General features: G+C 41.1%; 46 protein-coding genes and 1 tRNA gene. 22 read left to right on the forward strand and 25 right to left on the reverse strand.

Features of this window, described 5'->3' with window-relative positions; genetic code table 11:
- From VK664_RS10780 to VK664_RS10790, 3 genes are all read right to left on the reverse strand, one after another.
- The coding region (locus tag VK664_RS10780) for a hypothetical protein (RefSeq protein ID WP_461398662.1) at positions 1-324 on the reverse strand (324 nt) is incomplete at its 3' end.
- 96 nt (positions 325-420) lie between these two features.
- On the reverse strand, positions 421-1,311 hold the full coding sequence (locus VK664_RS10785; RefSeq protein ID WP_461398663.1) for an MBL fold metallo-hydrolase: 891 nt from the start codon (positions 1,309-1,311) through the stop codon (positions 421-423).
- Between the two features lie 50 nt (positions 1,312-1,361).
- Complete coding sequence (locus tag VK664_RS10790; RefSeq protein ID WP_461398664.1) at positions 1,362-1,667, reverse strand: hypothetical protein; 306 nt, start codon at positions 1,665-1,667, stop codon at positions 1,362-1,364.
- A gap of 16 nt (positions 1,668-1,683) precedes the next feature.
- On the opposite strand from VK664_RS10790, the gene VK664_RS10795 reads away from it, so the two are divergent.
- The 3 genes from VK664_RS10795 to VK664_RS10805 are packed head-to-tail and all read left to right on the forward strand — an operon-like array spanning position 1,684 to position 4,740.
- The gene (locus VK664_RS10795; protein ID WP_461398665.1) at positions 1,684-1,857 is read left to right on the forward strand and encodes a hypothetical protein; all 174 of its coding nucleotides are present in this window, start codon (positions 1,684-1,686) and stop codon (positions 1,855-1,857) included.
- A complete protein-coding gene (locus VK664_RS10800; protein WP_461398666.1) occupies positions 1,847-3,445 on the forward strand; it encodes a PAS domain-containing sensor histidine kinase in 1,599 nt (532 codons plus the stop codon). The genes VK664_RS10795 and VK664_RS10800 overlap by 11 nt, the downstream gene beginning before the upstream one ends.
- A gap of 20 nt (positions 3,446-3,465) precedes the next feature.
- A complete protein-coding gene (locus VK664_RS10805) occupies positions 3,466-4,740 on the forward strand; it encodes an MFS transporter (RefSeq protein ID WP_461398667.1) in 1,275 nt (424 codons plus the stop codon).
- A gap of 8 nt (positions 4,741-4,748) precedes the next feature.
- On the opposite strand, the gene VK664_RS10810 is transcribed toward VK664_RS10805, so the two are convergent.
- From VK664_RS10810 to VK664_RS10835, 6 genes are all read right to left on the reverse strand, one after another.
- On the reverse strand, positions 4,749-5,186 hold the full coding sequence (locus VK664_RS10810) for a hypothetical protein (RefSeq protein ID WP_461398668.1): 438 nt from the start codon (positions 5,184-5,186) through the stop codon (positions 4,749-4,751).
- Between the two features lie 195 nt (positions 5,187-5,381).
- Positions 5,382-5,687: a DUF6496 domain-containing protein gene (locus tag VK664_RS10815; RefSeq protein WP_461398669.1), complete on the reverse strand. Its 306-nt coding sequence runs from the start codon at positions 5,685-5,687 to the stop codon at positions 5,382-5,384.
- 129 nt (positions 5,688-5,816) lie between these two features.
- Positions 5,817-6,059 (reverse strand): hypothetical protein, encoded by a 243-nt coding sequence (locus tag VK664_RS10820; RefSeq protein ID WP_461398670.1) that lies wholly within the window; start codon positions 6,057-6,059, stop codon positions 5,817-5,819.
- Positions 6,060-6,192: 133 nt separating this feature from the next.
- On the reverse strand, positions 6,193-6,375 hold the full coding sequence (locus VK664_RS10825; RefSeq protein ID WP_461398671.1) for a hypothetical protein: 183 nt from the start codon (positions 6,373-6,375) through the stop codon (positions 6,193-6,195).
- Positions 6,376-6,498: 123 nt separating this feature from the next.
- Complete coding sequence (locus VK664_RS10830; RefSeq protein ID WP_461398672.1) at positions 6,499-6,735, reverse strand: hypothetical protein; 237 nt, start codon at positions 6,733-6,735, stop codon at positions 6,499-6,501.
- Positions 6,735-7,157 (reverse strand): tetratricopeptide repeat protein, encoded by a 423-nt coding sequence (locus tag VK664_RS10835; RefSeq protein ID WP_461398673.1) that lies wholly within the window; start codon positions 7,155-7,157, stop codon positions 6,735-6,737. Before VK664_RS10835 ends, VK664_RS10830 begins: the two co-directional genes overlap by 1 nt.
- Positions 7,158-7,545: 388 nt before the next feature.
- On the opposite strand from VK664_RS10835, the gene VK664_RS10840 reads away from it, so the two are divergent.
- A complete protein-coding gene (locus tag VK664_RS10840) occupies positions 7,546-7,956 on the forward strand; it encodes a response regulator (protein WP_461398674.1) in 411 nt (136 codons plus the stop codon).
- Here VK664_RS10840 and VK664_RS10845 read toward each other — a convergent pair.
- Entirely contained in the window at positions 7,949-8,332 is a 384-nt protein-coding gene (locus tag VK664_RS10845; RefSeq protein ID WP_461398675.1) for a response regulator, read from the reverse strand. The genes VK664_RS10840 and VK664_RS10845 overlap by 8 nt on opposite strands.
- A 506-nt stretch (positions 8,333-8,838) precedes the next feature.
- Here VK664_RS10845 and VK664_RS10850 point away from each other — a divergent pair.
- Positions 8,839-9,582, forward strand: a complete 744-nt coding sequence (locus VK664_RS10850; RefSeq protein ID WP_461398676.1) for an NIPSNAP family protein — start codon at positions 8,839-8,841, stop codon at positions 9,580-9,582.
- A 112-nt stretch (positions 9,583-9,694) separates the two neighbouring features.
- On the opposite strand, the gene VK664_RS10855 is transcribed toward VK664_RS10850, so the two are convergent.
- The 5 genes from VK664_RS10855 to VK664_RS10875 form a co-directional block, all read right to left on the reverse strand.
- Positions 9,695-10,651 (reverse strand): D-2-hydroxyacid dehydrogenase, encoded by a 957-nt coding sequence (locus VK664_RS10855; protein ID WP_461398677.1) that lies wholly within the window; start codon positions 10,649-10,651, stop codon positions 9,695-9,697.
- An 80-nt stretch (positions 10,652-10,731) separates the two neighbouring features.
- Entirely contained in the window at positions 10,732-11,184 is a 453-nt protein-coding gene (locus VK664_RS10860; protein ID WP_461398678.1) for a GNAT family N-acetyltransferase, read from the reverse strand.
- Between the two features lie 59 nt (positions 11,185-11,243).
- Entirely contained in the window at positions 11,244-11,714 is a 471-nt protein-coding gene (locus tag VK664_RS10865) for a RidA family protein (protein ID WP_461398679.1), read from the reverse strand.
- 38 nt (positions 11,715-11,752) lie between these two features.
- The gene (locus tag VK664_RS10870) at positions 11,753-13,288 is read right to left on the reverse strand and encodes an alpha/beta hydrolase (protein ID WP_461398680.1); all 1,536 of its coding nucleotides are present in this window, start codon (positions 13,286-13,288) and stop codon (positions 11,753-11,755) included.
- A 100-nt stretch (positions 13,289-13,388) separates the two neighbouring features.
- On the reverse strand, positions 13,389-15,488 hold the full coding sequence (locus VK664_RS10875; protein WP_461398681.1) for a glycoside hydrolase family 3 protein: 2,100 nt from the start codon (positions 15,486-15,488) through the stop codon (positions 13,389-13,391).
- Between the two features lie 73 nt (positions 15,489-15,561).
- Here VK664_RS10875 and VK664_RS10880 point away from each other — a divergent pair, with 73 nt between their 5' ends.
- Positions 15,562-17,136 (forward strand): carboxylesterase/lipase family protein, encoded by a 1,575-nt coding sequence (locus VK664_RS10880; RefSeq protein ID WP_461398682.1) that lies wholly within the window; start codon positions 15,562-15,564, stop codon positions 17,134-17,136.
- A gap of 61 nt (positions 17,137-17,197) precedes the next feature.
- Here the strand turns inward: VK664_RS10880 and VK664_RS10885 are convergent.
- Positions 17,198-17,268, reverse strand: a tRNA-Cys gene (locus VK664_RS10885).
- Between the two features lie 113 nt (positions 17,269-17,381).
- Between VK664_RS10885 and VK664_RS10890 the strand changes: the two genes are divergently transcribed.
- The 6 genes from VK664_RS10890 to VK664_RS10915 all read left to right on the forward strand — a co-directional run bounded on the left by VK664_RS10890 (position 17,382) and on the right by VK664_RS10915 (position 22,778).
- The gene (locus tag VK664_RS10890) at positions 17,382-18,257 is read left to right on the forward strand and encodes a nucleoside phosphorylase (protein ID WP_461398683.1); all 876 of its coding nucleotides are present in this window, start codon (positions 17,382-17,384) and stop codon (positions 18,255-18,257) included.
- Between the two features lie 55 nt (positions 18,258-18,312).
- Entirely contained in the window at positions 18,313-19,101 is a 789-nt protein-coding gene (dapF, locus tag VK664_RS10895; RefSeq protein WP_461398684.1) for a diaminopimelate epimerase, read from the forward strand.
- Positions 19,102-19,164: 63 nt separating this feature from the next.
- The gene (locus VK664_RS10900) at positions 19,165-20,103 is read left to right on the forward strand and encodes a magnesium transporter CorA family protein (protein ID WP_461398685.1); all 939 of its coding nucleotides are present in this window, start codon (positions 19,165-19,167) and stop codon (positions 20,101-20,103) included.
- Positions 20,104-20,114: 11 nt separating this feature from the next.
- The gene (locus VK664_RS10905) at positions 20,115-20,630 is read left to right on the forward strand and encodes an NUDIX domain-containing protein (RefSeq protein ID WP_461398686.1); all 516 of its coding nucleotides are present in this window, start codon (positions 20,115-20,117) and stop codon (positions 20,628-20,630) included.
- 142 nt (positions 20,631-20,772) lie between these two features.
- Positions 20,773-22,101: an adenosylhomocysteinase gene (gene ahcY, locus VK664_RS10910; RefSeq protein WP_461398687.1), complete on the forward strand. Its 1,329-nt coding sequence runs from the start codon at positions 20,773-20,775 to the stop codon at positions 22,099-22,101.
- A gap of 251 nt (positions 22,102-22,352) precedes the next feature.
- On the forward strand, positions 22,353-22,778 hold the full coding sequence (locus VK664_RS10915; RefSeq protein WP_461398688.1) for a tellurite resistance TerB family protein: 426 nt from the start codon (positions 22,353-22,355) through the stop codon (positions 22,776-22,778).
- Between the two features lie 89 nt (positions 22,779-22,867).
- Here VK664_RS10915 and VK664_RS10920 read toward each other — a convergent pair whose 3' ends face one another.
- Entirely contained in the window at positions 22,868-23,794 is a 927-nt protein-coding gene (locus tag VK664_RS10920; protein WP_461398689.1) for a YihY/virulence factor BrkB family protein, read from the reverse strand.
- Between the two features lie 98 nt (positions 23,795-23,892).
- Here VK664_RS10920 and VK664_RS10925 point away from each other — a divergent pair, with 98 nt between their 5' ends.
- From VK664_RS10925 to VK664_RS10935, 3 genes are all read left to right on the forward strand, one after another.
- Positions 23,893-24,408 (forward strand): hypothetical protein, encoded by a 516-nt coding sequence (locus VK664_RS10925; RefSeq protein WP_461398690.1) that lies wholly within the window; start codon positions 23,893-23,895, stop codon positions 24,406-24,408.
- Positions 24,409-24,796: 388 nt separating this feature from the next.
- Positions 24,797-26,260, forward strand: coding sequence for a T9SS type A sorting domain-containing protein (locus VK664_RS10930; RefSeq protein ID WP_461398691.1), 1,464 nt, complete (start codon positions 24,797-24,799; stop codon positions 26,258-26,260).
- A 180-nt stretch (positions 26,261-26,440) separates the two neighbouring features.
- Complete coding sequence (locus VK664_RS10935) at positions 26,441-26,746, forward strand: YtxH domain-containing protein (protein WP_461398692.1); 306 nt, start codon at positions 26,441-26,443, stop codon at positions 26,744-26,746.
- A 365-nt stretch (positions 26,747-27,111) separates the two neighbouring features.
- Here the strand turns inward: VK664_RS10935 and VK664_RS10940 are convergent, their stop codons facing one another.
- Positions 27,112-27,801: an aspartate/glutamate racemase family protein gene (locus VK664_RS10940; RefSeq protein WP_461398693.1), complete on the reverse strand. Its 690-nt coding sequence runs from the start codon at positions 27,799-27,801 to the stop codon at positions 27,112-27,114.
- 83 nt (positions 27,802-27,884) lie between these two features.
- Between VK664_RS10940 and VK664_RS10945 the strand changes: the two genes are divergently transcribed.
- The 3 genes from VK664_RS10945 to VK664_RS10955 all read left to right on the forward strand — a co-directional run bounded on the left by VK664_RS10945 (position 27,885) and on the right by VK664_RS10955 (position 31,172).
- Positions 27,885-28,931 (forward strand): threonine aldolase family protein, encoded by a 1,047-nt coding sequence (locus VK664_RS10945; protein WP_461398694.1) that lies wholly within the window; start codon positions 27,885-27,887, stop codon positions 28,929-28,931.
- A gap of 115 nt (positions 28,932-29,046) precedes the next feature.
- Positions 29,047-30,699 (forward strand): glucose-6-phosphate isomerase, encoded by a 1,653-nt coding sequence (gene pgi, locus VK664_RS10950; protein ID WP_461398695.1) that lies wholly within the window; start codon positions 29,047-29,049, stop codon positions 30,697-30,699.
- Between the two features lie 116 nt (positions 30,700-30,815).
- On the forward strand, positions 30,816-31,172 hold the full coding sequence (locus VK664_RS10955) for a hypothetical protein (RefSeq protein ID WP_461398696.1): 357 nt from the start codon (positions 30,816-30,818) through the stop codon (positions 31,170-31,172).
- A gap of 105 nt (positions 31,173-31,277) precedes the next feature.
- On the opposite strand, the gene VK664_RS10960 is transcribed toward VK664_RS10955, so the two are convergent.
- From VK664_RS10960 to VK664_RS10970, 3 genes are all read right to left on the reverse strand, one after another.
- Positions 31,278-33,380 (reverse strand): zinc-dependent metalloprotease, encoded by a 2,103-nt coding sequence (locus tag VK664_RS10960; protein WP_461398697.1) that lies wholly within the window; start codon positions 33,378-33,380, stop codon positions 31,278-31,280.
- Positions 33,381-33,505: 125 nt separating this feature from the next.
- Entirely contained in the window at positions 33,506-33,958 is a 453-nt protein-coding gene (locus VK664_RS10965) for a DUF3276 family protein (protein WP_461398698.1), read from the reverse strand.
- A 149-nt stretch (positions 33,959-34,107) separates the two neighbouring features.
- On the reverse strand, positions 34,108-35,964 hold the full coding sequence (locus tag VK664_RS10970) for an ABC transporter ATP-binding protein (protein WP_461398699.1): 1,857 nt from the start codon (positions 35,962-35,964) through the stop codon (positions 34,108-34,110).
- 438 nt (positions 35,965-36,402) lie between these two features.
- Here VK664_RS10970 and VK664_RS10975 point away from each other — a divergent pair, with 438 nt between their 5' ends.
- Both VK664_RS10975 and VK664_RS10980 read left to right on the forward strand, forming a co-directional pair.
- Positions 36,403-37,335 carry an alpha/beta hydrolase gene (locus VK664_RS10975; RefSeq protein ID WP_461398700.1) on the forward strand — a complete coding sequence of 311 codons (933 nt, stop codon included), beginning with the start codon at positions 36,403-36,405 and terminating at the stop codon, positions 37,333-37,335.
- Positions 37,336-37,550: 215 nt separating this feature from the next.
- Complete coding sequence (locus VK664_RS10980; protein WP_461398701.1) at positions 37,551-37,952, forward strand: response regulator; 402 nt, start codon at positions 37,551-37,553, stop codon at positions 37,950-37,952.
- Positions 37,953-39,197: 1,245 nt separating this feature from the next.
- On the opposite strand, the gene VK664_RS10985 is transcribed toward VK664_RS10980, so the two are convergent.
- Entirely contained in the window at positions 39,198-39,404 is a 207-nt protein-coding gene (locus VK664_RS10985; protein ID WP_461398702.1) for a hypothetical protein, read from the reverse strand.
- Positions 39,405-39,432: 28 nt separating this feature from the next.
- On the opposite strand from VK664_RS10985, the gene VK664_RS10990 reads away from it, so the two are divergent.
- Positions 39,433-40,845: an alpha-L-fucosidase gene (locus VK664_RS10990; RefSeq protein WP_461398703.1), complete on the forward strand. Its 1,413-nt coding sequence runs from the start codon at positions 39,433-39,435 to the stop codon at positions 40,843-40,845.
- A 96-nt stretch (positions 40,846-40,941) separates the two neighbouring features.
- Here the strand turns inward: VK664_RS10990 and VK664_RS10995 are convergent, their stop codons facing one another.
- The 3 genes from VK664_RS10995 to VK664_RS11005 form a co-directional block, all read right to left on the reverse strand.
- Positions 40,942-41,433: a CinA family protein gene (locus tag VK664_RS10995; protein ID WP_461398704.1), complete on the reverse strand. Its 492-nt coding sequence runs from the start codon at positions 41,431-41,433 to the stop codon at positions 40,942-40,944.
- Between the two features lie 203 nt (positions 41,434-41,636).
- A complete protein-coding gene (locus VK664_RS11000) occupies positions 41,637-42,242 on the reverse strand; it encodes a DUF4142 domain-containing protein (protein ID WP_461398705.1) in 606 nt (201 codons plus the stop codon).
- A 429-nt stretch (positions 42,243-42,671) separates the two neighbouring features.
- A complete protein-coding gene (locus VK664_RS11005; protein ID WP_461398706.1) occupies positions 42,672-43,838 on the reverse strand; it encodes a glycoside hydrolase family 18 protein in 1,167 nt (388 codons plus the stop codon).
- A gap of 85 nt (positions 43,839-43,923) precedes the next feature.
- On the opposite strand from VK664_RS11005, the gene VK664_RS11010 reads away from it, so the two are divergent.
- Positions 43,924-44,415 (forward strand): DinB family protein, encoded by a 492-nt coding sequence (locus tag VK664_RS11010; protein ID WP_461398707.1) that lies wholly within the window; start codon positions 43,924-43,926, stop codon positions 44,413-44,415.
- The last annotated feature ends 238 nt before the right edge of the window (positions 44,416-44,653 follow it).

The raw sequence follows: 44,653 nt of genomic DNA on the forward strand, positions 1-44,653 counted from the left end.
CATCACCCAAATGCCGGCTAGGTTAATTGGGCATATGCCGTTGTAACAACCCGTGTATAGTATATATGTTTTGATAGCGTATGCCAGGATCAGGCCGGCGAAAATGAAATTCCATCTCTTGGCCCAGACCCGGCGAATTAAAAAGAAAGCAATGGTAAACACCGAGAAAAAAATGAACACGTTACCTGGCTTTCCATAAACCTGGTCTTCAGAAAAAAATCCCGTGAAAGATTTATTAAGATCCGGGTACCAGGTCCAGTTGAAAAAACAACTTGCGACAAGACAAAGGGTGGCAATGACCCCAATAATCTGAGAATATTTCATGCAATCTCAAAGCTAATGATTTATCAATGGCTGGCAAACCTATGAATTTTCAACAGCCATTTTTCCTCAGTCATTTTTCACTCAGCCATTTCTTCCTCAGAACAAACTCAACTGTGAACAAGAAGGAATTTGAGGAGTTGGAGTTTTTACAGTTGAAGGTTTTACAGTTGGAGGTTTTACGGTTGGAGGTTTTACGATGGAATTAACAAGAAGGTTTTCAGTAGCCATTATTTCATAAACAGGGGTTTCGGCATACCTGGTGGCCACCACTACATTTGTGTTACCTGCATGTTTAGTAAAAAGTTCGCCGACCAGTTTCGGACAATTATTTTCCTTTGATAAATGCGCAAGTAGCAAATGCGTCATATATGCCGGCTTGTACTGAAGAAAAATTTCCAGTGCCTGGGTGTTTGATAAGTGACCTTTGCCACCTGTAATCCGATTTTTCAGAAACCAGGGATAACGACCTTCACTTAACATCAATTCATCATAGTTCGATTCAAGAAACGCCGCATGACAAATGCTGAAATGATTTGTCACATGTTCGCAAGGTTTTCCGATATCTGTGAAAACACCTATATTGATTTTACCATTGGAAACGATAAAACTATGCGGATCACATGCATCATGAAATTTTGGAAACGCCGTTATATTCAGACTCCCTATTGTTACCGGTTGATACGGCAGAAAATAGTTTATCAGGGAAGCATCGAACCTGATCTTTCCGTTTCTCAGCGTGGATGGAGTTATATAAACCGGCAGCTTATAACGTTTCAACAAAGTTGGAATGCCCGAAATATGGTCGGTATGCTCATGCGAGATAAAGACCGCCCTGACCATTCCCATACTGAGGCCTAGCCTCATCATCCGGACCTCAAGTTCTTTGCAGGACAATCCCGCATCAACCAGGATTGCGTCCTGGTCATTTCCAATATAATAACAGTTTCCGTTGCTGCCGGAATTGAGTGAAGTGATAAATAAGGACATGCCGTAGCTGCAAATCTAATACATTTATCGGTCGGTAAGTCCCTGCCTGCTTATGGTTTTTCCTCGGTAGTAGTAACGCTTTTCACATTTCCATATGTGTCTTTTACAACTGTTGTTGTTTTACGCGTTCTCCTTGATCTTGTGCTGAATAAAACGATCAGCAAAAGCAATAAAACGGCCCCGGTTATCCACATCCAGTTCCTTTCAAACCATGAACCGACGTCCTGACCGTTAATTTCTACGCTTTCCTGTGCGTAGAGGCCGGTACTAAGCAGGGCAAAAATTAGCATAAGAGAAAAACCAGCAATAAATTTCCGGATCGGATTTTGATTGTTTAATGCTTTATGTATTACCATAAAAAAAATTTGTACTGTGAACTTCAATAAGGTTTCCAAACTGGAAATATCAAAAGATATGCCCGGCCTTATCCGATGGTCAAGGCTTGCTGCGGGAGAGGGATATCTCCGTGTATGTGGCCATCTCCCTGTATGTGGACATCTCCTTGTATATGATTACCTTCATCCAGGATTGATACATGATGACTGAAAACATTAATAAGATACCGGAAAACATTAACCAGGCAGATACTGCGGAACAGTTGGGAGAATACCGCCAGGCTTTCCGGTTATTGATGCATGCTCCTGTAGCCATCTGTATGTTAAGACTACCAGATTTTGTAATAGAGCTTGCCAATCCACCTATGCTTGAATTGTGGGACCGTGATGCAAGTGCTGTTGGTAAAAAAATAACAGAAGTGTTCACCGAGGTTGTCCACCAGGGTTTTGATAAACTTCTCCAATACGTAGTTGCTACCGGTAATACTTTTCATGAGCACGAGAGACCGGTTGTGATCTTAAGGAATGGAAAAAGAGATGAGGTATTCGCAAATTTTGTTTTTCAACCTCACTATAGTGATACCGGTGAGATGGTCGGGGTGCTTGCCGTCGCGAATGAAGTAACCGCTCAGGTCAGGGCCAGGAAAGCCATAGCCCAGGCTCAGGAAACGACCAGGCTGGCAGTGGATGCAGCAAAGCTCGGTTCGTATGAAGTGAACCTTGAAACACAGGAAATGATCGTAACACCGCGGTTTGTGCAGATTTTCGGTTTAGGGACAGCTGGTGAAAGGACCGATTATGCAAATGCTATACATCCCGAAGACGCAAAACTCAGAGTGGCGGCGCATGAGATTTCGCTAAAGACCGGCAGTCTGGAATACGAGGTAAGAGTAATCTGGAAGGACAAATCAATTCATTGGATAAGAGTAACAGGCCGTGTGTTCTATGATCATTCCGGAAAACCGGTAAGATTGTTGGGTATCGTTCAGGAAATTACCGAAGAAAAACGATTTTCCGCAGAATTGAAAACAAGGATTACAGAAAGAACCAGGGAACTCGAACTTGCAAACCAACAACTTGCCAGGTCAAACGCCGAGCTCGAACAATTTGCCTATGTCACCTCGCATGATTTGCAGGAACCCCTTAGGAAAATACAGATGTTCAGCAGTATTCTTTTAAGTAAGACAGAAGCAAAAATAGATGCATCAGAATACACGAAGAAGATTTCAGGTTCCGCAAAAAGAATGACTGCTTTGATAACCGATTTACTTGATTATTCCCGGTTATCACAGGTGGAACCCACTTTTTCTGAAATTGATCTCAATAAAATCCTTAACAATGTCCTGGGCGATTTCGAGCTGATGATTGAACAAAAACAGGCTGAGGTAAAAAGTAATGTGTTGACGCTGGTGCCTGGCATTCCCGCGCAGATAAATCAATTGTTCTATAACCTTATTGGCAATGCCTTAAAATTTTCTCATCCTGGCAGAAGCCCAAAAGTTACTATAACCGGCAAACCCTTGCCAGCTGAAACCAAAGACAAATTCGAAAATTTACTTGCAGCAAACGCTTATTATGAAATCAGTTTTGCCGATAATGGAATCGGTTTTGATCAGCAATATGCTGACAGGATATTTGTAGTGTTTCAGCGATTGAATATGTCACCCGACTATTCAGGCCATGGAATCGGACTTGCAATCTGCAATAAAATAGTGTCCAATCATAACGGCATTATATATGCGAATGGAAATGCAGATGAGGGAGCAGTGTTTACCGTGATTTTGCCCCTGAACAAATAACTTCATGCATAAAAAACAATATGGCTGCTGATCAAAGATTGAAGGCTATCATCGGTGGCTCTATAGGCAATCTTGTTGAATGGTACGATTGGTATGCTTATTCTGCGTTTTCCCTGTATTTCGCTTCCAGCTTTTTTCCGAATAATGATCCGACGGCGCAGCTCATCAATACTGCCGGAATTTTTGCTGTTGGTTTTATTATGCGTCCGATCGGGGGTTATATTTTTGGCAAGCTGGCCGACACCCACGGACGCAAAACTGCTATGACCCTTTCAGTTTTACTCATGTCTTTCGGCTCATTACTTATTGCTGTTACCCCCGGCTATAACTCCATTGGGATCATTGCCCCTATCCTGTTGTTGATTGCAAGGTTATTGCAGGGCTTGAGTGTAGGTGGTGAATATGGAACTTCGGCTACCTATCTCAGTGAGGTCGCTCTTGCATCCCGTCGCGGATTTTATTCCAGCTTTCAGTATGTAACGCTGATAGGTGGTCAATTGCTGGCTGTTGGTCTGCAACTGTTGTTACAACGTATTTTTCTTACCAGCGAACAGCTGCACGAATGGGGATGGAGAATACCTTTTGTTATTGGAGCAATACTTTCATTGATTGCCTTATATCTACGCCAAAATTTACATGAGACGGCCGCTTTTATTAGTCAGCAAAAAAAAGGACCTGTAAAAAAGAATCATTTGATGCGCCTTTTACAACATCCCCGGGCCATTCTTACTGTTGTAGGACTCACGCTTGGTGGTACGGTTGCATTTTACACCTATTCCACATATATGCAGAAATTCCTGGTGAACACTACTGGTTTATCAAAAGATCAATCCACTCTTCTCACCTTTTGTTCCTTATTATTATTCGCGCTATTACAACCGGTTTTCGGGGCATTGAGCGACAAAACCGGCAGAAAGCCGTTATTGATCGCCTTTGGAGTATTGGGTACGATTTTCACCATCCCACTGTTTATGGCTCTTGAGTCGACCACCCAACTCTTCAATATATTCTTACTGATCATGTCCGCGCTGATCATCGTGAGTGGTTATACTTCCATCAATGCAATAGTGAAAGCGGAATTGTTTCCAGTAGAAGTGAGAGCTATGGGTGTCGGACTTCCCTATTCGCTCACGGTAGCAATATTTGGTGGAACTGCTGAGTACATTGCACTCTGGCTGAAAAAGGCCGGGCATGAAGACTGGTATTACTATTATGTAACTGCCTGCATTTTCATATCGCTGGTCGTTTACCTGTTGATGGCCGATACAAAAAAGACTTCTCTGATAACTGAATGACGGATAACCTAGGAAAATCTTTCTACCTGTCGTTTCGCAGCTTCAAGCCGGCGGATCTGTTTTTTCAGCAATTCACGCATGTATTGAGGGATAAATACCGATTGAACGGCTTTTGTGTATTCAGCCCTGATATTATTTTCCAGCAACATACATTGTTTTAGAATTACAGCGCGGCCAGGTAATGGCGTGGCTGGTTTCAAATTGGCACGAATATCCTCAACCGGTGTTTCAGTTTCTATATTACCTTCTATTGTTTGAATTTCGATACTGATCCAGATGTTGTTTTGGTAGCTCTCGCCAGCCACGAGTGCGAAAAATTCACGGTAGTCGGCATCTAACTCATTGCCATATTCGAGATAGTCCTTGTAGAAATTGATGCGATCGCTATTTACCCTGAGAAGGCCGTTTAATATTTCTACAGCATCCCTGGTCCGAGGATTCAGCATGTAAGAAAAGGTTTTCGCATTTACAGTTTAGATTAAAGGTATAGTTTCTGAAGATAAGGAAAATGAATCAAATGTATTTTGAATTTCAATAACAGGATTTCCTGTTTTGCCAGGATCTGAATACCGTGTTCGGGAAGGACTTTGTTAAGTTCGTTTCTTTGCTGATTTCCGGGTAGTTGAATTTCTTTTCCTGGCTTATTTTTTTGTTGTTTTTTTTGCTGCTTTTTTTGCAGTTTTCTTCGCGGCCTTTTTCTTCGATGCTTTTTTCTTCGATGCTTTTTTTGCTGTTTTTCTTACTGATTTCTTTGCAGCAGATTTCTTTGCAGCCGATTTTTTGGCTGGAACCTTAGCCCCTTCTTTCCTTGCCTCTGATAATGCTATAGCAATGGCCTGTTTTCTATTTGTCACTTTGCGCCCACTCCCCGACTTTAGCTGGCCTTTCTTTTTTTCATGCATTACCTTCTCAACTTTATCCTGGGCCTTTTTTGAATATTTTGCCATAATAATATTGTTTTTGTTTTACATGATTATATTCAATTTACAGATGGCCTTACAATTACAACGCCATCGGAATATCATCATCTCATCATTTCGCCTAACGGTTCACCAATCATTTTAATCGGAATATCATCATCTCATCAATTCACCTAATGTTTCACCAATCACTTTAAGGAGTTCTGTGTCCTGTGATGCATGTTTAAGATAATCTTCCGAGACAGCACGATATACTCCTTCTTCATCTGGTTCAAAAAAGCATTCTAAACCATTCACAATAATTTTGAAACGATGGGTATATCCCCAGTTTATCATTTCCATGCCAAAGACCAGTTCTTCATTCTGATAATGTACCGGTAGTTCCAATATATCACTCATATTATCCAATTAACCCTAAAAAAAACCATCCTCACCAGATGCGGGATGGCTGAAGGCTTAAATCTTAATGCCTTTATTGATAACCTGAAATAACTTCTTCAAGATCCTTTCAATTTACTATTTTTCTTTCTTACTATAATTTACTCCTATGCTTATTTCCATCAGTCCTTGTTGGTTTCCTGTTGTGTGTTACATCATTTCCTTTGAAATTTTGTTCTTCATTTTTACGACTGTCAAGATTGTCTTTATTTTCTGGTGGCTTTTGATTGGATTGAGTAGCCTGGGGCTTAGTTTGATTTGGGTTGTTACTTTTCATATTTCAAGTTTTAAGGTTCTAAGAAAATTTATCTTTGCGGAGTTTGATACTGTTCCTTTAAGTTACGAAATTCAAACGCAATTATATTAACCAATATTGATAAGTATCATCTATTGATAAGTATTATCCGTCTTCTCCATCAGTAACTTCTGTGCCGGCACCTTCGGCGCTTTTAGCTTTCTCATTGTCTTCGAGGTTAGCATTTGCAAAAGGATCAGGATTTTTCTTTGGTCCGGCAAGTATGTCTTTCGGATCCTGGCTTTCTGCCTTATCAATTCCCGCGGGATCTTCAGCTCCCTTGTCGATACCGTTTTTTAAAACTTGCCCATCCGGAGTTTCAACATGAATATTCGATTTCATTACTTTTTAGTTTTTAAGCGTTTTTGGGCCAATTGCTTTCGTTTTTTCCATGACGCTATCGGCTCAGGGTCATAGAGGGACTTTCCTTTTTTATCTATGAGCCCGGTTAGTTTACCAAGGGATAAACTTAATTTTCCGATTTTCCCTTCAGCCTGTTTATTGCCTGCCCTGGCTCCAGATTGAAATAAATCTAAGGCCTGGTCTATTATTGTTATCTCTTTTTGATAATCCTTCAACTTTCTAAATAAAATCATCAAACGGTTGTAAGCCGTTACGTTCATTGGCTTCTTTTTAATGATTGCTGTATAGATTTTTATAGCCCTGTCGTGTTCCCCTTCAGCTTCGTAACTCCTTGCCCTTTCAAGAAGTTCTTTTATAGTTGCGTTCCCGGTGAGCTCACTATCAAGATGAACGACTTTCATTAGTATCTGTATATTTTGCTATGATGGCTTGTAATTTTTGCTTTAAGTCAGGCGGACAATTTGTATTGTACAGAAGATGTGCCGGATCAGATTCCCAATGGTAACACTGACTCGGCTTAATTGAGTTACCGTTGATAGTAATCTCCTGACTGTCAAGCATTTTTAACTCGTCTAGCAACAATTGTTCATATTCCTTACTTATTTTTGTTTCCATATTACCTTTCAGATATAAGTATAAAAAATATGCCAGCTTAAAATGTTGGCCGCTATTGGTAATAACGGGAAACACTTATTGAAACACTAAGTGCTTATACAGTGTTTGTTAATTAGCAGGTGATCGTTTGAGTGTGGAATTTTTTAAAAGATTGCGGTACCTTAACTTCGTCACATGATTGGACATATTCTTCTAATTGATGATGATCCCGACGAATGGGATATTTTTAATGAAGCATTACAGGTAGTTTGTGAAAAGTGTAAATGCACTTATGCTGATGGCGCATTGGACGGCCTCAACATGCTTCGCTTCATCCGCCCGGATGTAATTTTTCTGGATATCAATATGTCGAAGGTAAATGGCTTTGAATGCCTTGAGAGGATCAAAAAGATTGATACTTTCTCTGCCGTACCTGTGATCATTTATTCAAATGGTATACAGGACGAAACTTTTAAAAAGGCCATAAAAATGGGAGCTGTAGCCTGTATCCGTAAACCAACCGGGATACCGGACCTGATAAAGGTACTTGACCATGTCATTAATGTTAATGAGCCCCTGGCTGCACTGGGCACCCGTTTTATCTAGGCTGAAATTCCATGCAGGTTATCTGATGCAGCACAAGTTGCAATTCTTGCAGACTACATCCTTTTTCGAGGAATGCATCGGCGCCTTCCTTAAGTACCAGGTCAACTGTCCACTCGCTGTCATCTCCGGAATAGGCAAGCAATTTTATTTCAGGATAGTGAAGCCGGAGGTGCCGGAAAAGAGAAATGTCCTGCAGTTCATTTAGCTGAACCTCAGAAATGATGATATGGGGCAATTGATCTGCTGTAGCCAGTAATTCTATAAAGTCTAGTGCATTGCCGGACTTAATTACAACTTGATAATTAAGATGAGTCAGGACTTCCCCAAGACAAAGTCTGAGGATTTCGTGGGGTTCAAGTATTGCGATAGTTTTCATTAACTGAATATGCAGTTTGGGTTATTAAGGGCAAGATACATACGGGTAATATTGTATGCAATGATTTTGGAAAGCAAATCTCAATAAACAATACTTTCTAATACGTATACTAGGTGTTTATAGCTATTATCAATTTTTATCTGCGTTATTGCTACCTCGTTTTTTGTCGATTATAAAGTGTTGAAAATACACCCCCTTAGGCACTAACATAGGTCGCAGAACTGGTAACCTGGTTTTATAATCTTATCCGCTTGCCCTGATTTAGAAGCGCCCCTCACCGTTATAGCCACAAAAGTTATCCGTAACAGTGATACTGGCTCTAGTCATTTGTAACCATTATTTTCGTCAGGTTGAGATCAGGCTGATAATTGTCACTGCTATTTAGGGCAGTTAACCTGGCGCACTTAACCTGTTGCAATTAAGCGGCCAACCCTATATTTGTACAATATTATCCCTGATTATATTATTCCTGATTAAATTATCCCTGATTAAATTAAAATTGCCAGATGAAATTTACTCTTCTTTTTATCGCCCTCGCTGCCCCTTTTTTGATATCGGCCCAAAAAGCCGATACCAGGTATTATGAGCTTCGCATTTATTATTGTCACCCGGGAAGATTGGACGCCCTTGTGGAACGCTTTACCAATCATACTACAAAACTGTTTGAGAAACACGGGATGGAGAATGTGGGTTACTGGCTGCCTATAAATAATACAGAAAACGCCCTTTATTATGTTTTAGCTTATCCTTCAAAAGAAGCAAGGGACGTTTCCTGGAAAGGTTTTAGCAGTGATACAGTATGGCGCGCAGTTGCTGCCAAATCTGAAGAATCAGGCAAAATTGTCGCCAAAGTCACATCTATATTTATGGATGCGGCAAGTATTTCACCATTAATCAAACCTTCGACAGCCAAAGCCAATCGTGTGTTCGAGCTCAGGACCTACTATATTTTGCCTGGTAGAAAGGAAGAATTATTGACGAGATTCAGGAATCATTCACTGAAGCTTTTATCTAAACAAGGCATCGAACATATTGCCTATTGGACAACGGTTGAACCCGCGGGTAAGGAACCAAGACTGATCTATATGGTCGCTTACCCAAGCGAAGAAGCTGGCAAAAAATCATGGGATGCCTTTCGCAAAGATCCGGATTGGATAAAAGTAAAAGCTGATTCAGAAAAAGATCACCCAATAGTTGAGAAAGTAGAGTCGGTTTGGTTGAAACCGTTAGGTTTTTCAAAAATAAAGTAGGCGAAAAAAGTGGTGAGTTGTGAGTGGTAAGTGGTGAGTGGAGTGGTTGAATGAATGAATGAATTCATAACGCTACAACTTAACTCACCACTTACCACTCACCACTCACCACTCAGTTGACGACGTTAACAGGTTTGCCTTCAATAAAGCTTTTGACGTTAGCAACAGTTCCATTCATAAGTCTTCCACGTGCTTCAACCGTGGCCCAGCCTATATGTGGAGTTATGATGCAACTTTTTGATTTGAGTAAAGGATTATCTTTTTCAGGCGGTTCTTTGGAAAGTACATCGAGGGCCGCGCCGCCAATGGTCTCCTGGTTTAATGCTTCCGCAAGATCATTTTCATTTATAATTGGTCCGCGGGCGGTATTGACGATTAAAGCTGTCTTTTTCATTAAGGCAAGTGTCGACTTATTAATCATTCCTTTGGTTTCATCAGTGAGCGGGCAATGAATTGTTATCACATCCGATTTTGACAGGAGGGAATCAAGTTCGGCCCAGTCAAAATTGATCCTGTTACCCTGGTTGGTTTTGGTGCGGCTATACGCAAGTGTATGCATCCCAAAAACCGTTGCAACGTCGCAAACCTGTCTGCCAATAGAACCAAAGCCAATAATGCCAATCGTTTTTCCCTGGAGTTCGTGAAGCGGAGTTTTTGTAAACGAAAAGTCTTTGGAATTAACCCAGTCCCCGGCTTTTACTGCCTGGTTATGCAAGCTCACCTGGTTGAAATGTTCAAGCATCAACGCAAAAGTCAACTGAACTACAGATGCAGTTCCATAGCCGGGAACGTTGGAAACCACCACTCCCTTTTCCCTTGCCGCGCTGACATCAACAATATTATAACCGGTAGCGAGCACGCTGATGAATTTCAACTGTGGTAACTGTCCGATCATTTCTTTATTGATAGCTGTTTTATTGGTGAGTATAACAACTGCTTCCTTACACCTCTCCACCACCAGTTCTGCCGGCGTCCGTTCATAAACAGTTAGTTCCCCGAATTCCTCAATGTCAATCCAATTGAGATCTCCGGGATTCAAAGTATATCCATCCAATGCAACTATCTTCATGGTTGTAGGCTTTTAAAAAGAGATATGAATTTTGAGTTATGAGTTATGAAACCAGTAAGTGGTGAGTGTTTGTTGAAGAATTATTGAAATTTCTTTTCGAAACAAATACTGTTTTCGATGCCTGCATACTGACCATAGTTTGGTATAATATGATAGCCCGTTTTATGATACAATGCTATTGCCTCTGGTTGTTTATTTCCCGTTTCGAGTACGCATGATGTATAGGACATTTCCCTTGCCCAGGTTTCAAGTTCAGTTAATATAAATATGGCCGCACCTTTACCCCGGTATTCAGGAGATGTGAACATCCGTTTTACTTCCATTGCGGTGGGAGAATATTCTTTGATAGCACCACAGGCGATAGGCACATCAATATCATAAGCAACGATAACATGTTTGATTTTATCGATCTTATTAAACTGGGAATAGAAGGCGTGATCCGCCCCGTCCCGGATAGCCAGGTCTGCATCCAGCAGCTTTACAAGTTCGATGAAATCAGGATCAGCCGAACTTGTTCTTTTTATTGTTAGCATAAGGTTAGCATAAGGTTTTATCTGCTGATAAAAAAAATTATTGATTGTACATGTGCAAATTAGCGACTGGCTTTTCCAATAACGGCAGTTCCTTCAATTTCAATAAGAACATCATCACGAAACAGTTTACTTACCTGCACAATGGTACTTACCGGCGGGGTCCTCAAATTTACATAACGTTCCCTCACCTCGCGCAATTGTTGGATCTGCGACAAATCAGTCACAAAGATCTGGATTCGCGCAAGATCATTCATAGTTCCACCATGTGATTTTATTATCTTCTCCAGGTTTGCAAATACCTGCTCTGTTTGTTGACGCATGTTTTCTTTTCCCACAAGGGTTCCGGTACTGTCAACTGGTACCTGGCCGGCCATCATCACCATGTTACAAGTACCTAGATCAACTGAAACCGACTGCGAATATCCTTTCGGAGCTGAGCCTGGGTTGCTATATTTAATCAAACTGCCGGTGGTCTGCGCAAATGCCGGACTGCATGTAACAAGCAGGCATAAAAACAATGTAGATTTCATAACTGAAGTTTTGAGTTGAATGGTTAAGTTGAAATGAATCAAAAAACCGGGATAAATTCCGGGACAGGAAAGATGATCGTGTTGGAATTCACCAGGCCCGATTTGAAAAACCTGAGCATTGCATCCTGCACTTTTTCATCCGGCAGCATGTCTTCATGCCCGGCATTTTCAACAACCAGGTCTACCCCTTTTGAAAAGCCTTGTATTATTTCTTCCACATTCGCAACTGGTGTATTGCTGTCTAAACTTCCACTGATAAATAGTGTCAGGATTTCGCTTTTAAAGCTTTTACGGTATTCGTCCCCAAGATCAACATCCCTCCACCCTGCGTAAATATCAGGAGTATTCATGCTGTTTCCGAGTATGGCGGTTTTTCCTTCTTCTTTTATTTGTTGATATCGCTCTTTTGAAGCACCTGAAGCTTGTCGCATAGCAAATATCCCGGATCCAGTTAAACCATTGAATTGATTATAACGCCGTTCTGTATATTGCTGTAATAGCCTGTAATCACCATGCTCAATACCGTATAAAAGCGCAGGAAAATAAACAAAACCATAGCTGTCTCCAGCATCTAACCTCAAGATAAATTGCAAACCAAATTTGCCGATAGGTACAGTTATAATTTTTTTCGCCCAGTAATCTTTTATCCGGAGTGGGATGGGCTGGTCATCCAGTTTTTTCAGGACACGTTTTAATAACGCAATCAAATCAGGCACTTCCGAATTTATTAATGAGTCGCGATCCGACAATGCGGCAATCTTCTGCAACTGTTTATCGTATGTTGATGGAAGGTGATGCATATGATTCAGACCGGATGTCCCGATTAAAACCATCTTATCAATCATACCCGGATATTTCCTGGCTGTTGCAAGGCTAAGATGTGTGCCATAACTTATCCCAAGCAAGCTGATTTTTTCGGCCCCGATTGCCTCTGCCAGATCTTTGAGATCATCTGCGCTTTGACTCGTGTTATAACCTTTGATATCGATCCCACTTTTTTTGTAAGAAATATATCCCGCTGCCGCTGCTTCATCTGTCAGCTTAATCATCCTGTCTTTTGAAAGAAACAAATTCCGGTTATCCGAACTGGATATTGGATAACCCAGTGACGGTTTTGATCTGCCGACACCGCGCTGGTCGAGCAAAATAATATCAGCAGTTTCCTGCAGTTTCAAAATAAACTTTTGAAAATATTCTTCTTTGATATAATCAATGCCGGATTGCCCCGGGCCACCAGCTAAAAATACAATGGGTGAGCTGATGCCATTCTCACCTTTGCTGCCGCTTGTTGAGACCGGGCTTTTTCGCTTTAATCTCAAAACACCTAATTCAATGTTTTTAGATGCGGCATTTAACCTGTTTTCAGGAACCTTCAACATCCCAAACTCATACGGAATACTATCACCTGAATAAATCCTAAACATCAGTGACTGCCACTGGAGGAATGGCTTAGTACCTGGAGAAACTTGTGAATTCGAAGGTTGCGCAATAGTTGCTAAACACAAAACCAGGCACGCAATTCTTAATCGCAGGTATGCATTATCTATCGTAAAATGAAAGAACAGGTTCAACATGTTAAAAATTTCCAGGAACTTCTTTTAATAAAATATCAATGTAAATATAACGCCAGTAAATACCTGTTTAAAGGCAGAAGTTATTTATGACTTAACCCTTCTATTTATAACTTATCCCTTCATTATATTTAAACAAAGCGTATTGCGACCCTTCTGAATATCCTGGTACATCTTCCTTTTGTGTCTTAACTCCTGCTTCAGATACCGGGGTAGTAAATGGTATCTTTCCCGTTGGGTTAAACCTGCCAATGACGACGTCTAAAAGCGCATCGGCAGAAGTACCAAAAGTTGAAATAACGCCTTTGATATTTGCCTTTGTAACATCATTGTAAATTTCATCTATCACCCAGGGATTGGTATAGTTAATGGCAATGATAGCAGGCTTTTTAGACGCTGTCTGGTTAATGTAATTAATGTCTACACCATTCTTCGACAGTGAAAGCGAAATTGGCGAACCGTCCGATTCAAACATAGATTTTCCACCGGGTGTGATCCATAACAGGATGAAGTCTGCCGCATCAGGGTTGTTTACGAATTCAACATCATAGTTTTTATCTTTGGCGGAAAAGATATTATGTGGATCAGCTGATCCTCTCTTTTGAAGATAGGATTCGAAATATATTTTCGTTTTTGGTTTCAACGGAAGCGCCTTATTCTCATTTCTTAAAAGCACTATCGATTTGCGCAATGCAAGATTGGCCCGTTCCTGGAATTTTGCATTGCCCGCGATTTTTTCTGCTGCTTCTTCGTCAACATAAGGATTTTCAAAAAGCCCCAGTTCAAATTTTTCTAATAACAATCTACGCACTGATTCATCAATGAGTTTTGTATCCACCATCCCTGTCTTCACCGTTTCCAAAAGTTTTGCCGGATCGGCGGTTCCAGAGTAAAGATTAACTCCTGCTTCCAGTGTTTTTTTATATCTCTCTACGACTGATAAATTTTCAGCTCCCCAGGGCATCATTTCAATAGGACCCGTATCGGAATTGATTATTCCTTTGAACCCAAGTTTAACTCTTAATAAATCCTGTAGTACTTTTTTGTTATAGGCATAAGCAATTTCTTCATATTCGGTGTCCTTTGGAATAGAATAATAGGGCATGATAGCAGATGTACCTGCTTTGATAGCAGCTTTAAACGGTATCAGGTTATTTTCGAACATCTTACCTGGAAAAGTTTCATATTTACCCCAATCAAAATGTGGATCTTGTCCTCCCTCTCCTGCTCCTCCACCTGGAAAATGTTTTGTAGTTAATGCAACTGACGATGAATTCAGTTTATTACCCTGGAAACCTAATATTATCTCAGTAATCATTTTTGCAGTCCAGTCTGCATTTTCTCCAAATGTTCCTTCAGTCCGTTGCCAGCGGGGTTCAGTGGCAAGATCTGCCATATACATGTAGCCCTTTCGTAAACCAACTGCTTTCCACTCCTGCCTTGCAATGTCTGCAAACTCGCGGACAAGTTTCAGATCATGCATAGCTGATAGTCCTAACTCACCCGGCCAGCTGGAAAAAACGGTTTTACCTACGCTCAGCCCAATTGCTGCATCCTGTGTAATATGATTACGGGGATTGGAAGCAATGATCGCCGGGATTCCAAGTCCATCGCTTTCACAAAGAGCTTGTAATTTATTTGCCCACTCAGCGGTGATCTTCGACCTTGCATTTGCACGAAAAATAAAATGCCGGAGGTGAAACTGCGTTACGCCTTTTGTGGTTCCTGCAACATTCATAACGGGAACGGGCAGTGGTTTACGCGTAAAAATATTATTAGTTGCAACAACATCTTCTTCATTGAAATCACTTGTTATAGGAAGCCGGTTTCCGGATGCCTGCGGTGCACCTTCGTTTTTCAACCTGGTTGTACTGATCAGCATAAAACCAACTTTTTCTTCCAGTGACATTTTTGCTAACAAGTCGTTAACTCTTTCTTCACCCGGTAGTCTCCAGTCTTCATATTTATCTAACTGTCCATTCTTGTTAAGGTCCTTAAATTGACGGCCATCGATGGTATGTAATTTTACAGATCTGTAACCCAACTCAGGCTGGGTATTGTTTGTTTTTGTTTTTGCAGGATTGGCTTTAGCCTTATTTAGACTTGTCTCGGGGTCGCCCTGCGAAAAACATACTGAACCGTATAGCAATGAAAGTACCAATCCGAAAGTTTGTATTAACGGTGCAGTAGAAGTGGAGAACATAGCAAAGCAGTTTATCGTTATAGTTATAGATTTGTCTGGTCCTTCCTTATTTTAAGACGCACAAATCGCAATCATGTCAATTTACAACAGAATTCATGCTCTTGGCACTTTTTTATTGATTAGCCTGGTGTTTTATTCATTCAACTATGAACCTCATAATAGAACTGGATTTGATCGGGTAAAGATTGAAGGGGGACTCATCTCAGGCACACTGAATACAAAAGGTGATATACATATTTTTAAAGGCATTCCATTTGCTGCGCCACCTGTCGGGGATCTGCGCTGGAAAAAACCTCAACCCGTAGTATCATGGACAGGTGTAAAAGCCAGTGATAAGTTTGGCCCAAGCCCCATGCAGGCAACACCTGCTCCTTTCAGTATGTGGAGCGAAGAATTCCTGATTCCAAAAGAGCCGATAAATGAAGATTGCTTATACCTCAATGTCTGGACGGGGGCAAATTCAGAAAAAGAAAAAAGGCCGGTAATTGTTTGGATCTATGGAGGTGGCTTTTCAAGTGGTGGCAGTGCAGCTCCAATTTATGATGGTGAGGCGATGGCAAAAAAAGGAATCGTGTTTGTAAGCATCAATTACCGTGTTGGTATTTTTGGATTTTTCGCTCATACAGATTTAAGCAAGGAATCAGGTAACAATGCATCGGGAAATTATGGATTGATGGACCAGGTTGCCGGGTTAAAATGGGTTCAGAAAAACATTGCTGCATTTGGAGGGGATCCAAACAATGTAACCATTGCAGGCCAGTCTGCAGGTTCAATGAGTGTAAATTGTTTGGTGGCATCACCACTTGCAAAAAATCTTTTTAAAAAAGCAATCGCAGAAAGCGGGGCGAGTTTAGTTACTGGGCTTTTCGGAGCTACAACATTACAAATGGCTGAACAGGATGGTCAAAAAACAGCAGTCGCTCTCAAAATAAGTTCGCTGGATGAATTAAGAAAAATTCCTGCTTCGCAATTATTAAAAGCACCCCAGTCAGTAAGGGGACCTATAGTTGATGGTTATGTGCTGCCTGAATCTGTAACAAATATTTTTGCAAAAGGCAAAGAAAATAAAGCAGATCTTCTTACAGGCTGGAACGAAGATGAAGGTTTGTTATTTGGTCCGCTCAAAAGCGCTGATGAATTTAAAAGAGATGCAGCGAGAAACTATGGTTCAGATTCAGCCACGTTTTTACAGTACTATCCTGCTGGCTCTGATTCTATTGCTGGCATCTCGCAATTGAATCTTTCACGCGACCAGATATTTGGAGTTCAGAATTATACATGGGCTAATGTTCAAAGTAACAAAGGTTCAAAAGTTTTTGTATATCGGTTTAAAAGAAAGGTGCCCGCTACAGGTGAATATATAAAATATGGTGCCTTCCATACGGGTGAGGTGCCATATGCTTACGACAACCTGAAATTTGTAAACCGGCCCTGGACAAATGCAGATCATGAACTGGCGACAATCATGTCTTCTTATTGGACAAATTTTGCGAAGACGGGCAATCCGAATGGACAAGGACTACCCCAATGGGATCCATATAGAACATCTGATAAAAGGATCATGGTGTTGAACGAAAAATCAGGAACAAAATCATTGCCTGATGCCGGCCAACTTGACTTTCTGTATAATTATATGCGTATAAAATAAGCTTTGGGGTTGTTATTTCAATAAATAACCCCAGCATTGCTGGGGCTATTCCTTCGTTAAGAGGTCTCGAGCGGATTCGAACCGCTGTAGGAGCTTTTGCAGAGCTCTGCCTAGCCACTCGGCCACAAGACCATTCTTATTTAAATATACAATCCAAAAGCTTCAACCGCAAGGCTTTGACTTCGGGGGAGCGCAAAAGTAAGGAATTTTGTATGATATTTGAATAATTATACCATAGCTTTTTTATGCAGCCGATACCTGAATCTGAATTGATTATCAATAGCCGCGGAGCAATTTATCACCTTGATCTGAGACCCGAAGAACTCGCCCCCACCGTTATCACTGTCGGCGACCCGGAACGCGTTCAACTGGTAAGTAAATACTTCGACTCTGTCGAAACCCGGGCTGCACACCGCGAATTCGTATCGGCCACCGGCTATCTCGGCAAAAAACGCATAACTGTTATTTCTACAGGCATAGGCACTGATAATATTGACATTGTGCTAAACGAAATTGATGCCCTGGCCAACATCGATTTTGAAACAAGGCTAATCAAACCTCAACTCACCCCTCTCCAGATAATCCGGATAGGAACTTCAGGCTCATTACAACAATCCATACCAGTCGATAGTTATGTAATGTCGACGCACGGGCTGGGGATAGACAACCTCCTTAACTTCTACAGGCACCAGGAAAATGAAGAGGAAAAGGAGTTATTGCAGTCTTTCACCACCCAAACGCAACTTCATCATTCGATTGCTCATCCATACATTAGTAGTTGCAGCCCTTCGCTCGCTAAACATTTTGTGAGTGAATTTCACAGGGGCATAACCGTAACCTGCCCGGGTTTCTACGGACCGCAGTCCAGGATACTCAGGCTTGGTCTTAGTCAACCCCAGTTGCAAACCAGGCTCACAGAATTTTCCTTTGGAATGCACCGGATCAGTAATTTTGAGATGGAAACCTCCGGAATCTATGGCCTGGGTAAAATGCTTGGGCACCATTGTCTGAGCCTGAGCGCAATTGTGGCAAACCGGGTTTCAAAAGTATTTTCGAAGGATGGAAGCAAGTTGGTGGAGCAACTTGTTGTTAAAAGTCTTGAGATAATTTCACGAATCTGAACGGCCGGCAATCTTCGATTTGGCCGATCCAGTTAAAAACATACCAACCAGATACATGAAAATTCAGTTTTATAAATACCAGGGCACCGGGAACGACTTTGTAATCCTCGATAACAGGGATGGTGCATATTCTGATCTTAAGCAACAACAGGTCAACTTTATTTGCCACCGCCGCTTTGGCATTGGTGCCGACGGACTCATGCTACTTAACAAAAAAGACGGATACGATTTTGAAATGATCTATTATAATGCCGATGGAAAACCTGGTTCCATGTGTGGCAACGGCGGTCGCTGCCTGGTGAAATTTGCTAATGATATCGGAATCAAAAAGGCCCTTTATAAATTTATTGCTACAGACGGGGAACACGAAGCCGAGATCGATGAAGAAGATGGAACCATCAGCCTGAAAATGCAGGACGTAACCAATGTAGACGAAGAACGTGGAGACTATATTTTGAATACTGGCTCACCCCATTTTGTTAGAATAGTAAACGATCTGGATGACCTTGATGTATTTGAAGAAGGTCGGGAAATCAGATATAATCATACTTATAAAGACAAAGGCATTAATGTAAATTTCGTAAAAATAAAGGGTGACTATGAAATTGATGTCCGCACTTATGAGCGCGGAGTTGAAGATGAAACTTTTTCATGTGGAACGGGCGTGACAGCATCGGCACTTGTTTGTTTCCACAATGATAATGGATTTAACAATGTTTCTGTACATACAAAGGGGGGTGACCTTACGGTTGAATATGACCGGAACGACGATGACAGCTATACGAACATATGGTTATGCGGGCCGGCTAAAAAGGTGTTTGAAGGCGATCTGGAAATTGCCTGACCAATCCTGGTTTAATTTAACATCCTGCCGTACTTGTGACCGAAAACTTTTAACTTGCCGCCCTTGATACAGCATTTCAAAAATATTAACCATCAGACAGTAGAAATCGATAAGGCGGAAAACGGCTCATGGGTAAATGTGCTGCCACCACTCCGCCAGGAGGAGTTTTCAGAACTTTCGAATTCACTGGATATACCTTTAGACTTCTTAACCGATTCACTGGATATCGACGAACGTTCAAGGTTTGAAGAGGAAGACAATGTGAAACTGGTCGTAATTAAAACACCGACTGAAAATAATTCCTTTAATGAAAGTGATGCTTATTATATCACTATTCCGATTGTAATTATTCTTACGCATACCCAGATTGTTACCGTTAATTCTTTTGAGAACAGTGCCATCAAAAAGTTCCTGAACAGTTTTCAAAACCGTCATCCCGACAACCGGAAAATGATGATGCTTAAGATCTTTGAAAAGATTATCCAGACCTATATGGAATCCCTCAAAGAAATTAACCTGAGAAGAAATGCACTCGAGCAAAAACTATATGCAGCCAACCGGAACGAACAGCTGCTGCAGCTAATGCGTATTCAAAAAAGTCTCGTGTATTTTATTACTGCGCTCCGGTCCAATGAACTACTGTTGATGAAAATCGAAAGAACACATTTCCTCGGTCTTAATGAAGAGGAAAAAGAATTTTTAGATGATTTGATCGTTGATAATTCCCAGGCGCTCGAAATGGCCAATATATATACAAACATTCTTAGTTCTACACTGGATGCCTTCGCAAGTATAATAGCGAACAACCAGAATGAAGTATTAAAGCGACTGTCTGTAATAACTATAGTATTAACCTTCCCGGTACTTGTTGCGAGTATCTATGGAATGAATGTGCCCATTCCTTATGCCAGGTCCCCATACGCATTTTATATACCGGTGTTTCTATCACTGATCATCTCGCTTGTTATTGGGTGGCTATTCCTCAGAAAAAAAATATTCTAACCACTTAATTTATGCACGGTTTTAATGTAAGGGTATATGGAATTTTATTGGGAGCCAACAACCAGTTGCTGGTGAGCGATGAGTATATTCGGGGGGGATACTATACAAAGTTCCCGGGCGGCGGCCTTGAATTTGGAGAAGGAACAAGGGATTGTCTTAGGCGTGAGTTTATGGAAGAAATGCTACTCGATGTTTCTGTTGGAGAACATCTTTACACCACCGATTTTTTCCAGTTGAGTGCCTTCAATCCAGAACACCAGATTATCTCTATTTATTATTTTGTCAGGGCTCTGGAAGATATAAAAGTACCGATAAGGACCAAACCTTTCGACTTTGACGCTGAGCAGCTTGACCTTTATGCGGTGAAACATGAGATAGAGACATTCAGGTTCATAAACTGGGAAGATCTTTCAGAACAGGATGTAACCTTACCCATCGATAAACATGTGGTGAAAATGCTAAAGGAACGTTTATCTTCTCCGGATTACGCCCCTGATAACGGGGACTTATTTCCAGGTGCCCTGTAAGGGGCCATTAAATCAGCCCCTGCTATCAAATCAGCCCTTTTTCAAAGACCGGACAATCATATTGAATGTCAGATAGTTAACCCGCATACCCGAAGTTGCTAAAGTATAAAGAGTATATTACCTTTGCCAAAATTTTTGATATATGTCTATTACAACAACATTAAACGTTGACCTGACCTTACCCTATAAAGTCAAAGATATCAGTCTTGCAGAATGGGGACGTAAGGAAATCCGCCTTGCAGAAGCTGAAATGCCGGGTCTGATGGCACTGAGATCTGAATATGGCGCCAGCCAACCGCTGAAAGGTGCCCGCATTGCCGGTTGCCTGCACATGACAATACAAACAGCTGTTCTGATTGAGACCCTTGTTGCACTGGGTGCTGAAGTAAAATGGAGCTCATGTAATATATTCTCAACCCAGGATCATGCTGCCGCTGCTATAGCTGCTTCAGGAATCGGTGTTTATGCCTGGAAAGGCCAGACCCAGGAAGAAGCTGACTGGTGTATTGAACAAACCCTGTTCTTCGGTAAGGCTGACCGTCCTTTAAACATGATTCTTGATGATGGTGGTGACCTGACCAACATGGTTTTCGATAAATATCCTGAATTCGTACAGCATATCCGTGGTCTTTCTGAAGAAACCACCACCGGCGTACATCGTTTATACGAGCGTATGGCAAAAGGCACATTGCCAATTCCTGCAATCAACGTAAATGATTCTGTTACCAAATCAAAATTTGACAACAAATACGGTTGTAAAGAATCACTGGTTGATTCTATCCGTCGTGCTACTGACGTTATGATGGCTGGTAAAGTTGCTGTTGTTGGAGGTTATGGAGATGTTGGTAAAGGTTCGGCCGAAAGTCTTCGTGGTGCAGGTGCCCGCGTTATGGTAACCGAAATAGATCCTATCTGTGCTTTACAGGCTGCAATGGACGGTTTCGAAGTTAAGAAGATGATTGATGCAGTTAAAGAAGCTGATATCATTGTAACTGCTTCTGGTTGCCGCGACCTGATCACTGAAAAACATTTCAGGTCAATGAAAGATAAAGCGATCGTTTGTAACATTGGTCATTTCGATATTGAAATCGACATCGCCTGGATCAATACTAACTACGGTCATACAAAAGATACTATCAAACCACAGGTTGATTTGTACAATATCGACGGAAAAGATGTCATCATCCTTGCTGAAGGCCGCCTGGTTAACCTCGGTTGTGCAACAGGTCACCCAAGTTTTGTAATGAGTAATTCATTTACAAACCAGACCCTGGCGCAAATTGAACTCTGGACTAACCATTCAAGCTACGAGAACAAGGTATATGTTCTTCCAAAACACCTTGATGAGAAAGTGGCGCGTCTGCACCTCGCAAAAATCGGGGTTGTACTCGAAGAACTTACTACGGAACAATCTGAATATCTCGGTGTACCGAAAAACGGTCCTTTCAAAGCCGACCAATACAGATATTAATCAAGAATTTTATTATTTATTCCATTATTGAGATCCCGGCTCTGGAAGCCGGGATTTTTTTTTGACTTCTCATTACCGGCTGTGCATTCGCGTTAGGATACCGGGATTTATCGAAATAGATTCGATTTTTTCCTGGAACACGCCACTTGTGTTAAAGGTTTGGTTGCAGCCAGTTGGTGAAATGAGTTGATAATTGCATAGTATATTATGCATGGCATCAAAGTTGATGAAAGCTCAGAAAAAGGTTTACTATGTATACGACAGAAATCAGGTCACAGGAACAGGCGATTTGCCATTTGTTTTTCCATTGTTGTTTAAAAGATGGCACTTTCAGTGAAGAAGAGCTGACTGAAGTTTCGTCGAAGATGGTTGATGTTGGTCTTTACAAACAACTTGATTTTAAAGAAGAAATTCAACGTTATAAATCCTATGGCCAGTCTGTTATCAATGATATCGCATACCTGGAATTCCTGGTAAAAATGATTGCGCCGGTAAACAATCTTGCACTGTATTCTTACTGTGCTGAACTTATTTTAAGTGATTCAACACTCAGCCCCGGGGAAGAAAGTCTTCTTGTAAAAATTGCCGCATTACTGGATGTTGAGCCGGCAGAACAATCCGTCATAAAAAGACTGGTAGCCCAGCGCCGGGTTGTTAAAGCTGAAAAGATTGTATAATAGGTTGATTGTGGAGCCGGTCTATGTATAGCTATTTATTTTCCTATAGCTCTATGATTTTCCTATGACTCTATACTTTTTCTATGGCTCTATAATTTTCCTATGGGCTCTATACTTTTTCCAAACTTGCCTGGATGAATACCGTTACCGGTATTTTCTGCCCAGTAATAAGTGAACATGGCACCATAATAAAATATAAAAGACACGTAAAACACAAACAGAAGTACAAGTACCAAAGATCCAGCTGCTCCATAGATATTCTGAATTTTGCTGATCGCCAGCATTGACCCAAGCACAAGCTTACCGATTGTAAAAAGTACTCCTGTAAAGAGTCCGCCGGTTATTGCGACTTTCCATCTTGGTTTCCCTTCCGGCAACAAACGAAAGAGGACACTGAACCAGATCGTAACAATAATTAAAGAAATTATCTGGTTAAGTATGATAACAACTGCGGAACCCGCGTTCGACCAAAGGCCTCTTATATAAGGATTCAGCACAGCCTGCACAGCCTCAGCAAGCAGACCTGCTATAAACAACAGGCCGGTCAGTAAGATGATTGCCATTGATTTCAAACGGGGCATCAACTGTTGTGGAACGTTTTTACCTCTTTGTGATTTAATATGCCAGAGTTGATTTATCGATTCGCGGATAATTTTAAACAGCGTGGTGGCAACGAATAGCAGGAAAATAAATCCCCCTATTGCTATGTACCAGTTTACAGCGAGGTCCCTGAATCCTTCCAATGTCTGCATAATCATCACCACACTTTCTTTCCCGAAAAACGATCGCAGATGTTCAGATAGCCTTTCATTGATGTCTTTTGGTTCAAATACGAAACCCAGGGTTTGGGTCAGAATAATCAGGATCGGGGGCAAGGCGAAAGTGGCAAAAAAGGCTGTTGCGCCTGCGAGCCTTAATGGATCATTGTCCTGGAAACCTTTAAAAGCAGCCCTCAGCGTTTTTACGAAAAGCCTGAATCTATTCTCCTTCAATCCCGTGGATTTGTCCTGATCCATTTCTTCCGTTTCTTAATTAATTGTTAACCAACGACCTGAGGTGATTTCTACCCAAAAGAGCAGGCACGCTTATTTTAATATTTTCCAAAATTAAACATATGAAAAATGTAATGTCCGATAAAAAGCCGAATGCCCGAAACACAGATTTACCTGATTCTAAGGAAGACCAGGAAAAGCTGAAGCAGGAAATTGTAACTATTGATATGCCTGAAGTACAGGATATTCCAGGACAGGAAAATATCCGGGTGCCGGATATGAGGGAGATGCAGGACGTTACAATTAGTTCGGCTGACGAAGAAGCAGAAGAACTGTTAAGCGAAATCAACACGGGTCCGGGCGATACTGATGATACCGATAACAGGGCGAATTTTGTTACAGATCGCGAAAAAACGCTTCGTAAGGCGGCGGATCAACCGGGCGATGAAGCTTATAAAACCGACAAAAGGATGCATCTCGATAATACCGACGCAGATAATGATCAGTTGAATGAAAAGGGTTCAGGTGCGGATCGATACGGAGAAGATCTTGATGTACCTGGTTCAGAACTCGACGATGCAGATGAAGAAACCGGTGAGGAAGACGAAGAAAATAATCAATACAGCAGACCCGACTAGCCGTGTATGGCAGACCGGTCGGCATTGCAATCGCTGATGATGGATCTATGTTAATCAGCGACGATGCAAGCAATACAATATGGCGGATTAACGTTAGTAAATAGTGCTGATTGAAGTTTTTGAGCTGTCATAAGATTGAATGCTTATAGAATTAAATCCTTATATAAGGGCCGCACGAGATGCGGCCCTTTTTTATGCCAGTTAGCTATAACATTTCCAGGGAAATCCCTGGTAACAGTCCATTTTCCCGCAGTTGGAAATATAGTCTACGAGCTGGAAAACCGATTCTGGAATCTTAACTGTAAATATTTGATATACAATCGATTATTTATGGGCACATTGATTGTAATCAATTGGCATCTGTAACCTTGAATTGAATCGTACCGTTATGAAATCTTTCAGTCCCCAAATTAAAGCTGTGCTGCCGAATGAGCTTGTGTTGATGAAGCAACTAATAATGGCGGCACTGATACCTCTGGTCGTTATAACATTGGTATTACTATCTAACCCGCTATTTTCCCAATCCCAGTTCAGAATCACCGAAATAATTACCGACTACAATGGTTATTGGAAATCAGGTACGGGGGCAATCAGCCTGGTTAAACCAGATAATAGTCACAATCTTTTATCATTTTCACACAACGGTGTCCGCTATTCAACAGGAGTAAATGATGCAAGCCTCGCTTCGAATGGAAATCTGTTTGTGCCTGGTGATTACAGGGCACTTCCGGTTAGTTTGCTAACAGGTAGTGCAAACGCAAATACAAAAATCGGGCTTGGAGAGAGATACGATGGAGTTACAAATGGTAAAAGCAACCCCTCGCCTGCAAACAATATCCCATATTATCTTACAGACGGAATTAAGGGTCTGAATATCGGTACCTGCGTCGCCAATCTCCCGGCAGGTTCTTTATCATTTGCGATAAGCAATATTGACCTGGCTGCCATAAATGATAACATTCCTGATATGGTGATTACGCAAACAGCAGATCCATCCGGTTCACAATTTGACCGCTATGAATTCACTGATATTAATGGCAACCAGATAGGAAACTCTGTTGATATCATATTAAGTAACATTCCTTCGGTTGGAACCTGGGTGGCTGATTTTTATGAAGCCAGCACCAACCCTATGACACTTGGAACTGGTTTTACAAAAACAGAAAGAGGAATCAGGTTATGGACAGGTGATTTTGGAGTTTTTGGCATTAATGCTTCAAATATTGCAAACATCGCATACTTCAAAATTACCCTTAGTGGTGATTCCGATGTTGGATTTGTGGCTTACAACAATAAGGCTTTTAATGTTGATCTCATTCTTCCCACCACGCTTAAATCTTTTTCAGGAAAGCCTTTAAACAATGGTATACAACTAAACTGGCAAACGGCTTCCGAAAGCAATAGTGATAAATTTATTGTTGAAAAAAGTTTAGATGGCAATGCTTTCGTTGCTATCGGCAGTACTAAAGCAGCGGGCAATTCAAATAATTTAAGGCAATACAGTTTCATGGCACCCTCTAATGCTGGTAAAAGCTATTACAGGATAAAGATGGTCGACATTGATGGGAAATCGAAATATAGCGCTGTGATTACTATTAACAGCGGCGTGCCCGATTCCCTTGTTATTGCTGCATATCCAAATCCATCTACAGGTTATACATATATTATACATCCTTCCGGGTCAGATAAGGGAACTATCAGGATATATAATGGCCAGGGCCTGATTCTGAACCAGATCAGGACCTCTGGCGAGAAAACCAGGCTGGATCTCACCCATCTTGCCACAGGAAATTATCATGTAGTTTATGATAGCCCGGCTGCGAATTCAACTATTAACATTTTAAAGCAATAGCGGGAAAGCCTATTGAATTTTTCAATTGGTTTGATGTTCAAACTGGCAAGGTTCAACTGGCAAGGTCCAACTGGCATGTTCCAATTGGCATGGTTCAACTGGCATGGTTCAAACTGGCAAGGTTCAAACTGGCAAGGTTATTGAAAAATAACTATTATTAGTTCACAAAAAAGCCAGTATATGATTATACAAAAGATAATAATCGGAACCCTTGCAGGTTTCGCTGCGGGTTTAGCGATCGGGGTTTTGAATGCACCTGAAAGCGGTGAAGAAACCAGGAGGAAATTAAATCAGAAAGCGGAAGACTTAAAGAACCGTGTTCGTCGCTTCAAACATACAGGCGGTCAGGAGCTTGAAGAACTTAACAAAATTTTTCAGAACGAGGTACAGGGTTTACATGAGGATGTCCGGAGACGGGTCCTGGACCTGATACAATCTGCTAAAAGCGGTGCCAGTAATTTAAAACAGCAAATGCATTCAAACTAATAATAACTAATAACAGCTCACGGGTTCAGATCAAATGGGTCGTCAACAATTTGACGGCCCTTTTTTGGGTATAAAATACCTCGGCGAAAGGCACAGGGGTGGGCCCTGGTCTGCTTTAAAACATGTTTTTGAAATGACCGCTATTTCAGTCAAACTGAAGTGGTTGAAATAGCGGTCATTTTCAACACCACCTCTTTTGACAGAAATAGCGACCATTTTCATCACCATCTCCGTTGAATGAAATAATGGTCATTTTCATCACCATCTCCTTTTGACAGAAATAGCGGTCATTTTTCATCAACATGACTTTGACTGAAATAGCGGTCATTTTCAAAATTGCCAAAAAGAGACATATCAGGGCAACTTCAACTTAGTGCGAATTCAACTGCAGCAGTTGCATGGATCAAGGTGGTATCAAACAAGGGCAGATCAAAATCAGTTTGCGATATCAGCAGTGGAATTTCAGTGCAGCCCAGTATGATCCCTTCAGCCCCATTTTCCTTCAGCCCTGCCATGATATTCAGGAACATTGATTTTGTTTCAGGAAGCATTAGTCCCTTACCGAGCTCATTATAAATTGCTGTATGGATAAGATCCCTATCAAAAAGGTCTGGAATCAGTGTGGCGATACCGAGGGACTTCAACTTATCCTTAAAAAAATCCAGCTCCATCGTATATTTTGTTCCGAGCAGGGCCACCGTTTTCAACCCTTTTTCATGAATGGCAGTAGCTGTGGCTTCCGCAATATGTAACAACGGGATCTTCACAACCTGCTGTACTTCCGGCGCAATCCGATGCATCGTATTTGCGCCTATTATGAGGCAATCTGCCCCGGCCAATTCAAGTTTGAGCGCTGCATCTTTTATGAGAGAGGCAATATCGGCCCATCTGTTCTGATCAGTTAACTCCTTTATCTCACCGTAATTAACAGAGTACAGGATTATTTTACCGGCATTTAATCCTTTCAGTTTATGATTTATCTGTTCATTAATGATGCGGTAATAATCAACCGAAGAGACCCATGAGATACCACCAATTATGCCTATTGTTTTCATCTTTATGTAAATTATCAGCGCAAAGGTATATGGAATTAATATTTGTGGTAATTTTCAGCCTTATCAAAAAATTCTCCTTCTTTATGATCGACCTGCGTTCAGATACGGTAACACGTCCAACACCAGCTATGCTTGAATACATGACCAGGGCAAAGGTGGGCGATGATGTGTTTGGTGAGGATCCCACTGTTAATGAAATTGAATCTATTGCTGCCGGCATGTTTGGAATGGAATCAGCTTTGTATTGCCCCACAGGCACAATGAGCAACCAGATAGCGATAAAAGCGCATACCCATCCGGGTGATGAAGTAATTTGTGATAAAACTGCACATGTATATCAGTATGAAGGTGGAGGAATTGCTTTCAATTCGGGTGCACAAACCAGGCTACTCGATGGTGACCGGGGCAGATTCACAGCTGCTATGGTAGAAAAAGCAATTAATCCGGATGATGTACACAAGGCGCATACTTCGCTGGTATGCCTCGAAAACACTTCGAACAGGGGCGGTGGGAGTTGTTACGATTTATCCGAAATAAAATTGATAAGGGAAACCTGCGACACGCATGGATTAAGGCTTCACCTGGATGGCGCAAGACTGTTTAATGCACTAGTTGCAACCGGGCAATCTGCAAAGTCTTATGGCGAACTGTTTCATTCAATTTCTGTTTGCCTTAATAAGGGGCTGGGCTGCCCAATCGGAAGCATTCTGATCAGCAATCATCAGTTTATAAAAAAAGCAAGACGAATCCGGAAAGTCTTTGGCGGAGGAATGCGCCAGGCCGGTTTTATGGCTGCAAGCGGAGTTTATGCTCTGCAATATCATATTGACCGTTTACAGGTGGATCATGAAAACGCAGCACGCGTGGGCAAGCATCTGCTTGAAAAAGAATTTGTAAAGGGCGTACTTCCTGTTGAAACCAATATCGTAATCTTTGAAATGACTGATGATACAGATGCAAAGTTGATAGTGCAGCAATTACTTGAACAAGGCATCAAATGCCTGACCATTTCTCCCACCCAGATTCGCATGGTTTTTCATCTTGACATCAGTAAAGGAGATGTAGATAAGATCCTGCATGCACTGGATGCTATGCAAATTGCGCCGACATCAATAAAGCTGCAACATTAATACATGCAACATTAATAATTGCAACAATAATACTTGCAACAATAGCACATATATCAACCGCGGGGTATCCCAATGTTAGACGGTTATAAATTTTATTCAGATCTCAATTTTTTTTATGCTCAATAATATCAATCCTACTACAACAAGTGCCTGGAAAAAACTGGAAGCGCATAAACCGGGAATGGCTTCAAAACGAATGAGGGAATTGTTTAAAGACAATAATTCCCGATTTGACGAATTTAGCATTGAAGACAATGACCTGGTATTTGACTATTCAAAAAACCTGGTGAATACAGAAACAATGAAGCTGCTTCTCGGGCTGGCTGATGAATGTAAATTGAAGGATGCGATTGAAGATCAATTTAAAGGTGCTCCAATTAATGTAACTGAAGGCAGGGCGGTGTTGCATACCGCCCTCAGGAACTTTTCCGATAACGCTGTGATATTGGATGGCAAGGACATAATGCCATCTATAAGAGAAGTGCAGCAGCAAATGAAAAGCTTCTGCAATAAAATACATAGCGGCGAGTGGAAGGGTTATACAGGAAAAAAGATCAGGTATATTGTAAATATCGGGATCGGCGGTAGTGACCTTGGCCCGCTGATGGTAACAGAAGCGCTCAGACCTTATTGGATCAAGGGTATACAGGCTTATTTTGTATCAAATGTTGATGGCACTCATATCGCGGAAACTTTAAAGAAAGTAACACCTGATGAAACGATTTTCCTGGTAGCTTCCAAAACCTTTACTACCCAGGAAACCATGACGAATGCGCAGACCGCAAGGAATTGGTTTCTTGAAGCTGCAAAAGAAGAAAAACACATTGCCTTGCATTTTGCGGCATTGTCGACTAACGAAAAAGATGTTGTGAAGTTTGGCATAGATCGTTCCAATATGTTCGTATTCTGGGATTGGGTTGGAGGTCGCTACTCATTATGGAGCGCTATCGGGCTATCGATTGCCTTAACTGTTGGTTATGATAATTTTGAAACCCTACTGAAGGGTGCTAATTATACTGACAATCATTTTCGCAATACGCCATTCGAAAAAAATATACCTGTAGTCATGGCCCTGGTGGGATTTTGGTATACCAATTTTTTCGGTTCTCAGACCGAGGCTATCCTGCCATACGATCAGTATTTAAATCGCTTCGCAGCCTATTTTCAACAGGGAAATATGGAAAGTAACGGGAAAAATATTGGTCGCGATGGTAAAGCGGTGAATTATTCCACAGGCCCCGTTATCTGGGGTGAACCCGGGACCAATGGTCAACATGCATTCTACCAGTTAATTCACCAGGGCACATTGCTTATTCCCTGCGATTTTATCGCCCCGGCTATCAGCCATAATCCCATCGGGGATCATCATATCAAACTGCTTTCTAACTTTTTTGCCCAGACTGAAGCACTAATGAACGGTAAGTCGGAGGAGGAAGTAATACTGGAACTAAAGGCGGCCGGTAAAACCGAAGACGAAATCAAAAAAATTGCTCCCTTTAAAACCTTCTCCGGTAACCGGCCAACGAACTCGATCCTGGTAAAACTGATCGATCCGTTAACGCTTGGCAGAATGATTGCACTGTATGAACACAAGATCTTTGTGCAAGGCATAATCTGGAATATTTACAGCTTTGACCAATGGGGGGTAGAGCTTGGCAAACAATTGGCGAACAGGATATTACCTGAATTAGAAACCGATGAGCCAGTGAAGGGTCATGATAACTCCACGAATAACCTGATTAATTTGTTCAAAAGATTAAGAAAATAATCGGTTCAACTAAAGGAATAATTCCTTAATTTAAATTTTCCGGTTAAAGAAGTGCATTTCTGTTTATCGAAAATCTTAAGACAAAAGACAAATTCAATAACAAATCTTTTAAGCGCATGCGAAAACTGATTCCCGTTCTATTATTTACATTCTCTGTTTCAATCGCCTTTTCACAGACTTCTACTGACAGAAATACTGATAATAAAGAAAATAGTTTCGCGGAATCTTTAAGACTTGAAATTGTTACGGGAATAAAAAAGAAGTTGGCTACTGATACATCCTTTCAGCAGTCTCAGCAGGTGATGAATGATTTTTTCAAAGCTTGTGGACTCACACCCACTATCCAAAAATGTGCGCATCCTGAACCAGGAAAAAATTTTAAATCTGCACCTGAAGTACTGACTTCAACCTTGACTGAAATCACCAGGTCAATTGCAGCCAAAAAAAACCGGGAAACAGCAAAAGAAAACTGACTCTAAAATATTTGAATCACACAAATAAAAAAACCCTCTTTTGAGGGCTTTTTTATTTGTGTGATTCAGGAAACTATTGTTTGATTTTCTTTGAGATTCAGCAAACTATTGTTTGATGATTTTCTTTGTAATATTCAGGTCTCCTGCTCGCACTTTCAGCATATAGACCCCAGGAGTAAGATGCCGGTTGCTTATATCGATCTTCATCGTTTTTTGCCCGGCCGGCATTTGTTTTATCATGATTCGTCTACCGTTCAGGTCTATCAACTCAATGGTTGCCGGTGCAGACCAGGTCTGCTCAAAACTCAGATCAATAACGTCTGTGAAAGGATTGGTAACCCTTACCGACTGTTCCTGTGACTTTTCATTGCGAATGATAATCGTTGAACTGTATTTTGTTTGCCCGGCAGCATCTGTCTGCTTCAACCGGTAGAAATACAAAGGCAAAACTGCTCCGTTGTCGGTGTAAGAATAGTCGTGTTTATTTACTCCGGAAGCCACGGTACCAATTTTTTCAAATTTGACACCGTTCACCGAACGCTCAACATCGAATGTTTTTGTACTACCTGTTATAGATATCCCCCATTCCAGCAGAACATCATCCGCAGTTTTGCGTCCTTTAAAATACTTGTAGTCAACTGGTAGTAGTCCTGCTATGAATACAGGGAAATCTTCTGTTTGTCCATAAACCGGTGTATAACATCCATTGGTAATTACATTTCCATAATAAGAATATTCCTCATTGATCACGCGCATTCGAAGGACAGTATTTGCAACTGCTGATGCAGGAACAGTAAAGCTTCTTGTTAAACGGGTGATTGAAGCTCCGGGCACGGCAATATCATCTTCATGAAACAGGCGTTCGCCGGCTTCAAATACACCGTTATTATTGTAGTCGATATATACGGCAAGTTGCTGAGGATAAAATTGACTGAACACATCAGCCGAAAGTGAATATGAAGCTGAATGGCTTAATGGGATCAGATGCAGCGGGCTATTCGATTTGTCTATATATCCCGGATCGGTTGCCGTTACACCTGAAGAAAAGGCCCTGTTATCCACTCTGAACCCAACCAGTCCTGCGTCAAAAGTACCCATTCCGGCTGGCGATGAAGGCGATGCGCAGGTAGCCAGGGGACTGGAAAAACTGTAAGGATAGGCTGGCGCCCTGGCCCATGATGAGGCCAGGCTTGCCCGCCAGGGGAATGTCATATAAGCCAACATTCTCGTTTTTTGGTCAGGTGTAAATAAAGTAAACCGATCAGTGTAGTTCATAAAATTGTGTTCCGTATTGATGCTGTATAAACCACCGGTGCAAGGGTTAGTCCCGGTTCTTGCAACAAAAGCCGCAGGTTGTGAAATGGGATCGGTATCACAAATCAGGTCACCGGTTGTGGCGCAAACTGCTGGATTACTCGAAGCGCATACATCCGGGTTTCCAGACACTCCCTGTATCCAGCCCTCAAAAGGGTGCGCAAGCCCCAATGCATGACCGATTTCATGCGGCAATGTCTTTGAGTTTGGTTTCATCACCTTAGCGAGAATTACAGCACCATCGGTATTGGTATATAATCCCGGAAATTGCGCATAGCCAGCTACAAAGGGAGTACAGCAGGCTCCGTCGTTGCCATCAATTCTATTAACGAGGTAAAGGTTATAATACAGATCCGGACTCCAGCTTACCAGGCTTTTTAGATAGCTATCCGTAAGGCCATTGGCAGTCTGTAATCTTACTCCATAATTAACATAATCAGGAATTAACCCCAGGTTCACACGATTAATCCCGGTTGTTGGATTGTTGGCAGGATCCCTTGTGGCAAACTCAAACTTAATTCCAATATCGCCTACCCCCTCTCCTCCCGGAAGAGTGCCATCAAAAACCGTATTGAGGTAATTAATTGCTCCCTCGATATCGGCTGTTGAAGGATTATATTGCGATCCTTCTGCACCACCGGTATGAAGGACATGAACCACCACGGGAATTGTATAAATCGCTGCCTGCATACCAAAATAAGCACCCACTACGGAGGCAGCTTTCTGTTGCTCAACTACTTTTGCAATCGCTTTTTGATTCTGTTCCGAGATAATACGGTAATTTCTATCTGAGTTTAACTGCTTCTCAAGAAAGATGTCAGAGCCACAGGTTTGTGCAATGAGAAAGGCAGAACTAAAACATGATATAAGAAACAGGAGTAAACGTTGTTTCATGGGTATTTTGGATTATCAGGGTACCCATCTAACGTTTTGACTGGCTTATTAGTATTAATTCACTTTTAATGTGCAAAAAAAAAGCTCCTGATTTACAGGAGCTTAAATATTTTATTAAATGCGTATTACCACTTATCAACTTCTTCAGAAGCGCTGGTATTCTCAACTGCTGCAGTAATAACAGCAGCAGGGGCAGCTGCAGCAATTGTTACAGCCACTATTTCGGGTTCTACTACCCTTTCAACGCTTTCAGTGCCAAATTCACCTTCGTTTTCAGCGCCTTCAACCTGGTCGTGATTATAAGCGTCAAAATCAAAGTCCGGCATAAGATCGGTTTTCACATAATCAACTGCTTCAGTCAAAGCCTTCAAAAACTTATTAAAATCCTCTTTGTAAAGGAAAATCTTGTGTCTGTCGTACCCATTTTCGTTAAACTTCTTCCGGCTCTCAGTAATGGTAATATAATAATCGTTACCACGGGTTGCTCTTACATCAAAGAAGTAAGTTCTTCTTTTCCCGGCTCTGATGCGCTTACTGTAAACGCTTTCCATTCTTTTTTCATTATTGTCGTACGCCACTGTTAGATTTTTTTTTACAGTTAAGAATTATCTGTCTCACAAAATAGTAGTTACAAATATAATATTGTTTTTGAATCGACAAAATTTCCTTAAAAGTTTTTCCGTTACTTAATACATTGACTAACATAAAAGAACAGTTGCTAACTGTTTTACACCTCAACATTCTCCTGTTCGTGTCTTTGTTGATTATAGAGAAATGTATAATATCCATTACGTGCAATTAATTCATCATGTGTACCCTCTTCCACAATTTTACCATCTTCAAGCACAATCACCTTATCAAAGTCAAGCAAGGTAAAAATCCGGTGAGTTATGATAATAGCAGTCTTATCTTCAAGGAAACGGTTAAGATTGGTTAGAATTTCTTTTTCAGTTTTTGCATCTACTGCGCTCAGGCAATCGTCAAACAATACAAATTCAGGCTTTCCGATCAGTGCCCGGGCAATAGAGATCCTTTGCTTCTGCCCACCGCTCAAAGTCACTCCTCTTTCTCCCACCATTGTATCGTACTGTTTGCTGAAACCCATAATCTCTCTGTCGACATATGCATTCGATGCAGCCGCTTTTACCTCTTCCATACCTGCATCCGGCTTACCGAACCTGATATTGTTTGCCACTGTATCACTGAACAGAAATACATCCTGTGGCACATAGCTGATTTGGGTCCTCAGTTGCTTTACTGATAACTGGTTTAATGGTGCACCGTTGATTTTAATACTGCCACTACCGGGGTCGTACATCCGAAGAAGTAATTGGGCGATGGTCGTTTTACCAGAGCCGGTGTGACCAATTATGGCAATTTTCTGTCCTTTACGGATATAAAGGTTGAAGTCCTGCAAAGCATGGATCCCCGTATTCGGGTAAGTGAAGTTTACATTATCAAAATGAATATCACCTGCTATAGGAGTCGTGGACGGTTGAATGGGGTCCTTGATCACAGCCTCAGTCTGTAAAAACTCGTTTAGTCTTTTTTGAGATGCTGCCCCGCGTTGAATCATACTGGCCGTCCACCCGATGGCACTAACGGGAAAGGTGAGCAGGTTGATATACATCACAAATTCAACTATGGTACTCACGTATTCACCTGAAGGATCGTTGGCAGCATATAGCCCGCCTATCATGATTGTCAGCAAAGTGCTTAAACCAATCAGGAGCGTCATCGTTGGAAAATAGATTGACTCCACCTTAGCCAGTCCAATAGCATTTCTTTTATAATCTTCACTGTTCAGGTTAAAAAATCTGAACATGGCCTTTTCCTGGACAAAGGATTTTATTACCCGGATGCCTGAATATGATTCCTGGGCATTGGTGGTAAGATCTGCAAGCTTTGCCTGTATATTCTCACTTTTTTTATTGATGATATTATTAACCACGTAAATCGTGACAGCCAGTATCGGCAAGGGACTGAGTACATATAGTGTCAGGATAACATCCTTTTTCAACATATAAAACAGGCAAAATGAGATCCGGAAAACAAGGTTAACCAGGTACATGATAGCTGGTCCTGTATACATCCTCACCCGGCTTACATCTTCTGCAATCCTGCTCATCAGGTCGCCGGTGCTATGTGTTTTATAGAAGTTTGAATCAAGTGTGAGATAATGCGCAAACACTTCATTTTTCTGATCAAACTCGATATGCCGGCTCATCACAATGATCGTCTGGCGCATAAGGAAAAGGAAGAATCCACTGAGCAGTGCGAAGATCAGGATGGCCGCGCCAAAAAATCCCAATCGTTGGGCGAAAGTCAGGCTACGCGAATTCAATCCACTTATAAAAAAATCTACCAGGGGATCATAATTGCTGGTTCGGAGTTTGGAATTGGTGCCATCCACATACTCCTGTATCATGTTGAAGATATAGCCGGTAATCTGGGGGGCCAGGATGGCGAAATAGTTAGAAAGCACTATAAATAGTATCCCAAATCCAAACCTGTACCGGTACTTCCAGAAGTATTTATTTAAGACAGAAAGATGTTTCAGAATTTTTTTTGCAAATTTAAGCATTATCACCCAGATGAGATCTTCCCGGTAGTTTGTTGAACCTCATCATCCAAATGAGACCTTGCCGGTAGTTTGCTGTACCTCATCATTCAAATGAGACCTTGCGGTAGTTTGTTGTACTTCATCATCCAAATGAGACCTTGCGGTAGTTTGTGTACTTCATCATCCAGATGAGATCTTCCGGGTAGTTTGTTGTACCTCATTGATATGAGTAGAAAGAAAACATTTTATTCGCTTGCTCCGTATATTTAATGATTATTCAGAATTAAACACCCGTTGGAAGATTTTTGTCAACATTGTGTGAGTATATAATTGTTTAGGTGCAACATTATTGGGGTACAACATTGTTTGACTACAACATTGTGTGGGTACAACATTGTGTGGGTATAAGATTGTATGAGTAACGATTATCAGAAATTTTTTTAGAATAAAAATGAATGGATGAAATTTTTCAGGCTATTGCTCTTAACTATTACCTGCTTTTCAGAACTAACAGCACAGGACAAGGTGAAATACCGGGATCTCGTATTTGAATCCTCCACACGGAAAAAAAACATCTATTATGGTGAACCTGGTGCCGGGCGACCCAAAGCTTATCTTATGGATATTTATAATCCTGAAGGAGATTCCTCTTTGAACAGACCAGTGATCGTGTTGATGCATGGGGGTGGATTTAAGCTCGGCTCAAAAAGTAACAGCAGAATGAAGATATGGGGCCGCAGATTTGCCCGGATGGGTTATGTATGCGTTTCAATCAATTACAGACTAAGTAAAAAAAAACCACTGAGCAGGTTTAATGACCTCGTGGAAGGCTGCCTGGAAGCAACCGAAGATGCAGGTATCGCAGTCGGTTATCTGAAACGCAATCATTTGAATCTTGGCATTGATACTTCAAAAATCATAATGGCAGGACATTCAGCAGGTGCAATGATAGCCCTGCAAATAGTGTATAGCAGCCCCGCGGAAATGCTGCATCTCATAAAGCCGGCGATTGCAGTTGCTGCTAAACCGGAACATAACAGGGAAGAGATCGCAGCGGTTGTTAATTTCTGGGGAGCAATCTATGATACAACCTGGTTGGCAAATGCCAGGGTACCTATAGTAAGTGTACACGGATCTAAGGACCGGGTAGTTCCTATAAATTTTGATGACACCCCCATGTTCGGTAGCGCTGCGATTCATCGTGAAGCAACCAGGTTAAGCATTCCTAATGTGTTGAAGATATATGAAGGCAAGGGTCATGAATTACAACGTCATTTTAACCCCCTTTATGCCGGTTCCGTCGCCCGGAAACGTTGGCGCGAAGCTGCAGATTTTGCGTCTTCATTTTTATACGAGACACTTTATATTAAAACAGTCGCACATACCCGATAAGCAGGCACATGATAGCCAAACAGTCGCGCATACCCATAAGCAGGCACAGTACAGAGCATCCTGATAAATTCTAACACCAGGGCAACTAATGTTTCATCTGTTTTTGAAGGATGAGCATCCTGATAAAGACAGAAAGTAAAGAAAGTTTTGGTGCACGATTTACCATAATTTTGACCTTCAGGCAAGAAACCAGGCTCAAAAATAAAACCTAAATAATGCAAAGAAAAACCGTTTTGCTGGCTGACGATGATATAGATGACCGGGAAATGTTTGAAGAAATCCTTTCTGAAAATCAACATGTGCAACTTACAGGCAGTGTTGAAAACGGCCAGGAACTACTTGGGTTTTTATTAACTCTTGATTCTGATACCCTGCCTGATCTGATAGTTCTTGATCACAATATGCCAAAGATGAACGGCATGCAGACGCTGGACGCATTGAAAAAAAACAATAAATATCAACACATACCTGTGGTTATCTTTTCAACTTATTGCGATAATAAGTTAATGACCGAGTGCACGAACCTCGGGGCTGCAATGGTTTTTACAAAACCATCTTCTTTTGATGAATATGAAGACATGATTACCACATTCCTGGAAATCATACCCGTAAAATAACCTGACCCAGCCACTGGATTAAAGGAAATTCCAGCCTTGCTTCAGCTCCATTCAATTTAAACAGCTATTCCATTCAGTTAATAAAGGGTATTCCATTCAACTTAAAGTTGTCTGAACTTTGCTAATTCCCTGAAGGCTATTGGCTCATATTGCATGGGCTCCAGGAGATTCCAACCTATTGAGTTTTTAGCCTTTTCTTGCTGTTTTCAGTCTCCCGTTGGCATTTTCAACAATAAATGCCCAAAAATCGAAGAAACCCGGCCATTCACCGAATAAGTTATTTAACACAAGTTTGTTTTTCCATCTTTATATCACAATAAGAAACAAGCACAAAACAAATATTCCTGAAGAACCAACAATATCCTGAAAGACCCTGATCCAATCCTAAGAAATCAAATAACAGAATACCAATCCTTTAAAAAACCAGCCAACCCTAAGTAAAACCAATCAGACCCTTAGAACAGCCAACAAGTTTCTTTTGAACGACCTACAAGATCCTTTGAACGACCTACAAAATCCTAAGAACTACCAACAAGATCCTTAGAAACAGCCACAAGATCCTTAGAACAACCAACAAGATCCTTAAAAAGACCAGCCAGATCCAAAAAACAACCCGATCCCTGAAAAGCCAACTAAACGTACCTGAAAACTAATTGATCCGCTGAATCCTTTGAAACCACCAATCCAACGATTCCATGTAATGAACAGATCTTAAGATCGCTGAAAAACCAACTGATCCAACAAAACATGAAAAACCATCCGAATCCTAAAAACCATCCGATCCTTTAAAAAACTTCCGATCCTTCGAAAAAACCAAAAGAATCCTTAAATCATCCTTCTAAAACCAAAAAGATCGTACTTCGTCCTTTAAAAAACCCTATTTTACAACTCTAATCGAATAACTACCATTTAAACAACAATTGAATCTTCCGATTAGCTATCAGCATCTAAGTTGCCGATACCAGGATTCAACAAGGACAAAACCATTAGCACTAAAAACCATTAGCACTAATTAAACAAATCAAACCGTGAAAACTGTAATTCAATTGCTGAAAGACACTGTACAAGTTTTAAAGAAGGGTTACCCTAGTCTTAAACCAGCTGTAGTGGTTCGTCAAAACCAGGAACGGAGATTACCGACAAAACGAAATCAGCCTTAGCCACAAAGTATTGTAGTATTGATTGTTTAGCCCAAAAAGAATTACTGTTATAACAACAGATCTGACCGCTTATTAAGCGGTTTTTTTATGCACAGTCCACTCCAATGCTCATCTCTGTCAAAAGCTCACCTGGAAGATCTACAAGTATGTTTGCAGGCTTTTGATCCGGCTGCAACAGTTGCCAAATCAGGTTTAGTTCTTTATTGCCAATGGCAACCACCAGGTGGGCTGCGACTATAACCGCTACCATACCAGGTTTAGTTCTGCAAGGTTTAGGATAGCTTTTCATCATATCTTGCAGATCAAATCATCTATCTCCAATGAAATCAAAATCATTACCCATTCTACCCTTCTGCATATTCACAATTCTGTCCTGCTTTTATGTGCAAGGTCAGGGTATGCTAAAACCGTCTGCGGAATCGCTGGCACCTTTGCAACAGAAGTTTATCGATTATCGTTTTGGAATGTTTATTCATTATAATATCCCCACCTATATGGATCACGATTGGGCTGATCCGGAAGCCCCCGCTTCTACTTTTGCTCCAACCAACGTGGATTGTGATCAGTGGGCGAAAGCAGCAAAATCGGCAAACATGACTTACGGTTGCCTGACAACAAAACATCATAGCGGTTTTTGTATCTGGGATACAAAAACAACTGAATACAGTGTGATGAATAGTCCATACAAAAGAGATATAGTCGCTGACTATGTCAAAGCTTTTCGCGACAATGGACTAAAGGTGATGTTATATTATTCTATCCTGGACACGCATCATAAGCTTCGCCCCCACCAGATCACAAAAAAACATATCACTATGGTTAAGGCGCAGATAACAGAATTGCTGACCAGGTATGGTAAGATTGAAGCACTTATTATTGACGGCTGGGATGCTCCCTGGTCAAGGATTTCCTATGATGAAATTCCATTCGATGAAATTTATCTGCTCATCAAATCTCTTCAACCCGACTGTTTGCTGATGGATCTCAACGGTGCAAAATATCCCGGGGAAGGCATGTATTATACTGATATAAAAACATATGAAATGGGTGCCGGTCAAAAGCTTGCGAAAGAAACTTCAGCTATGCCCTCCCTGGCCTGTCTCCCGATAAATGGTTCATGGTTCTGGAAAACTGATTTTCCAGACAAGCCGGTTAAGGATCCCGCCAGGCTCATAAAAGAAACTTTGATACCACTAAACGAAGCCAGCTGTAATTTCATACTTAACGTGGCTCCGAATCGTGATGGCAAAATCGATCAGAACGCCTTGACTGCGCTTAAACAGATTGGTGCAATATGGAAAAACGATGGACCATTACCAAAGCTGCCTTCTCTTGACGCACCGATAATTTCCTCCAACCTTGCTTTGAATAAGCCATCCAATTCAAGCTGGAGCGATGACATGAACATCATGGATTTTGCCAATGATGATGACTTCAGATCTTCATGGATTTCAAATACTACAGTCAAACAGCCATGGATAGAAATTGATCTTATGAAGAGTCAGCCCTTCAATACTATTGTTGTCGCAGAAAAATCGGCTAATATCAGTCGATATAAAATTGAATTTTTCAATGATGGCAAATGGACAACATTAATAACCGGTGAAAATAAAAAGAGATTTAAGTTTCACCGGTTCCCTAAAGTGACGGGCAGCAAAATAAGATTATCAATTCTTGAATTTACCGGTCAACCAGCAATCACTGAAATCGGTGTTTATAATGAAAAAAGATAAGGAGTAGTGAGTGGTAAGTGTGTAACCTGGTCAGTTTCACAACTCATAATTCATCACTAACTCATCACTCATAACTCATAACTCATAACTCATAACTCATAACTCAGAAAGGAGTGTAGAGGCGAAACTTTTAAGGACTTCATTGACATAAAAGAGTTGAACACCTATGCCTTCCTTCGGTTCTGTATCAAGCCTTGCGGAATGCAAAACCCGTGACTGGTGTGTGATGGCAAAGTAAGCAAATAACTTGTTATCGGATTCGGGGACGGGAGAAGCATAACCTGTGATTCCTATTCCATATTCACTGTTGAATTTTATCCTTACATTTTGAGCCAACTCAATAGCTACCCTTTCCGAAACACAATTAACTGAGAGGGCATGAGCTGGTTCAATGTTCAGATGACGGAACTTTTGATTAGGATTATACACCGTAATACCGCCCTCGAAAAACTCCACCGTATCCATCGTGTTAGACATTGCAAATTGCAGAAGGCCACAAGTAACACTTTCTGCAATGGAAACTGATTCTCCTTTTTGCATTAACGCATTTCGGATCGATTGAAGTGTTTCGTCATCAAATAGTTTCATGGAGAAGTTGGTTTTTTAAAGTGAACACTATTGAAAAGTGAATGTTACTCAAAAATGAACTTCAATGAAAAAGGCCAGGATTGGCCTGACCTTTTTCGGTTCTATAAAAGTTATTTTTCAAGAACTAATTCAATTTTGTATTTACTTGAATTCAATAAATTACTTGCCAAATTTTTCAAAATTTGCTTATCAAACCTTTTTGCTTAAAGAGACTTGTTTAATGATCTCGCAGCATCAAGATGAGATTTGAGTTTAGGCAAGGTAGCATCAACAAAACTTTTCACTTCAGTGTCTTTTGTATTTTTTGAAGCTTTTTCAAACAGATCCACAGCTTTTTCGTGATCCTTTACCTGCATCTTCATATATGCCTTATCGAAATCTTTCCCGGTTTTTTTTGCAAGATCAGCTGCACCTTCTTTATGATCATTCGAAACGGTGTCTGGAAGCGTAACATTCTTTTTAGCTGCCAGTTCCTTAAGACCAGCATTTGCGCCAGTATGATCAGTTACCATCATCCCCGCAAATTCTTTTACTTTGGGATTGGTCGCTTTATCCTGGGCCAACTTACCAGCGGCAACTTCAGCCATGCCACCATCTGCTGCTTTCACAAAAAAGTCAGCTGTCTCCTCATCAACGGGTGTTGATGCTATTGCTGTGTTCCCCGCTGCAGTGGTGCCTGAATCTTCGGCCCTATCGATTTTTGCTTCATTCGCTGAATCAGCTGTATCTACAGAATCAGATTGTTCAGCATCGTTACATGCAAAAAATACGGAACAAATAGCGATTAATAGTGGTGTTGCTTTTTTCATAACTTAAATATTAGGTGTAACATTTTTGTTTATTAAAGGCAATCAAGTTTCAGGCCAACCAGCTATGGTCCCTATGAAGGCAATTCTGCCACAGGTCTCAGGGAGGCGGTATATGGATCACACAATGGTCCCGATCCATATTAGCTGAGCAATTTTAGCCCGTTAGCATAGATTTTGATACATTATTGACGTAGATTTCACACATTATCGATTTGACTCGTTTTTACATTCCAGGCAGCTTTAACATTCCAGGTCCACTTTATTGTCAAAGTTCAAATCATCGCGGAGAATCATCTTATGGACACAACAAAAAAGACCGGCAATTATTTATTGAGTTTTATAATTATTCTATACGCTATCTGGTACCTTGGCTCTGCTTTCTTTGAAGTTAGTTCCTGGTTTCACATTGTAGGAGTCATTGCCACAGCTTTATTCATTTTTCGGATTATCCGGGGGGACGACTAACATTGAAGTTATTACTGAAAGAAAGCCATCCCGGGGCTTATCCTGGCTTAACTCCCAGAACATTATCCCGGCTAATCCATTCGTGAGAACGTATTTTGCTTTCGCCTTAACAGAAATCATATTATCAAATGTTACAAACTCCTTGCGTTGTGGATTAAAACCATAAGCAGCCTGAGCAATAGAATCATAATAAAAATGGAACCCGCCAGGATCGCTTTCTATTGATTTCAACTTTGAAAACAACACAAAATGTTTAAACTTTCCAGGCTGATCAAGCAGATTATTACCTCTTGTAGTTATGCTATTATCTCTTACCGTCATGCTGAAGACCCTGCCGTAAAATGCGGCACCAATAACAATTTTTGATTTTGGAACACCTGAATCAATCAGATATTTTACTGCATAGTCTGCAGACTCATTTTGTTTTGTTGTTGAATATAATGGCGCATGGTGCCCTGTACTGTTGTGTCTGCTGCTACGCAGATCATAGGTCATCAGGTGAATGCGGTCGACATATCGGGCAGCTTCGCGCCAATCGATTGATTTTTCAAGGCTTTCCTGGTAGGCTCCCGCAGCAAAACTAAGTTCCTTATCACCGCTGAACATTTCAGCGATTGTTTTGAGCAGCAAGGTAAAATTTGATTTATCGTCCGTCGACCAGCTATGTCCCGGATAACCCGGAATAGACGGATACTCCCAGTCAAGATCGAGCCCATCGGCATCAAAGTATTTCAACAATTGCAGTGCAGATTCTGCAAATTCAATTCTTCCGGGCCCGGATGAAAAAACCTGGCTGCAGGTTTTACAGCCACCCCATCCACCAAAGGCTACGATTATTTTTAAAGCAGGATGCTGCTTTTTTAAGCTCACGAGCTTTTTTACTGTTGCTGTGTCAGCTTTATGCCCCAGTATTAATTTACTTCCTTTCAACCGTGCAAAACCATATACAATATGCGTTAATTTACTGATGTCGTAATTTTCGATACTTTTATAGTGACCGGTATAGTATGCAATTATAGCAGGAGATTTTGCAGGCTGGGCAAGGGAAATAACGGCCAACAATACCCCAATAAGAGTGATTACCAGAAATTTCTGACCTGGACCGGTGAACGCAAATTTTTTTGCTGGCATATTCATGCAATTGGGAAATCAAATTAAATGCCTATCCGCACCTGGCACCATCTAAAAGGAATTTTCACGCAAACAAACATCAACTATGCATAACACCCTGATTAAACGTTACATCTTCCAGCTTCAACAAACATACTATGGTGGCAGCTGGGTAAATGAAGACATGGAAAAAAAATTAAAACTGGTTAATGAGGAAACTGCATGGATAAAGCCGCATGGCTATGTTCATAGTATAGCAGAGGTAACATCTCATATTCTTGAATGGCGTAAAGAATTAATCGAAAGGCTGCAGTTTGGAAGACATGCCAGGCTAACTATGGACTCGCCAAACAACTGGATCTCCAACGGGCAGTTAAAGAAAAATGGATGGGCTTATCTTAAAAAACAACTGGATGACACTCAGTCTGAATTGATCGCTTTGTTGGAAAAAAAGGATGACTCATTTTTGGAAAGTAAGTGGTCAGGCAACCTAAACTATGAATGGTTGTTAGTCGGATTATTAGAACATGATATGTATCATCTTGGTCAGATTGGCCTGATTTACAAAATGATTTCTTACAATAGTGGCTCAAATTAGCTTCGATAATTTTGCATTTCACAAGGCTGCTTTGTTAATGTTAGTTGCACAAGTCTGCTTTGCTATTGTTGCACTGTTGATGCTGCACGGTCATGGCGTTCACTCGGTTCTTCCCTTCGCCGGATGGGCCTTTCGGTTGGTTTGATTTGCCACTGTGATTCCTGGTTAATACCATTGTTCATGCCGGGTCTCTGCTGTTGTCTCCGATCTGCTTTTAGTTCCCTGATCGGCTTTTTTA

This window comes from Flavitalea sp. (genome assembly GCF_035489435.1).
Taxonomy (GTDB): domain Bacteria; phylum Bacteroidota; class Bacteroidia; order Chitinophagales; family Chitinophagaceae; genus DATHKG01.

What these genes read in the sequence shown, in the direction of transcription:
- VK664_RS10930 (WP_461398691.1), top strand. Translation starts at nt 24,797, where the DNA reads ATGAAATCTTTCAGTCCCCAAATTAAAGCTGTGCTGCCGAATGAGCTT.
- VK664_RS10865 (WP_461398679.1), bottom strand. Translation starts at nt 11,714, where the DNA reads ATGAAATCTACATTGTTTTTATGCCTGCTTGTTACATGCAGTCCGGCA.
- VK664_RS10820 (WP_461398670.1), bottom strand. Translation starts at nt 6,059, where the DNA reads ATGAGTGATATATTGGAACTACCGGTACATTATCAGAATGAAGAACTG.
- VK664_RS10980 (WP_461398701.1), top strand. Translation starts at nt 37,551, where the DNA reads ATGCAAAGAAAAACCGTTTTGCTGGCTGACGATGATATAGATGACCGG.
- VK664_RS10860 (WP_461398678.1), bottom strand. Translation starts at nt 11,184, where the DNA reads ATGCTAACAATAAAAAGAACAAGTTCGGCTGATCCTGATTTCATCGAA.
- VK664_RS10935 (WP_461398692.1), top strand. Translation starts at nt 26,441, where the DNA reads ATGATTATACAAAAGATAATAATCGGAACCCTTGCAGGTTTCGCTGCG.
- VK664_RS11005 (WP_461398706.1), bottom strand. Translation starts at nt 43,838, where the DNA reads ATGCCAGCAAAAAAATTTGCGTTCACCGGTCCAGGTCAGAAATTTCTG.
- VK664_RS10945 (WP_461398694.1), top strand. Translation starts at nt 27,885, where the DNA reads ATGATCGACCTGCGTTCAGATACGGTAACACGTCCAACACCAGCTATG.
- VK664_RS10960 (WP_461398697.1), bottom strand. Translation starts at nt 33,380, where the DNA reads ATGAAACAACGTTTACTCCTGTTTCTTATATCATGTTTTAGTTCTGCC.
- VK664_RS10805 (WP_461398667.1), top strand. Translation starts at nt 3,466, where the DNA reads ATGGCTGCTGATCAAAGATTGAAGGCTATCATCGGTGGCTCTATAGGC.
- ahcY (WP_461398687.1), top strand. Translation starts at nt 20,773, where the DNA reads ATGTCTATTACAACAACATTAAACGTTGACCTGACCTTACCCTATAAA.
- dapF (WP_461398684.1), top strand. Translation starts at nt 18,313, where the DNA reads ATGAAAATTCAGTTTTATAAATACCAGGGCACCGGGAACGACTTTGTA.
- VK664_RS10955 (WP_461398696.1), top strand. Translation starts at nt 30,816, where the DNA reads ATGCGAAAACTGATTCCCGTTCTATTATTTACATTCTCTGTTTCAATC.
- VK664_RS10905 (WP_461398686.1), top strand. Translation starts at nt 20,115, where the DNA reads ATGCACGGTTTTAATGTAAGGGTATATGGAATTTTATTGGGAGCCAAC.
- VK664_RS10810 (WP_461398668.1), bottom strand. Translation starts at nt 5,186, where the DNA reads ATGCTGAATCCTCGGACCAGGGATGCTGTAGAAATATTAAACGGCCTT.
- VK664_RS10920 (WP_461398689.1), bottom strand. Translation starts at nt 23,794, where the DNA reads ATGGATCAGGACAAATCCACGGGATTGAAGGAGAATAGATTCAGGCTT.
- VK664_RS10940 (WP_461398693.1), bottom strand. Translation starts at nt 27,801, where the DNA reads ATGAAAACAATAGGCATAATTGGTGGTATCTCATGGGTCTCTTCGGTT.
- VK664_RS10870 (WP_461398680.1), bottom strand. Translation starts at nt 13,288, where the DNA reads ATGTTGAACCTGTTCTTTCATTTTACGATAGATAATGCATACCTGCGA.
- VK664_RS10990 (WP_461398703.1), top strand. Translation starts at nt 39,433, where the DNA reads ATGAAATCAAAATCATTACCCATTCTACCCTTCTGCATATTCACAATT.
- VK664_RS10830 (WP_461398672.1), bottom strand. Translation starts at nt 6,735, where the DNA reads ATGAAATCGAATATTCATGTTGAAACTCCGGATGGGCAAGTTTTAAAA.
- VK664_RS11000 (WP_461398705.1), bottom strand. Translation starts at nt 42,242, where the DNA reads ATGAAAAAAGCAACACCACTATTAATCGCTATTTGTTCCGTATTTTTT.
- VK664_RS10800 (WP_461398666.1), top strand. Translation starts at nt 1,847, where the DNA reads ATGATGACTGAAAACATTAATAAGATACCGGAAAACATTAACCAGGCA.
- VK664_RS10845 (WP_461398675.1), bottom strand. Translation starts at nt 8,332, where the DNA reads ATGAAAACTATCGCAATACTTGAACCCCACGAAATCCTCAGACTTTGT.
- VK664_RS10875 (WP_461398681.1), bottom strand. Translation starts at nt 15,488, where the DNA reads ATGTTCTCCACTTCTACTGCACCGTTAATACAAACTTTCGGATTGGTA.
- VK664_RS10785 (WP_461398663.1), bottom strand. Translation starts at nt 1,311, where the DNA reads ATGTCCTTATTTATCACTTCACTCAATTCCGGCAGCAACGGAAACTGT.
- VK664_RS10835 (WP_461398673.1), bottom strand. Translation starts at nt 7,157, where the DNA reads ATGAAAGTCGTTCATCTTGATAGTGAGCTCACCGGGAACGCAACTATA.
- VK664_RS10890 (WP_461398683.1), top strand. Translation starts at nt 17,382, where the DNA reads ATGCAGCCGATACCTGAATCTGAATTGATTATCAATAGCCGCGGAGCA.
- VK664_RS10815 (WP_461398669.1), bottom strand. Translation starts at nt 5,687, where the DNA reads ATGGCAAAATATTCAAAAAAGGCCCAGGATAAAGTTGAGAAGGTAATG.
- pgi (WP_461398695.1), top strand. Translation starts at nt 29,047, where the DNA reads ATGCTCAATAATATCAATCCTACTACAACAAGTGCCTGGAAAAAACTG.
- VK664_RS10840 (WP_461398674.1), top strand. Translation starts at nt 7,546, where the DNA reads ATGATTGGACATATTCTTCTAATTGATGATGATCCCGACGAATGGGAT.
- VK664_RS10855 (WP_461398677.1), bottom strand. Translation starts at nt 10,651, where the DNA reads ATGAAGATAGTTGCATTGGATGGATATACTTTGAATCCCGGAGATCTC.
- VK664_RS10850 (WP_461398676.1), top strand. Translation starts at nt 8,839, where the DNA reads ATGAAATTTACTCTTCTTTTTATCGCCCTCGCTGCCCCTTTTTTGATA.
- VK664_RS10975 (WP_461398700.1), top strand. Translation starts at nt 36,403, where the DNA reads ATGAAATTTTTCAGGCTATTGCTCTTAACTATTACCTGCTTTTCAGAA.
- VK664_RS10925 (WP_461398690.1), top strand. Translation starts at nt 23,893, where the DNA reads ATGAAAAATGTAATGTCCGATAAAAAGCCGAATGCCCGAAACACAGAT.
- VK664_RS10915 (WP_461398688.1), top strand. Translation starts at nt 22,353, where the DNA reads ATGTATACGACAGAAATCAGGTCACAGGAACAGGCGATTTGCCATTTG.
- VK664_RS10995 (WP_461398704.1), bottom strand. Translation starts at nt 41,433, where the DNA reads ATGAAACTATTTGATGACGAAACACTTCAATCGATCCGAAATGCGTTA.
- VK664_RS10790 (WP_461398664.1), bottom strand. Translation starts at nt 1,667, where the DNA reads ATGGTAATACATAAAGCATTAAACAATCAAAATCCGATCCGGAAATTT.
- VK664_RS10985 (WP_461398702.1), bottom strand. Translation starts at nt 39,404, where the DNA reads ATGATGAAAAGCTATCCTAAACCTTGCAGAACTAAACCTGGTATGGTA.
- VK664_RS10970 (WP_461398699.1), bottom strand. Translation starts at nt 35,964, where the DNA reads ATGCTTAAATTTGCAAAAAAAATTCTGAAACATCTTTCTGTCTTAAAT.
- VK664_RS10825 (WP_461398671.1), bottom strand. Translation starts at nt 6,375, where the DNA reads ATGAAAAGTAACAACCCAAATCAAACTAAGCCCCAGGCTACTCAATCC.
- VK664_RS10880 (WP_461398682.1), top strand. Translation starts at nt 15,562, where the DNA reads ATGTCAATTTACAACAGAATTCATGCTCTTGGCACTTTTTTATTGATT.
- VK664_RS11010 (WP_461398707.1), top strand. Translation starts at nt 43,924, where the DNA reads ATGCATAACACCCTGATTAAACGTTACATCTTCCAGCTTCAACAAACA.